Genomic DNA, 55,106 nt, shown 5'->3' with positions numbered 1-55,106 from the left:
GGCGCGACCGGGCCGGCGCTATCGAGCTGATGCCCCGATGCCGGATCGCAGCGCGCGCCATGATGCTCCCATTCGGCCTCGGTCGGCAGCCGCGCGCCGGCCCAGCGCGCATAAGCGTCGGCCTCGTAATAGCTGATGTGGCAGACCGGCGCGGCCGGATCGATCGGCCGCACGCCGTCAAGGCCGAAGCGCGACCAGCCGCCGTCCTCGGCGATCCAGTAGAGCGGCGCGCCGATCGTTTCCCGCGCCGCCCACGCCCAGCCGTCGGACAACCAGAGCAGCGGATCGCCATAGCCCCCGTCGGCGATGAACGCGATCCAATCGGCATTGGTCACCGGCCGATCGGCAAGGGCGAAGCGGCCGACATAGGTCTTGTGGCGCGGCGTCTCGCTGTCGAAGGCGAAGTCGGCGCCCGCATGACCGATCTCGACGAGCCCCGGTTCGTCGATCGTCCAGCGCGGACCGTCCGGCACGCGCACGGGCCGCGACGCCTCGGCCTCCCAGATCGCCGGCCGCAGCGGATTTTCGAAGAAGGCCGCCTTCATGTCCATGAGCATCAGCTCCTGGTGCTGCTGCTCGTGGTGGAGGCCGAGCTCGAGCAGGCCGAGCGCCGGCGGCGCAAGCGTGTCGATCGCACCGAGAACGGCGTCGTCGACCGCGCGTCTCCAGCCGAGCACCTCGTCCAGCGATGGACGGCTCAACATGCCACGGCGCGCGCGGTCATGGCGCTCGCCTTCGCCCTCATAATAGGAATTGAAAAGATAGGCCCAGCGTTCGTCGTGAGGCCGGTAGCCGGCGACGAAATCGCGCAGCACGAAGGTCTCGAAAAACCAGGTCGTGTGGGCGAGATGCCATTTGGCGGGCGACGCGTCCGGCATCGGCTGAAGCGTGGCATCGGCATCCGAGAGAGGCGCGGCGAGCGCCCGGCTCAACCCGCGGACCGCCTCGAACCGTTCGGTCAGGTCCAGCGCCCGTTCGCGCCGCGCGACTGTCGCCATCTTTCGGTCTCCCGCTGCGGAGTCCCTAGCATTTGCCGAACAAATGTGGAACGAAAATTCGCCCTAACGGGTCGCGCCCGGCTGCCACAGGATGTCGCCCGCATCCCGTGCGATCCAACGCGCGGCGACGAACAAATGGTCCGACAGGCGATTGAGATAGACGAGGGCGAGCGGGTTCAGCGCCACCTCGCGTGCCGCCGCGACCGCGGTCCGCTCGGCCCGCCGCACGACGGCGCGGGCGAAATGGAGCTCGGCCGCTCCGTTCGCGCCGCCGGGCAGGATGAAGCTGCGGAGCGGCTCGATATCCCCGTTCATCCGGTCGATCTCGCGCTCCAGCCGCTCGATCTGCGGCGCCACGATGCGCAGCTTCATCTCATCCGGCTCGAACGTCTCGCCGGGGGTGGCGAGATCGGCGCCGAGATCGAACAATTCGTTCTGGATTCGCGAAAGCATCGCCTTCGCCTCGGGATCGGCGAGCGCGGCGACGGCAAGCCCGATCGCGCAATTCGCCTCGTCGACATCGCCGATCGCGGCCATGCGCGGATCGTCCTTGGCGACGCGTGAGCCGTCGACGAGCCCGGTCTGCCCGGCATCGCCGGTGCGCGTGTAGATCTTGTTGAGCCTGACCACGCCCCGGCGCCCGGCGGCCCTAGTGGTTGCCGCTGCCGGCGACGAGCAGCAGGATCACCGCGAACAGGATCGCGACGGCCTGGAACATCACGCGCTTGCGCATCAGCTCCTGCGATCGCTGGCCGGTCAGGTCCTTGCCCTGGGCCATGCCGATCACGCCCTTGACAAGGACATAGAGGGTCGCGCCCGCGAAGGCGATGATGAGGATGACGAGAAGCGGAGTCATGCCGCCTATCTAGGCGTCCCCGAGCGAATATCCAGTCGGAAGTTCGCCGCGTCTCAGGGATGCGACCAGTTCGGCCGGATCGGTGCCGCCCGTGCGCAGATCGGCGATGGCCGGCGCGCCGTGCCGCTTGGCGAGCCGTCGACCCTGGGCATCGGTCAGCAGGGCGTGGTGGTGATAGACCGGCACCGGCAGTCCGAGCAGCGCCTGGAGCAGGCGATGGACGTGGGTCGCGGCGAAGAGATCGCGGCCGCGCACGATATCGGTGACGCCCTGCGCGGCATCGTCGACGGTGACGGCAAGATGATAGCTGGCCGGCGCATCCTTGCGGGCGAGGACGACGTCGCCGAACGCCGCCGGCTGCGCGATCACCTCGACGCCATTGTCGATCCACGCGAGCGGCGTCGCGACGCGTCCAAGCGCCGCCGCCATGTCGAGCCGCCAGGCATGGGGCAGCGAGAGATCGGGACTGGCGAGGCCGCGGCACGTCCCCGGATAGACCGCGCCGCCGGGGCCGTGCGGCGCGCTCGCGCTCGCGGCGATGTCGGCGCGGGTGCAGAAGCAGGGATAGACGAGGCCCGCCGCCCTCAGCCGTTCCAGCGCGTCGGCATAAAGCGGCAGCCGCTCCGACTGGTAGGTGACCTCGCCGTCCCATTCGAGGCCGAGCCAGATGAGATCGCCGAAGATCGTATCGACATGTTCGGCGCGCGCGCGTCCCGGATCGATATCCTCGATCCGCAGCAGGAAGGCGCCGTCCCGCGCCCGTGCGAAGTCGTGCGCCAGCAGCGCCGAATAAGCGTGGCCGAGATGCAACCGTCCGGTCGGGCTCGGCGCGAAACGGGTTACCGGCTGCATGTGAAGTCTTGACCGCGAGTCACAAGCTATGGTGTCATCATGGCGTCACGACGACAAGACATGGGCGTGGCGGACAGGAGAAGACGGGCGATCCGCTTTCTTCCTCGTTCTGGGTGCGACAGGCATGGGGACGGCGTTTCGGGATTGCTCCGCGAAACGGGAGTCGATTGACCTTGTATCACCCCGATCTGCTTCGCCACCCGGAAAGCTGCCCCGCGCTCGTGCTGAACGCGGATTATACGCCGCTCAGCTATTATCCGCTCAGCCTCTGGCCCTGGCAGACCGCGGTCAAGGCCGTGTTCCTCGAGCGGGTGGACATCGTCGCCCAATATCAGCGCAAGGTTCACAGCCCCAATTTCGAGATGAGCCTGCCAAGCGTCATCGCGCTGCGGCAATATGTGCGGCCGTCCGAATATCCCGCCTTCACCCGGTTCAACCTCTTCCTTCGCGACCGCTTCGCCTGCCAATATTGCGGCGACACGAAGGAGCTCACATTCGATCATGTCGTCCCGCGCGCCCAGGGCGGGCGGACGACCTGGGAGAACGTCACCACCGCCTGCGCGCCCTGCAACCTCAGGAAAGGCGGCCGGACGCCGGCCCAGGCGCACATGCACATCCACCGCCAGCCCTATCGGCCGACCAGCTGGCAGCTGCAGGACCATGGCCGGTCCTTCCCGCCCGGCTATCTCCACGAAAGCTGGCGCGACTATCTTTACTGGGACATCGAGCTGGAGGCCTAGACCCCAGGCCCCCGCGAGCAAAGCTCATCGGAGGATCAGCGCTGGATCCACCGCCTTCGCACGAACCAGGCAAGGACGCCGACCGCGATCACCACGCACAGGATCACGATTTCCCAGAACGCCCAGGGATCGTGCGCGTCGGGAATGCCCTCGACATTCATGCCGAGCAGGCCGGTGATGAAGGTGAGCGGCAGGAAGATGAAGGCGACGACCGAGATCAGCAGGGATCGCTGGTCGATCTCCTCCGCGCGCAGATCGGTCAGCTGTTCGTGGAGCAGTGCCGATCGCTCGCGTACCGCCTCGAGCTCCTCGGCCATGCGCGCGAACCGGTCCGCCGCCTCGCGGATGTGGAGCCGATCGTCGTCGTGCAGCCATTCGAAGTCATGGCTGGCGAGCGCGAGCAAGGCGTCGCGATCCGGCGCGACGAAGCGGCGGAAGGAAATCGCCTCGGAACGGATGCCGGTGATCGTCGAGCGCAGCCGGAACTTGTTGCCGCTTTCCAGCATGCTCTCGCAATCGTCGAGCGTGTCGCCAAGCTCGGCGACCTGCGGATCGAGCGTCGCGCTGATCTCGCGCGCATAAGCGGCGACGAGGTCGCCGGGGTCACGGATCTTGCCGTCCTCCATCGCCGTCATGACCGCGGCGGTCGCGGCGAGCGGCTTGCGCGTCACCGAATCGATCCTGCCACGCCGCACCCACATGCGGATCGAGACCAGCCGATCGGAATCGTCGATGTCCGTGGCGGCGGGGCCGCGGATGTTGACGATCGCGCCATGGTCGATCCGGTCGCAGCGCGGCCTCGTCTCCGTCGCGGTCAGCGCGTTGGCGGCGACCTCCGGAATGTCCGCGCGCACGAGATGCGGCAGCTCGTCGAGCCCGGCATTCTCGACATGGGCCCAAAGGAAGCCGCCGCCTTTATATTGTTCGGCTTCCTCCATGCTCAGGCGGCGTGGCGGGCCGTCGCCGACGAGCAGGATCTCGCAGTTCACGCATGCTCCCGGAGATAGTCGCGAACCTTCGGCCCGACATCCCCGCGCGCGAGCGCGAGCGCGACATTGGCGACGACGAAGCCGGCCGCGTCGCCGCAATCGTGGCGGTCGCCGTCGAAGGTCACCGCATGGAAGGGCTGGCGGCCGATCATCTCGGCCATTCCGTCGGTCAGCTGGATCTCCCCGCCGGCGCCTTTGCCGACCGTCTCCAGCACGCCCATGATCTCGGCCTGGAGGATGTAGCGTCCCACCACCCCGAGCGTCGAGGGCGCGTCCTCGGGCTTCGGCTTTTCGACCAGGCCCTTGACTTCGGTCAGGCGGCCCCGCGACGCGCCGGGCGTGACGATGCCGTAGCTCGACGTCCGCTCGCGAGGGACGTCCTGCGCGCACACGATGTTTCCGCCGACTTCATTATAGGCTTCAACCATCTGCGCGAGGCAGCCCGGAGAACCCACCATCAGATCGTCCGGGAGGAGCACCGCGAACGGCTCGTCGCCGATCAGGTCGCGCGCGCACCAGACGGCATGGCCGAGGCCGAGCGGCGATTGCTGACGGACCGAGGCGATCGCGCCGGGCGCGAAGCGGGTGCGGTCGAGCGGCGCCAGCGATTTGCCGCGCGCCGTCATCACGGCCTCGAGCTCGTAGCCGATGTCGAAATGGTCCTCGAGCGCGCCCTTGCCGCGCCCGGTCACGAAGATGAACTGCTCGATCCCGGCCTCGCGCGCCTCCTCCACCGCATATTGGATCAGCGGCTTGTCGACGATGGTCAGCATCTCCTTCGGCATCGCCTTGGTGGCGGGAAGGATGCGGGTGCCGAGACCGGCGACCGGAAAGACGGCCTTGCGGACTTTTTTCACTGCGGATGTCATTGCGGAGCGTCGCCCATGTCGTTGACCACCTCGGTCGGGCGATCGGGCGGCGGGAGATCGAAATGGTCGCTGTCCCGCACTTCGGAGCGGCGCAGCAGCTCGTCGATCCGGTCCGGCCTGGCGGTGGTCGGCACCGCGAGCATTTCGTCGACCGTCGGCGCGCGCGCCGCCATCCGCGGCGCCTGCGGCATGGCGCGGCCCTGCGGCGGCTCGAGCGGCCGTTCGAGGCCGCAGCCGGCAAGCGCCGACAAGGCGAGGAGGATCGATGCCGGCCGCTTCATCACGCCATTCCCAACGCCCGTTTCGCCGCCTCGATCCGCTCCGCGACCGCCGCCGGCGCGGTGCCGCCGAAGCTCAGCCGGCTTCTAACCGATGCGTCGAGCGAAAGCACATCGAAAACCCGCGCATCGATCCTGGGATCGACGGCCCGAAGCGCGTCGAGCGGCAGATCCCACAGCGCGCAGCCGCGCTCCTCGGCAGCGCGGACGCAGCGCCCCGTGATATGATGCGCCTCGCGGAAGGGCACCCCGGCCTCGCGCACCAGCCAGTCGGCGAGATCGGTGGCGGTCGCATGTCCCGCCGCCGCCGCCGCGCGCATCCGATCGGTGTCGAAGCCGCTCGTTTCCACCATCCCCGCCATCGCGGCGAGCGAGACGATGAGAAGGTCGTGCGCCTGGAAGACCGGCTCCTTGTCGTCCTGCATGTCCTTTGAATAAGCGAGCGGCAGGCCCTTCATCGTCATCGCGAGCGAGACCATCAGGCCGGCGATGCGGCCCGAATGGCCGCGCACCAGCTCGGCGGCGTCCGGATTGCGCTTCTGCGGCATGATCGAGGAGCCGGTCGAGAAACTGTCCGAAAGTTTCAGGAATCCGAAGGGCTGGCTGGCCCACAGGACGAACTCTTCGGCAAGGCGGGAGAGGTGCAGCGCGCACTGGGTCGCGCCCATCAGGTAATCGAGCGCGAAATCGCGGTCTGACACCGCATCGAGCGAGTTGGCGGTGGGCCGGTCGAAGCCGAGCGCAAGCGCGGTCGCCTCGCGATCCACCGGAAAGCCGGTGCCGGCGAGCGCGGCGGAGCCGAGCGGGCTCTCGTTCATCCGCGCGCGCGCGTCGGCGAAGCGCGAACGATCCCGCCTCAGCATCTCGTAATAGGCCATGAAATGGTGGCCGAGCGTCACCGGCTGGGCGGACTGGAGGTGCGTGAAGCCGGGCATGATCGCCTCGACATGCTCCGCTGCCCGCGCGACCAGCGCGCGCTGGAGCGCGGCGAGGCCCGCCCCGACCTCATCGATCGCGTCGCGGACCCAGAGGCGGAAATCGGTCGTCACCTGGTCGTTGCGCGACCGCGCGGTATGCAGTCGCCCGGCCGCCGGGCCGATCAGCTCGGCGAGGCGCGCCTCGACATGCATGTGGATGTCTTCGAGCGCGGGATCCTCCGGCACGCCGTTCGCTTCATATTCGCCCGCGATCGTCTCCAGCCCGTCGAGGATCGCATCGACATCGGCCTGCGCGACGATCCCTTGCGCCGCCAGCATGGCCGCGTGGGCCTTCGATGCCGCGATGTCCTGTCGCCACAAGCGCTTGTCGAAGCCGATCGAGGCATTTATCTCGCGCATCAGCGCCGACGGGCCTTCGGCGAAGCGCCCGCCCCACATAGCGTTGGAGTGCTGATCCTTGCGGCTTTCGATTCTCTTTCTCCCGGCCCTGACCATGGGCCTCGTTCTGGCGGGATGCGATAGGCAGAACGCCGCCGCGCCGCAAGGCGACGTAGCGAACGCGGCGGCCCCGGTCGCCGGCAACGAAACGGCCGAGGATTATCCGACCGGCGTGCTCGACCGCAGCCATGCGGGAACGCGCGCGCCCGACGAGGCCTTTGCCGGCCCCGACGGCCAGCCGGTGCGGCTCGCCGACTTCCGCGGCCACCCGCTGCTCGTCAACATGTGGGCGACCTGGTGCGGCCCCTGCGTGATCGAGCTGCCCTCGCTCGACGCGCTCGCCGGCCAGACGCATCCCAACGGCCTCAAGGTGATCGCGGTGAGCCAGGACACCGGCGGCCACGACCAGGTCACCGGCTTCCTCGCAAGCCACAATGTCCGCAACCTCGCCGCCTATCAGGACAACCAGATGCAGGCGATGACGAGCCTCCACCTCGACACCCTGCCGACGACCATTCTCTACGATGCCGAGGGCAGGGAGGTCTGGCGCATGACCGGCCGCGCCGAATGGGACAGCGAACGGGTCGCCAATCTGCTGCGCGAGGCGGACGCGCGCTAGGCTGGCCGATCCCGCCGGGATCGACGCGCCATCGCGGCGTCGGGTTAGTCCCGCAAAAGCTCGTTGATGCCGGTCTTGGAGCGGGTCTGCGCGTCCACCCGTTTGACGATCACCGCGCAGGCGAGGCCGGGGCCGCCTTCCTTGCCGGGGAGGGTGCCGGGCACGACCACCGAATAGCTCGGCACGCGGCCGACGAAGATTTCGCCGGTCGCGCGATCGACGATCTTGGTGGAGGCGCCGAGGAAGACGCCCATCGACAGGACCGCGCCCTGCTCGACGATCACGCCCTCCGCCACTTCCGATCGAGCGCCGATGAAGCAATCGTCCTCGATCACCACCGGCCCGGCCTGCAGCGGCTCGAGCACGCCGCCGATGCCGGCGCCCCCGGAGATGTGGACGTTGCGCCCGATCTGCGCGCAGCTTCCCACCGTCGCCCAGGTATCCACCATCGTCCCCTCGCCGACATAGGCGCCGATGTTGACGAAGCTCGGCATCAGGACCGCGCCAGGCGCGACATAGGCGCCGCGCCGGACGATCGCGCCCGGAACCGCGCGGAAGCCCGCCGCCGCGAAATCCGTCTCCGTCATGCCGAGGAATTTGGAGGGCACCTTGTCCCACCACATCGCGCCGCCCGGACCGCCGGCGATCGGCGCCATCGGATTGAGCCGGAAGGAAAGCAGCACGGCCTTCTTCAGCCATTGATTGACCTGCCAGCCCTGCGGCCCCTTCTGTGCGACCCGGGCCTGGCCGGAATCGAGCAGGGCGATCGCGCGATCGACGGCGCTGCGGATTTCGCCGCCGGTCGCCGCGCCGATCGCATCGCGATCATCCCATGCCTGCTCGATCACGTCCCTCAAGGCTTCGCTCATGCCGTTTCTTTCCCCGTCACCTCGCCGAGCCACACGGCGATGTCGTTGGTCCTGTAATCGACGAAATCGGGCTGCGCGACCCCGCCGGCCTGTTCCGATCCATTGTCGATCCACAAGGTCGCCATTCCGATCGCCTTGGCCGGCGCAAGGTTGCGCGCCATATCGTCGGCAAAGAGCGAGCGGGTCGGATCGATGTCGAGCCGGCGGCACAGCTTCTCGTAGGCCGACGGATCGGGCTTGGGGACATAATCCATCGTGTGGATATCGTGGAATCCGTCGAACGCGTTGGCGAGGCCGATCGCGTCCAGGACGCGGCGCGCATAGCGTTCGTCGGCGTTGGTGAAGATGAACTTGCGTCCGGGCAATGCATCGAGCGCGGCGACCAGGGCCGGATCGGCGGCCAGCCGCGCCATGTCGATATCGTGGACGTAATCGAGGAAATCGTGCGGATCGACGCCGTGGTTCGCCATCAGGCCCGCCAGCGTGGTGCCGTGATCGCGGAAAAAGCCCTTCTGCACCCGCCGCGCCTCGTCGGGATCGAGATCGAGCCGCCGCGCGACATAATCGCGGATGCGCCGATCGACGAGAGCGAAGAGATCGCAAGCGGCCGGATAGAGGCTGTTGTCGAGATCGAAGACCCAGTTTTCGACATGATCGAGCGTCGGCGTCATGCCGCCGCGCCTAGCGCAAGCCTTCGTTTAAGCAAAACGAAACCATGGCGGGTTGAGATGCGGTGTGCCTGCGGGGCGCACCATATGTTCACGCGTGGCATTTACGGTTAGCCTGGGGGTGACGTCATGACGAACCGGCCTGTCCGTATCAGCCTCGTCCTTTCGGTCTGCGTGGTCGCGCTGGCCCTGGCGGGATGCGGCGGTGGCGGCGGCGGGCCGCGCCCGGCGCCGATCGGAACCCCGCCGCCCGCACCGCCGCCACCTCCGCCGCCTCCTCCTCCGCCACCGCCGCCACCGCCGCCGCCGACGTCCGGGTTCAACGATGCCGAATATCGGCGGTCGAACGCGGCTGTCTCTTCAGGCGCGATCACCGCCTGGAACGCCGGCGCGACCGGGCAGGGGGTAAAGGTCGGCGTCATCGACACCGGCATCAATCCGAACCTCGCCGAATTCACCGGCCGTATCGATCCGGCGAGCCAGGACGTGGCGAGCAATCGCGGCGTCGTCGACAATGAAGGCCACGGCACCGCCGTTTCGGCCGTGATCGCCGCCAACCGCAACGGCCAGGGGATCGAAGGCGTCGCGTTCAATTCGACGATCATCTCGCTCAACACCGCCGACCCGAGCGATTGCGACCCGGACGACGGCTGCTCGCACAGCGATTCGGACATCGCCCGCGCCCTCGACATCGCCCGGACGAACGGGGCGCGGGTGGTCAACATCTCGCTTGGCGGCGACGGCGTCGGCGGGGTGCTGCTGACCGCGGTGAACCGGGCCGTGCAGGCCGGGATGGTGATCATCATCTCGGCCGGGAATGAGGGCCAGGCCAATCCGGACGGGTTCGCCGCCACGATCGCGCGCCAATCGGGCGATGGCCAGGTGATCATCGCGGGCGCGGTGAACGGCAGCGACCAGCTCGCCTCCTTCTCCAACCACGCCGGGACCAGCGCGGCTTATTATCTCGCCGCCCTGGGGGTCGCGGTGCGCGCGCCGGACCAGACCGGCCAGACCTTCCTGTGGGACGGCACGTCCTTCTCCGCGCCGATCATCAGCGGCGCCGCCGCCTTGCTCGCCAGCGCCTTTCCGAACCTCACCGGCAAGCAGATCGTCCAGCTGCTCCTGTCCAGCGCCGACGATGCCGGCGCCCCCGGGGTCGATGCCGATTACGGAAACGGAATCCTCAACATCACGCGGGCCTTCGCGCCGCAGGGAACGCTGTCCCTGGCCGGCAGCAGAACCCGCATCGACAGCATCGACACCGGCAGCCTGTCCGGCGCGATGGGCGATGCGCGGCCGCACATGGACGGCGTCGTGCTGCTCGACGGCTTCTCGCGCGCCTATGTCGCGGATATCGCCCAGCGCCTCTCCGCCGCGCCGCAGCAGCGGCCGCTCGAGGAGGGCCTTCGCCAGGACGTGGCGACCACCAGCGCGCAGGTCGGGGCGACCACCTTCGCAATGTCGGTCCGCCGCCCGTTCGCCGGACAGACGCCGGGCAATCTCGCCCGCACCGGGCTGTCATTCGACGAGGCGCGCTCGGCCCGAGCGCTGGCGAGCTATGCGCTGAGCCGCGTCGGGCCGCGAACCGCCATTGCCTTCGGCCTCTCCGAAAGCGGCCGCACGCTCCAGCAACGGCTGCAGGAGACGGACGGAAGCCCCTTCCTGATCGCCCGCGATCCGATGGAGCGCGCCGGATTCTACGCCGATCGCGGCACCAGCTTCGGGATCCGGCAGAATTTCGGGTCGGTGGGCCTGACCGTCACCGGCGAGCGCGGCCATGTCGAGCAGCTGTTGCCGCGCCCTGGGCTCCGCGCGCCCGGTTATGACATCGCGAGCGTCGCGATCGATCGCCGGCTCGGCCGCGCATGGCTCTCGGCGGGAATCTCGCGCCTCGGCGAGGAAGGGACGGTACTCGGCGGCGCCTTCGCGCTCGCCCCGGGCGGCGCGACGAGCTGGTTCCTCGACAGCTCGGCCCGATTCGATTTCGCCCCCGGCTGGTCGGCCGGCGCGAGCTGGCGGCGCGGCTGGACATCAATGCCGGCCGGCGGGGCGCTGGTCAGCGGCGGCTCTCTTCAGACCGACGCCTGGTCGCTCGATATCACCCGGCGCAGCGCCTTCCGGACTGGCGACCGCCTCGCCCTTCGCGTGATGCAGCCGCTTCGGGTCCGCTCGGGCGGCTATGCGCTGAACCTGCCGGTGTCCTACGACTATGCCGATCTCGGCGTGGGCTATGAGCGGCGGCTGTTCAGCCTCGCGCCGACCGGGCGGGAGATCGATTATGAGGCGGCCTATGGCACGGGCGTGCTCAACAATCGCGCCTGGCTCAGCGCCAATGCCTATTACCGCGCCGATCCCGGCAATATCGCGACCATGCCGGGCGACGCGGGCTTTGCGATCCGCATTGCCTTCGGGATGTAGCTAGACGGTGAAGCTTTCGCCGCAGCCGCACGCGCCCTTGGCGTTGGGGTTGTCGAACACGAAGCCGGCGGTGAAATCGTCTTCCCGCCAGTCCATCGTCGAACCGACGAGATAGAGGACGGACGCGCCGTCGATGTAGAAGATGCCGCCAGGCGTCTCGATCTTCTCGTCGAACGGATCGGCCTCGCTCACATAGTCGACCGAATAAGCGAGGCCGGAGCAGCCGCGCCTCGGCGTCGACAGCTTGACCCCGATCGCCCCGTCGGGCGCCTTCGCCATCAGATCGGCGATGCGCCGCTCCGCGGCCGGGGTGAGGATTACCGCGGCGGGAAGCGCACGCGTCTTCGTTCCAGCGGTCATCACAGCATTCCCAGTTCGAGCTTCGCCTCGTCGCTCATCTTCTGCGGGTCCCAGGGCGGATCCCAGACCAGCTCCACCTCGGCGTCGCCGATCCCCGGCACCGCACCGACCCGGAGCTCGACCTCGCCGGGCATCGATTCCGCCACCGGGCAATGCGGCGTCGTCAGCGTCATGATGATCTTCACATGGTGGTCCGCATTGATCTCGACGCCGTAGATCAGGCCGAGATCGTAGATGTTCACCGGGATTTCGGGGTCGTAAATGTCCTTGAGCGCATCGATCACCGCCTCGTAGAGCGCCCCGCCGGGCGCGGTCCCGCTGAGCGGCGCCGGCTGCTGCGCCAGGAAGCCCTGGAGATAGTCGCGCTTGCGCTCGAAAGCCTCGGTGACGCTCGGGGTCTCGGCCACGTCGCTGACGCGCGCCTTGGGCGGCGGCATGACGCCGTCGACCTCCTGCGTCTCGATCTTGCGTTCCTCGTTCACCCGAAAATCTTCCTTACCCGTTCGATTCCCGTAACCAGCGCGTCGATGTCGCGCGGGCCGTTATAGACGCCGAAGCTCGCCCGCGCCGTGGCCTCGACCCCCAGCGCCGCCATCAGCGGCTGCGCGCAATGGTGGCCGGCGCGGATCGCGACCTGGCCCTCGTCCAATATGGTGCCGACATCGTGGGGATGCACCCCTTCCATCGCGAAGGACACGATGCCGGCCGACTCCTCCGGCCCGAACAGGCGCACGGAATTGATCCCGCGGAGCGCTCTCCGCGCTTCGCGCACCAGCGCGGTCTCATGCGCGTGGATGGCATCGAGGCCGATGCCCTCGACATAATCGATCGCCGCGTGGAGCCCGATGACGCCGACGACATGCGGCGTCCCCGCCTCGAACCGCGCCGGCGGCGGGGCGTAGGTGGTCTTTTCGAACGTCACCTTGTCGATCATCGCGCCGCCCCCCTGCCAGGGCGGCATGGACTCGAGAATCTCGCCGCGGGCCCACAGGACGCCGATGCCGGTCGGCCCGTAGAGCTTGTGGCCGGAAAAGACGTAGAAGTCGCAATCGAGGTCACGCACGTCGACGGGCAGGCGCGGCACCGCCTGGCAGCCGTCCAGCAGCAGCTTCGCGCCAACCGAATGGGCGATCTCGGCCGCGCGCTTCGCATCGAGCACGGAGCCGAGCACGTTCGAGACATGGGCGAGCGCGACCAGCTTGTGCTCGGGGCGGATCATCGCGGCCATCGCGTCGAGATCGATGCGGTGGTCCTCGGTCAACGGGACCACGTCGATCGCGGCGCCGGTCATCTGCCAGGGCACGATGTTCGAATGATGCTCGAGCGTCGAGAGCAGGATTCGGTCGCCGGGCTTGAGCTGGGCGCGGCCCCAGCTCTGGGCGACCAGGTTGATCCCCTCGGTCGCGCCGCGCACAAAGACGATCTCCTCGGGCGCCGCGGCGTTGAGGAAGCGCGCGACCCGCGCCCGCGAGGCTTCGAAGGCCAGCGTCATGTCGGCCGATCGCTGGTAGACGCCGCGATGGACGGTCGCATAGGTCTCGCCATAGCCGCGCGCGATCGCATCGATCACCGTCCGCGGCTTCTGCGCGGTGGCGGCGCTGTCGAGATAGGCCCAGCCTTCGGGGATGGCCGGGAAATCTGCGAGCCAGTCGAGGGGGCGGGTCGATCCATTCCCAGTCCCGTTCGTCCCGAGCGAAGTCGAGGGGCGTTGGCTCAGAGTCATCACGGGCGCCCCTCGACTTCGCTCGGGACGAGCGATGAGGTGGAGAACCACGCATCCACATCCGCATAGCAGGCCGAGCGCACCGCCTCTTCGCCGATCCGGTCGAGCGCATCGGCGACGAAGGCGCGGGTGAGCAGGGCCTTGGCCTCCTCCGGCGTGACCCCCCGGCTTTCGAGGTAGAAGAGGGCGTTCCTGTCCAGTTCGCCGACGGTCGCGCCATGCGCGCATTTCACGTCGTCGGCGAAGATTTCCAGCTCCGGCTTGGCATTGATCTGCGCGCCGCGGTCGAGCAGGAGCCCCTTGAGGCTCTGCTCGGCGTCGGTCTTCTGGGCGTGCCGGTCGACCTTGACCTGGGCCATGACCGAGCAGGTCGCCCGATCGTCGGCGACCGAGCGCCACGGCTGGCGGCTGGTGCCGAGCGGGGTCGCATGGCGCAGCACCGTGACGCCTTCGAGCTTCTGGGTGCCGCGCGCCAGCAGCGCGCCGCCGGCTTCGGCATAAGCGCCCGCGCCGCTGATCAGGATATCATGCTCGATCCGCGCGCTGTCCGCGCCGGTCACCAGCGCGACGCCGGCATAGCTCGCCCCAGCGCCCACCGAGGCCATGGCGAAATCGGTATGGGCGCCGCCATCCTTCAGCACGCGGATGACACGCATCAGCCGGGCGCTATCGCCCAGCTCCACCGCCGTCGTCAGGTTGCTCCATCCGGTGCCGACATGGGTTTCGACGACCGAGGCCTGGGCATTGGCCTGGAGCATGATGCGATTGGACAGGTGCGCCGCGCCGCCGGTCGATACGTGGACGATCTGGACCAGCCCGCTCGCCGCGCCGTTCGCGCCGAGCGCGATCACATAGCCCGCCCGCGCCTCCGCGCCGGCGAGATCGGCGAGCGGCTGGGTGCCCGGCCTGTCGCGCACCGGCGAGACCTTCACCCCGCGCGGATCGCTTCCGGCGGCGTCGAACTCCCCGTCGACGAACAGGAGACGTGGGCCCGAAATCTCGCAATCGATCCAGGGGAGGTCGGCGGGCACGACGCCCGTGGGCGCCGCCTCCGCATAGGCCGGCAGAGCGGAGAGGTCGCTCCAGCGCCATTCCTCGGCGCGGTTCGACGGGAGTTCGAGCAGGCTCACGCGGCCAGCTCTCCATAGCCCTCGCGCTCGAGCTCGAGCGCGAGCTCCGGCCCGCCCGAGCGGACGATCCGGCCGCCCGCGAGGACGTGGACGAAATCGGGACGGACGAGATCGAGCAGGCGCTGATAGTGGGTGATCAGCAGCACCGCCTTGTCGGGCTTGCGCATGATCCGGTTGATCCCCTCGCCGACGACGCGCAGCGCGTCGATGTCGAGGCCGCTGTCGGTCTCGTCGAGGATCGCGAGGGTGGGATCGATGATCCCCATCTGGACCATTTCGTTGCGCTTCTTCTCGCCGCCGGAGAAGCCGACATTCACCGCCCGCTTCATCATCTCCATGTCGAGCCCGAGCGCATCGGCCTGCTGCCGCGCCAGCCGCAGGAAATCGCCCGCGCTCAGCTCGTCCTCGCCCCGCGCCCGCCGCTGCGCGTTGAGCGCGGTGCGCAGGAACTGGACGTTGGAAACGCCGGGAATCTCGACCGGATATTGGAAGCCGAGGAAGATGCCGAGCGCGGCACGTTCGTGCGGTTCGAGGGCCAGGAGGTCGATTCCCCTCCCGCTTGCGAGTTTCAGGTCGGTCAGGCCCCCGGCCTGACCTGAACGATGCGGGGCATCGTTCACCTGAAACTGGGTTAGGGGTGGGCCTGCTTCGGAGGCGGTTTCAGGCCCACCCCCGGCCCCTCCCGCAAGCGGGAGGGGAGGAAAGAACGTTACGGACCCCCCGGTCACCTCATAGCCCGGCCGCCCGGCGAGGACGTAAGAGAGGGTCGACTTGCCCGACCCGTTCGGCCCCATGATCGCATGGATCTCGCCCGCATTGATCGCGAGGCTGATCCCCTTGAGGATGGGCTTGCCGTCGACGGAGGCGTGGAGGTTATCGATTTTGAGCATGTCAGAACCAGCGTCTCTTCATGGCCCCGAGAAAGAGGCCGTTTGTCACAGGAAATCCCGAAGCGGACCCGATCACGGAGTCAATTCCACACTTGGGGCACAGCGCCGTGTCGCCATCGTCAGTCCATTCGGTGATTTCAGTCACGGGACCCGAGCGACGGCAGTAGAAGCAGCCAAACGTCTCGCTCGCCTCGACCTCCTTGCGGTGAAAGATGCTGTGCTTGTGCGCAGCCTCGATCTGCGCAGGATCAAGTCTGTCGCGACTCATCCCACGCTCCCCTCAAGGCTGATCCCCAGCAATTTCTGCGCCTCCACCGCGAACTCCATCGGCAGCTGCTGGAGCACCTCGCGGGCGAAGCCGTTGACTATGAGGGCGACGGCGTCCTCCTGGCTGAGGCCGCGGCTCATTGCGTAGAAGAGCTGGTCGTCGCTGATCTTGGACGTCGTGGCCTCATGCTCGATCTGCGCGCTCGGGTTGCGGACTTCGATATAGGGGACGGTGTGGGCGCCACACTGGTCGCCAAGGAGCAGGGAATCGCACTGGGTGAAGTTGCGCACGCCCTCGGCATTGGCGTTGACCCGCACGAGGCCGCGATAGGTGTTGTTCGATCGGCCCGCGCTGATGCCCTTGGAGACGATGGTCGAGCGGCTGCCTTTGCCCAGATGGATCATCTTGGTGCCGGTGTCGGCCTGCTGCCGGTTGTTGGTCAGCGCGACGGAGTAGAATTCGCCGACGCTGTCGTCGCCCTTCAATATGCAGGACGGATATTTCCAGGTGATCGCCGATCCGGTCTCGACCTGGGTCCAGCTGACCTTGGACCGCGCGCCGGCGCACAGCGCCCGCTTGGTGACGAAATTGTAGATGCCGCCCTTGCCCTCGGCATCGCCGGGATACCAGTTCTGGACGGTCGAATATTTGATCTCCGCGTCCTCGTGGGCATAGAGCTCGACCACCGCCGCGTGGAGCTGGTTCTCGTCGCGCATCGGCGCGGTGCAGCCTTCGAGGTAGGAGACGTAGCTGCCCTTGTCGGCGACGATGAGCGTGCGCTCGAACTGCCCCGTATTCTCGGCGTTGATCCGGAAATAGGTGGAAAGCTCCATCGGGCAGCGCACGCCCTCCGGCACATAGACGAAGGTGCCGTCGGAGAAGACGGCGCTGTTGAGGCAGGCGTAATAATTGTCGCGCTGCGGCACCACCCTGCCCAGATATTTGCGGACGAGATCCGGAAATTCGCGGATCGCCTCGCTGATCGATCGGAAGATGACGCCGGCGGCTTCCAGCTCCTCGCGGAAGGTCGTCGCGACCGAGACGCTGTCGAACACCGCATCGACCGCGACCTTGCGCGCGCCCTCGACGCCGGCGAGCACCTTCTGCTCCTCGATCGGGATGCCGAGCTTTTCATAGGTGCGGCGGATTTCGGGATCGAGCTCGTCCAATGAGGCGAGCGTCGGCTTCTTCTTGGGCTCGGCGTAATAATAAGCGTCCTGGAAATCGATCGGCGGGATGTCGAGCTTCGCCCAGCTCACCTCCTCCATCGTCAGCCAGGCGCGATAGGCCTTCAGGCGCCAGTCCAGCATCCATTCCGGCTCCTGCTTCTTCGCCGAGATGAATCGGATCGTGTCCTCGCTCAGCCCCTTGGGCGCGAACTCCTGCTCGATATCGGAGGAGAAGCCCCATTCGTATTTCGCGGCGCGCTCGGCCGCCTCGATCGCCTCCTTGTTGCGGACCTCGCTCATCAATTCACCTGTTCCCCTGCGAAAGCAGGGGTCCAGTGCTGGGCTCCTGCCTGCGCAGGCGCACAAGAAAGCTGGTCGAGCGAAACCGCCGCCAACGCCCCGCGCACCGCATCGTTGACGATGCCCATGTGCGGGCGAACCTGGCAGGCCTTTTCGAGAGCGCAATCGTGGCGCTCCGCATCGACGCAGGTCGTCATCTGGATCGGTCCCTCGACCGCCTCGATAATGTCGGCGAGGCTGATCGCCGCGGCGGTGCGGGTGAGCCGCAGGCCGCCCCCCGTGCCGCGCGCGGTTTCGAGCAGGCCGGCCGCGGCGAGGCGGGCGGTGAGCTTCTGCGCGGTGGGCAGCGGGATCCCGGTTTCCTCGGCGAGCAAAGTCGCGGAAAGGCGCGCGCCCGGATCGCGGCGCGCGGCGGCGGCCATCATCACGACCGCATAATCGGCTAGGCTCGTCAGTCTCATGTCTCTCCGGCGCGCTCCCCACGCGCACGAACCGCCGCCGCAGCCAAATCGGAGCGATTCGTTCCGATTGGGCATCTGGTCGTTCGGCGATCCGAAATCAAGCCGCCAATCCTGTCCGCGCGCTGCTTCGAGAGGGAGGGCTAAACAGCGGGCACCCATCTGTGCCATAGGCGCGCGCGATGGCGCTTTACCCGCTTGTCCGCCCCCTCGCCTTCGCGCTCGACGCGGAGCGCGCTCACGCTCTCGCGATCGCCGCGCTCAAGCGGCGGCGGCCGGCCGCGCCGCCGCCGCCCGATCCGGCGCTGGCGATGCGCGTCGCCGAGCTTTCCTTTCCCAACCCGGTGGGCCTTGCCGCCGGCTTCGACAAGAATGCCGAGGTTTTCCGGCAGATGCTCGGGCTCGGCTTCGGCTTCGTCGAGGTCGGAACGCTCACCCCGCGCCCACAGCCCGGCAATCCCAGGCCGCGCCTGTTCCGCCTCGTCGAGGACCGCGGCGTGATCAATCGCCTGGGCTTCAACAATCGCGGGCAGGCTGAGGCGGCGACGCGGCTCGCCGGCGGCGCGGGAGGCCTTGTCGGCGTCAATATCGGCGCCAACAAGGACAGCGAGGACCGGATCGCGGATTATGCCGCGGGCGTCCGCGCGATGACGGGCGTGGCCGATTATCTCACCGTCAACATCTCCTCGCCCAATACGCCCGGCCTTCGCGCGCTGCAGGATGCCGGCGCGCTCGACGCCCTGCTCGAAGCCGTGATCGAGGCGCGCGGCGCCGGCCCGCCCGTCTTCCTCAAGCTCGCGCCCGATCTGGTGCCGGCGGATATCGACGCGATCGCGCGGGTCGCGATCGATCGACGCGTCGACGCGCTGATCGTCGCCAACACGACGGTGAGCCGGCCAATCCTCAAATCGCCGCAGCGCGACGAGGCGGGTGGTCTCTCCGGCGCGCCGCTGGGGCCGCTCGCCCTCGCGCGGCTTCGCGATTTCGCGAAGGCGACCGGCGGCACGCTGCCGCTGATCGCGGCCGGCGGGATCGCGAGCGGGGCGGACGCGCTGGCGCGGATCCGGGCCGGGGCCAGCCTGGTGCAGCTCTACACCGCCATGGTCTACGAAGGCCCGGGCCTCGCCCGCCGGATCAATCGCGAATTGAAACTTTTGCTTGCGCGCGAAGGCTTTGCGCGCTTGGAGGAGGCGATCGGGGTTGAAAGGTCATAGCTGATGATGAAGCGTTTCCTTCTTGCCGCCCTCCTTTCCGGCGCGCTCGCCGCCGGGCCGGCGCGCCCGCAGGAGGTCCCCGGTACCGCGCCGCTCGCAGCGCCGCGCGCGCCGGTCACGTCGACGCGGGGGATGGTGTCGGCCGCCGATCCGCGCGCGGCCCAGGCCGGGGTCGATATCCTTCGGGCCGGCGGGAGCGCCGCCGACGCCGCCGCCGCGACCATGCTGGCGCTGACCGTGGTCGAACCGCAAAGCTCGGGCATCGGCGGCGGCGGCTTCCTCGTCTATCACGATCAGGCGAGCCGGGAGGTCTCCACCCTCGACGGCCGCGAGACCGCGCCGATGGCGGCGACCGAACGCTATTTCCTCGACGCCAACGGCCAGCCCCGCGCCCATGCCGATGCGGTGCCGGGCGGCCTCAGCGTCGGCGTTCCGGGCAATCTCCGCCTGATCGAGCGCGCCCATGAGGAGCATGGCCGGCTGCCCTGGGCGCGCCTGTTCGAGCCCGCCATCCGCCTTGCCCGCGACGGCTTCGCGATCACGCAGCGGATGCACGACATGCTCGCCATGCCGAACGCGCTCGCGCGGATGACCGATTGGAGCCGCAACCATTATTACCAGCCCGATGGCACGCCCAAGCCGGTCGGCACCGTCATCCGCAATCCCGAGCTCGCGGCGACGCTGGAGCAGATCGCCCGGCTCGGCCCCGACTGGTTCTATACCGGGCCCAATGCCCAGGCGCTGGTCAACACGGCGCGCAACGCGCCGCGCAATCCCGCGGTGATCCAGACCGGCGATCTTGCCGCTTATGAGGTCAAGGAACGGCCGGCCGTGTGCGGCACCTATCGCGGCTATCGCATCTGCGGCATGGGCCCGCCCTCGTCCGGCGCGACCACGGTCTTCGCGATCCTGAAGCAGCTCGAGCGGTTCGACATGTCCGCGCTCGGCCCGGACAATCCCGTATCCTGGCATCTGATCGCCGAATCCGAGCGGCTCGCTTATGCCGATCGCGACACTTATGTCGGCGATCCCGATTTCGTCCGTGTGCCGATCGCCGGGCTGATCGACGATCACTATCTGGCCGAGCGCAGCCAGCTCATCTCCCCGGACCATGTGATGGAGCATGTTGCCGCGGGCACGCCGCCGGGCGCCGCGACGCAGACCACCGCGCCCTCGGACGAGGTCCATTCGACCACGCATTTCGTCGTCGTCGACAGCGACGGCGACATGGCCTCCTACACCTCCACGGTGGAAGGCCCGTGGGGATCGGGGCTCACCACGGGCGGCTATGTGCTGAACAACGAGCTTACCGACTTCACCTTCGCGCCGATGCGTGATGGCGCGCCGGTCGCCAACCGGCCCGAGGCGGGCAAGCGGCCGATGAGCTCGATGTCGCCGACCATCGTCTACAATCCCGACGGAAGCATCCGCCTCGCCGTCGGCGCGGCCGGCGGGCCGACGATCATCGGCCAGGTCGCCAAGGCGATCATCGGCGTGATCGACTGGCACATGTCGGCGCAGGAGGCGATCGCGCAGCCCTTCATCCTCGGCTGGGGCGATCGCGTGCTGATCGAGCGCGGCACCCGGCTGGAGGCGATGGCGCCGCAGCTCACCCGGATGGGTCACCAGATCGTTCCCATCCCCTCCGGCTTCAAGGCGAACGCGATCGAGCGGGTGGACGGCCGCTGGATCGGCGCCGCCGATCCGCGCAGCGAAGGTGTCGCCATCGCGGAATAAGGCGGCTAGGCTCCGAGTCGGGTGACGTAAGGGAAATCCCACGCGCCTGGAGGGGACAGGATGCGGCTGCTCGAACATTTTCCGAACCTGGTCGCGATGTTCTTCGCGCGCGCCCGCGAGAAGGGCGATGCGCCCTTCCTCTGGGCCAAGCAGGACGGCGAATGGCGATCGATAAGCTGGCGCGACGCGGCGTCGGAGGTCGCGCGGCTGTCGGCGGCGCTCAGGCGGCTGGGTCTCAACCCGGGCGACCGGGTGATGCTCGTGTCCGAAAACCGGCCCGAATGGCTGATGAGCGATCTCGCGATCATGGCCGCCGGATGCGTCACCGTCCCGGCCTACAGCACCAATACCGAACGCGATCATCAGCATATCCTGGACGATAGCGGCGCGCGCTGCGTGATCGTGTCGACGACGAAGCTCGCCAAGCCGCTGCTTCCGGCCGCCATCCGCGCCAATGCCTGCGAGCATGTGATCGGCATGGATCCTTTACCCGCGGCGCAGAGCGGCACCGTCCGCTTTCACGCTCGCGCCCAGCTGATCGCCGCCGAAACGCTCGATGCCGAAGCCTGCGCGGCGCAAGCGACCTTCACGCGCGACGATCTCGCCTGCCTCATCTACACCTCGGGGACCGGCGGCGCGCCGCGCGGGGTGATGCAGCATCACGGCGCGATCCTCCACAATGTCGAGGCCTGCGCCGCCCTGATTTCCGAGGATTTCGGCTGGGGCGAGGAGATTTTCCTCTCCTTCCTGCCCGCCAGCCACGCTTACGAGCATACGGGCGGGCAGATGTTCCCGATCGGGCTCGGCGCGCAGATCTATTATTCGGAAGGGCTGGAGAAGCTCGCGACCAATATCGAGGAGGTGCGGCCGACGATCATGGTCGTCGTTCCCCGCCTCTTCGAGGTGCTCCGCCAGCGCATCCTCAACGCCGTCGAGAAGGAGGGGCGGTTCAAGGCCTACCTGTTGAATCGCGCGCTTTCGATCGGCGCCAAGGACTATGCCGGCCACGTTCCTCTGTGGGATCGGCCCATGGACCTATTCCTCAGCCGCACCGTCCGCCCCAGGATCGCGGCGCGCTTCGGCGGGCGGATCAAGGCGATGGTCTCGGGCGGGGCACCGCTCAATCCCGAGGTCGGCATCTTCTTCCACGCGCTCGGGCTCACGCTCCTCCAGGGCTATGGCCAGACCGAGGCGGCGCCGGTCATCTCGTGCAACCGGCCCAAGGTCGGATTGAAGATGAGCACCGTCGGCCCGCCGCTCCTCAACACCGAGGTGAAGATCGCCGAGGACGGCGAGATCCTGGTCAGGGGCGAGCTCGTCATGAAGGGCTATTGGCGCAACGAGGCGGAGACCGCCCGCGCGCTCCAGGACGGATGGCTGCACACCGGCGATGTCGGCTATCTCGACGAGAAGGGCCGCATCGTCATCACCGATCGCAAGAAGGACATCATCGTCCTCGACAAGGGCGACAATGTCTCGCCCCAGAAGATCGAGGGGATGCTGACCCTTCAGGGCGAGATCCTGCAGGCGATGGTCGTCGGCGACAAGCGGCCCTATGTCGTCGGCCTGATCGTCCCCGATCCCGAATGGTCGGCCGACTGGTGCGCCGCCAACAAGCGCAGTTGCAAGTTCGCCGACATGAAGACCGATCCGGACTTCATCCGGGCGCTTTCCGCCGCGGTCGACCGGGTCAATGCCGACCTGTCCGTGATCGAGAAGGTGCGCCGCTTCATCGTCGCCGACGAGCCGTTCACGGTCGAGAACGAGCAGCTGACGCCGTCGATCAAGATCCGGCGCCACGTCATCCGGGGCATTTACGGAGAGCGCCTCGACGCCCTCTACAAGCGCTGATCGCTATCGTCGCGCGCGGCGATAAGGCGTGAAATCGCCGAGGGCGCAGGAGCCCGTCTCGATCCCGCCCGGCCCGGTCTCCCGCACCGTCACGATATCGCCGGCGCACAGCTGCCCGGTCGGCGAGCGGGTGACGAGATAGCGGTCGGAACCAAGCTCCGGGCATCCGCCGGACGGATGGTTCACATAGACGATGCTTGAGCTCGCGTCGCCGAACAGGATGTCGCCATTGGCGAGCGAGCGATTGCCGCCGAGCCGGCGCTGATCGACGCAATGGACGACCGGTTCGGCCGTGCGCCCCTCCAGAAGCCGCGCCGCCCGGTCCTGCTCGCGCGCCTCCGGGCCCTGCGACGCCTGCGATGCGGCGGTCGCGGCAAGGCCGCCCAGCGCCATGCCGGCGACCGCGATCATTGCCACTGTCTTCATCTTCGCCTCCATCCCGCCATGCGGCCAAAACGAACGGGGCCGGTTCGGGTTCAGCCCTTGAACGCGTCCTTGGCGGCGCGCCGAAGGGCCAGCTCCTCGACCGTGCCGGCGCGCATGAACGGATTGGTCGCCCGCTCCATCGCGATCGTCGTCGGCACCGTCGCCTCATTGACGGCGCGGGCGGCCTCGACCCGCAGCAGCCGGTCGGAAATCGCCTGGTTGTCGGGCTCCGCGACCCGCGCATAACGTGCGTTGGCGAGCGTATATTCGTGCGCGCAATAGACCTGCGTGTCCCCGGGCAGCGCCTCCAGCCTGCGCATATTCGCGAACATCTGCGCCGGCGTCCCCTCGAACAGCCGCCCGCATCCCATCGCGAACAACGTATCGCCGATGAACAGGACCGAATCCTCCGCCAGATGGTAGGCGATGTGGCCGGCCGTGTGCGCCGGGACCTCCAGCACCCTCGCGATATGCGCGCCGATCCGCACCTCGTCCCCTTCCCTGACCAACCTGTCCAGCGTCGCAATGCGCGCCGCTTCGGCGGCGGGGCCCGTGATCGCGCAGCCGGTCGCCGCCTTGATCGCGGCATTGCCGCCGGTGTGATCGCCATGCCAGTGCGTGTTCCAGATCTGCGTGATCCGCCAGCCGCGCGCCGCGGCCGCTTCGATCACCGGATCGGCGAGCGCTGGATCGACGACGACGGTTTCGGCGCTGGCCCGGTCATGGACCAGCCACACATAATTGTCCGAAAGAACCGGGATCCGGACGATGTCGAGCATCGCCACGACCTACGCCTTCGCGCCGAGCAAGGCCAGCGCCTCGGCGGCCAGCCGCCGGGTCAGCGCCTCGGCGGGCTCGCCCGCCCGGCCGAGCCGCGCCGATTGCCCTGCCCAGGCCGGGCTGAACGAAAGGTCGCCTTCCGCCTCGGCGGCCTGGCGCAGCGGCGCGAGCGCGCTCGCGGCATAAGGATAAGGCGGCGCTTCCGCCCGGATCGGGCCGAGATCGCGGGTCAGCCGGCCGGGCAGGCCGCGCGCACGGCCGCCGCTGATCAGGTTGGTGAAGGCGGTCAGCTCCGCCTCGGGCCCGGCGAGTGCCGCGCGGTGCGCCGGATGGATCAGGCTTTCGGGGCAGTGGAGATAGGCGGTCCCGAGCTGCACCGCGCTCGCGCCGAGCGCCAGCGCCGCCGCGATCCCGCGCGCGTCGGCGATCCCGCCCGCCGCGATCACCGGCACGCCCACCGCATCGGCGATCTGCGGCACCAGCGCCATCAGCCCCATCGGCGCGCCGGCATCGGTGGGCAGCCAGTCGCTGGCATGTCCGCCCGCTTCCCAGCCTTGCGCGATCACCGCATCGACGCCGGCCGCCGCGAGTCGCCGCGCCGATTCGACTCCGGTCGCGCTGGCGATGACGAGCCGTGCCGCGGCCCGGACGCGCTTGAGCAAAGGGCGGTCCGGAAGCCCGAAGTGGAAGCTGACGATGTCGGGCCGCACCTCCTCCACGACCGCGCACATCGCCGCGTCGAACGGCAGCCGCAGCGGCGGCGCCTCATCGGGGGGGCCCACGCCATATTCCGCATAATAGGGGCTCAGGAGCGCGCGCCAGTCCGCTTCGTCGGGCGGCGGCGGCATCGTGTGGCAGAAGAAATTGAGATTGATCGGGCCGGTGGCGCGCGCCCGCAGCATGGCGACCTGCTCGCGTACCGCATCCGGCGTCAAAAGCGCGCAGGGGAGCGAGCCGACCCCGCCGCCACGCATCGCCGCGACGGCGAGGTCGACGCCGCCCGCGCCGGCCATCGGCGCCTGGATGATCGGCGTCGCGGCGCCGGCAAGGTCGATCCAGCGCCGATCGGTCCAGCTCACCACGTCCCCGTGTTCGGCATCGAGGCCCATGGCTCGGCCGGCTCGAGATAGCCGTCCTGAAGCAGCTCGATCGAGATGCCGTCGGGCGTGCGAACGAAGGCCATATGGCCGTCGCGCGGCGGCCGGTTGATGGTGACTCCCGCGTCCTTCAGGCGCTGGCAGGTCGCGTAGATATCGTCGACCTGAAAGGCGATGTGGCCGAAATTGCGCCCGCCGGAATATTCCTCCGGGTCCCAATTGTAGGTGAGCTCCACCTCCGCTTCGTCGTCGGGCGCGGCGAGGTAGATGAGGGTGAAGCGCCCCTTCTCGCTCTCCATCCGCCGCGTCTCTTCCAGGCCGAGAAGGTTGAAGAAACGCACAGTGGAATCGGGATCGGTGACGCGGATCATGGTGTGGAGATATTTCATGGTTCGATCTTCCCCGGCGCATTGTGAGTCGCACGCCCGCGCCTTAGGCTCGCGCTGTGCCACAGATGGGGGGCCGGCATGAAGATCAAAGCCATGATCGTGGGCCTGTCCGCGATCGCCCTTGGCGGCGTCGCGCTCGCGCAGGATTGGGGGACGCCGGCCGGGGACGATCCGTTCGCTGCCGATTATGCCCGGAGCCGCGCCCTGTGCCGGTCGCTCCAGGGACATGCACCGCCGCCTGCCGACCTGCCGGACGCGGGGACGCGCGGGAGCCTGCGCGGCTGTTCGTCGGAGGCGCTCTATTACGGGATCGGCATTCCTGCCGATCCGGTCCGGGCGCGGCTGTGCGCCTATGCGGAGATTGCCGAGGGCCGCGCCGACGCACCCTTCTCCGGAAACGTCATGCTGATGACGATCTATGCGAACGGCGTCGGCGCGCGCCGCGACCTCGATCTCGCAACCCGTTTCGCCTGCGGGCTGGACGGCGCCCCGGCGGAGATGGACGGTCGGATCAGCCACCTTGCCGATCTGAAGGCGCGGAATTGGCAGGGGCGCGACTTCAGCTACTGCAACGACATCACCAGCGGCCTCGCCATGGGCTATTGCGCCAGCCACGACGCCGCCATCGCCGAGGCGGGGCGCGCCGCCGAGATCGCCCGCATTTCCCGCACCTGGCCGCCGCCGGTCCGGCGGTCCTTCGCCGCGCTCCTCGCCGCGCGCGATGCCTATGCGGCGCTTCGCGGCACGAGCGAGACCGACATGTCGGGCAGCGCGCGGGTGGCGATGGCCACCGAATCCACCGAATCGGCGCGGGCGGAATTTCTCGGTCTGTTGCGCCTCCTCGAAGCAGGGAGGCTGCCCGCGGCCAGCGCGGCCGAATTCGCCGCCGCCGATCGCCGGCTCAACCAGGCCTATGCCGCAGCCCGGCGCGGGATCGGCGACATGGGCGGCACGGTCGGCTGGAGCGACATCCAGCGCACCCAGCGCGCCTGGATCACCTATCGTGATGCCTTTCTCGCCTTCGCCGCGCTTCGCTATCCCCGTGTCGCGCGCAGCAGCCTTGCCGCCGCATTGACCGAACGCAGGACCGCGATCCTCGACGACATGATCGGATAAACGCTTCGTCGTCATAAATGCACGGTTCATCGCCGTCATGCGATTCCCCCGTGGCCGCCGCGCATCGGGCGCGGCCGCATTCAAGGAGGGGATCAATGACTGAAATCCTGCGCGGCAACCGAGCCGCGCTCATCGCCGCGGCCATTCTCGGCCTCGGCATCGTCATCGGCGGCTATCTGCTCGGCGATGGCCTCAGGCGCGCCCGGATGGCCGATCGCGCCGTCACCATGCGCGGCCTTGCCGAGCGCGACGTCACCGCCGATCTCGCCACCTGGTCGATCGGCTTCGGCCGCGAAGGCACCGATCTTGCCGCCGTCCAGAACGACATCGAAAGCGACACCGCCAAGATTCGCGCCTTTTTCCGCGCGGCGGGATTCCCGGCGGAGGTCGTCACCGACGGCGGCGGATCGGTCAGCTCGCGCTACGACAGCGATCGTCAGGCGCAGATCTATTCGATCAATCGCAACCTTCAGTTCCGAAGCAATGACGTGATGCGCGCGCAGCGTGCCTATGCCCGCCAGTTCGATCTCATCCGCCAGGGCGTGCCGCTGCAGGGCGGATCGGGCATGACCTACACCTTCACCCGGCTGAACGAGATCAAGCCGCAGATGATCGCCGATTCGACCCGCGATGCCCGGCACGCGGCCGAGCAGTTCGCGCGCGATTCAGGGAGCCAGGTCGGCGCGATCCGATCGGCCACCCAGGGCTATTTCTCGATCGGCGCGCGTGACGGCGCCGGCGGCGAGGATGGCGGTGGCGACAACAGCTCGCCGCTCCAGAAGGTGCGCGTCGTGACGACGATCGACTTCTATCTCGAATGAGGCGACGGCGCCGGCGGCGGTGACGAGGCCTCCGGCAAGGACGCCGCCGCCGGCGCCTCGACCTCGTGAACCGTCGCAAGACTCGCCGCGGCGGCGCGGCCGGCGTCGCTGTCCGGGGCCGCAGCGACGACGCGTCGGTACAAGCGCTCGGCCTCGTCCATATGCCCCGCCTCGCCGGCGATCGTGCCGGCCAGCAACAGCGCATCGGGATTGTCGGGCGCGAGCCTGAGGGCATGTTCGATATCGGCCTGCGCGCGCGGTTCGTGCTGGCGGTGCGCCAGCGCGGCGGAAAGATACCAGGCCATCGGATCGTCGGCGACAAGCGTCAGCGCCTGATCGAGATCGGCGCGCGCCGCGTCGAGGCTGCCGAGCGAGACCAGCGCGCGGGCGCGATCGAGCCGCACCTCGCCACGCATCTGATCGGAGAGCGCATCGCTCCGCAGCGCCGCATCGAAGGCCTGGATCGCGCGCGCGGCTTCGCCGCCGGCAAGCCAGGCATTGCCGGCCTGGACCCAGAAATCGGGCGCGCGGGCATCGGCGGCGCCAAGCTCCCCGGCGGCCTGCTCATAATCCTCGGCCGCTTCGCGCCACCGCTCCAGCGCGACATAGGCAAGGCCCATGCACTGGCGCGCATAGATGCCGCCGCCGACGATCCGCCAGCCGCTGGCGGCCTCGAGCCCCGCCTCGGGCGAGGCGCGCACCTGATCGACGCAGGCGCGATAGCGCGCGCGCGTCTCGGCGTCGGGCACCGGGTTGGCAGTCGCCTGGAGGCCGGCGATGAGGATCAGCGGTGGGAAGGGCATCTAGCCGATTTGCTCCATCAGGCCCGCGACGGTCGCGGTCAGCAGCGCGATGTCGCTCTCGCGCGAAAGGCGGTGATCGCCGTCCTTGACGAGCGTCACCTGCACATCGTCTGAACGCACGAGGCGGGCGATTTCGGGCGCCCACGTCCAGGGCACGTCGGCGTCGCGCTGGCCGTGGAGCAGGCGGATCGGGCATCCGATGTCGATCGGCGCGTGCATCATCCGCATCGCCTCGCCGCTTTCCCAGAAGACGCGCGTGGTGACATAGGGCGTATCGCCATAAGGCGAGTCCTCCACCAGCCTGCCGTCGCGAAGGATCGTCATCTTCTGCGCCTCGGTGAAGCCCCAGCCGGTGAAATCGGGTGCAGCAGCAATGCCGACCAGGCCCTTCACCGCCCGTGGCCGCGCCAGCGCGGCATGGAGCATCAGCCAGCCGCCCATCGACGATCCGGCGAGCACGACGTCGCCGCCGGCCACCTGATCGATCATCGCGAGCACGTCGCCGAGCCAGCCGGCGAGCGTCTGCGCCTCGAAATCGCCACTGCTCTGGCCGCAACCGCCATAATCGAAGCGAAGGAAGGCGCGCCCCTGCGCTTCGGCCCAGGCATCGAGCGCGAGCGCCTTCGTCCCCTCCATGTCGGACATGTAGCCGGGCAGGAAGACGAGGCACGGCCCGCGGCCCGCACGATGGCGATAGGCGAGCATCCGCCCGTCCGCGCCGGCAAGGTAGGAGAAATCGGTCATGGCGCGGGCCTTAGCAGCGCCGCGCCACGACCGACAGGGTGGCTAGCCGGCGAGGAACGAATCCACCGCCGCGCGGAAACGCTCGGGCTGATCGAGCATGATGAAGTGGGCGGCGCCTTCCACCGGCACGACGCGGATCGAGGGCGCGGCGGCATAGGCGCCGGCGAAGACGGACTGGAACATCGCGGCGCGCGCCGGATCGGGCACCGCATAGAGCACGGTCGTCGGCACCCGGCCGATGGCGGGGACGTCGCCGCGCAGATCGGTCGTCATGTCCTCATAGAGCGCCTGGCCGACCGCCGCCCGGTTCGAGGCGTTGAGCCAGGCGCCGATCTGCGCGCGGCCGGAGTCGGTCAGCGACATGTTCGGCGGCGAAGGCTGGGCCCCATTCCCGTTGGCGATCGCATCGCGCATCTGCTGCGCGACCGGACGGAGCGAATCGACGCTCGCCCCCGGGCCCATCAGCGTGCCGAGGAAAGGGAGCGAATCGACGATCATCAGCTTCGAAATGCGATCGCCATGATCGCGCGCCAGCATCATGCCGACCAGCCCGCCCATCGAGTGGCCGATGACGGCGGTGCTTCGGATATGATTGTCGTCGAGATAGCGAACGATGTCCGACGTGATTCCCGCCAGCGTCCCTTCCGAACGGTTGGCGCCGGGATCGTCGCCACCGAAGCCGTTGACCTGGACGAGGAGGACACGGTGGCCGCGCGCGAGCTCCGGCGCGATCCCGTCCCACACCGCGCGCGGGCTGGCGAGGCCGGGAATGAGGACCACCGGATCGCCGCTGCCGATCGACACCACCGAAATATGGGCGAGCCGGGTCTCGGCCGATGCGCTCGCCGGAACGGTGGCGGGCGGGCTGGCCGGCGCCTGGGCATGGAGAATCGGGGTCGCGCAACAGGCAAGGCTCGCGAAAGCGAGGAGTCGGCAGATATGCATTTGGGTCACTCCGTTGCTGGATCTTCGAAAATGGCTTCGATCGATTGGCCGAACAGGCCGGCGATCCTGAAAGCGAGCGGGAGCGAGGGATCGTATTTCCCCGTCTCGATCGCGTTGACGCTCTGGCGCGAGACGCCGAGCCGGTCGGCCAGGTCCTGCTGGCTCCAGTCGCGCTCGGCGCGAAGCACCCTGAGCCGGTTCTTCATTTCCGCGCCTTGTTGATGATCCCGCCGAGGCCGAGGCCGACGCACCAGACGATGAACGCCCAATAAGCGGGCAGATGCGGCGCGAGTCCGAAATCCTCGAAAAAGCCCCAGATCGTCGCGACGACGAGCAGGAAGCAGGTCGCGACCAGCATCTTTCGCACCGCGAGCGCGCGCTGATATTCGTCCGTCTCCTCGACGAGCAGGCGGCCGAGAGCCCAGATCACCCCGAGCAGCGGCAGCGCCGGCACGATGGCGATCGCATAGAGCGCCGGGCCGTCCACATGGAGCCGATCATGCGCCGTGATCGCCCCCAGCAATCCGATCACATAAGCGGCCGACAGCGGCAATGCGCGGCGGGAATAGGCCATCGCGGCGGGCGTCGCGCAGCCTTTTCGGCGCGAATAGAGGGCGGCTTCGCGCCCCATCCACATCAGCGCGGCAAGCGCCGGGATCCACAGGGGAATCAGGGCCCAGCCCTCGACGCGCCACATATTGGTGAGGGCCGGCATGAGGCCCATCAGCGCAACGAACAGAATCATCGCGACAATGAGGCGGCCGCGCGGCGCTGGTGAAAGTTCGGCATCGAAGGCCATGGAAGGCGTCCTTTTCATTTTGTAAAGGTCGCTTTACGTGCCGGGCGGCAGCCTGTCAAGCATACTTGTCACGCTTGATCGCCAGCGCCTCCGCCCGCGCGGCTTGCCGCCGCTGCGGGCGGAGCCTATATCCGTCGCATGGCACGCGGCCGCGCAACCACGACCACGACCGTCACCCCGGGCCTCCCGGGGGCGATCGGCGCGCGCGTCACCGGCTGACGCGACGGGCCGGCGCCCGCCCGGGAACGGGTGGGCCGGCGCCGCTCTCCCGTTCCGCTCTTTTCCTCAGGCGCCGAGCCGTGCATTAGGCGCGCGAAGGACAGGAACGACCCGATGGACATGCTTTCGATCACGCTTCCCGACGGCTCCGTGCGCGAGGTCGCGCCGGGAACGACCCCGGCGGACATCGCGGCGGCAATCGGCCCCGGCCTCGCCAAGGCCGCGCTCGCCGCGAAGGTCGACGGCGAAGTGCGCGATCTCGCCCGGCCGCTGGAGAAGGATTCCAGCCTCGCCATCGTCACCGCCCGCGACGAGAAGGAGGCGCTCGAGCTCGTTCGTCACGATTATGCCCACGTCCTCGCCGAGGCGGTGCAGCGCCTGTTCCCCGGCACCCAGATCACCTTCGGCCCGGCGACCGACGACGGCTTCTATTATGATTTCGCGCCCGCCCCCGATCGCGGGCCCTTCACCGAGGAGGACCTGCCGGTCATCGAGGAGGAGATGCGGCGCATCATCGCGCGCGACGAGCCGCTGATTCGCGAGGTCTGGACGCGCGAGCAGCTGATCGATCGCTGGACGCGGCAGGGCGAGGCCTTCAAGGCCGAATGGGCCGCCGAGCTGCCCGAGGACGAGGAGCTGACCGTCTATCGCGCCGGCCGCGGCGAGGACGCATGGCTCGACATGTGCCGCGGTCCCCACCTCGCCTCGACCGGCAAGCTCGATCCGCAGGCGTTCAAGCTGACCCGCGTGTCGGGCGCCTATTGGCGCGGCGACCAGAACAATCCGCAGCTCTCGCGCATCTACGGCACCGGCTGGCTCAACAAGAAGCAGCTCGACGCGCATCTCGTCCGGCTCGAAGAGGCGGCGAAGCGCGATCACCGCAAGATCGGCCAGGAGATGGACCTGTTCCACCTTCAGTCCGAAGCGCATGGCAGCGTCTTCTGGCACCCCAAGGGATTCCTGATCTGGCGCCAGCTCGAAGCCTATATGCGCCGCCGGCTGGACGCTGCCGGCTATGTCGAGGTGAAGACCCCGCAGCTCATGGACGCGCGCCAGTGGGAGCGCTCGGGCCATTGGGGCAAATATCGCGAGAACATGTTCGTCGTTCCCGACGAGATCCCCTCGACCGACGAGGACGGCCCCGTCCTCTCCGGGACCGGCGACCTGATGGCGCTGAAGCCGATGAACTGCCCGGCGCACGTCCTCATCTTCAAGCAGGGGATCACCTCCTATCGCGAGCTGCCCATCCGCCTCGCCGAATTCGGCTGCTGCCACCGCAACGAGCCGCACGGCGCGCTCCACGGCATCATGCGCGTGCGCCAGTTCACCCAGGACGATGCCCATATTTTCTGTCGCGAGGACCAGCTGATCGACGAGATCCGGGCCTTCTGCGACCTGCTCGACAGCGTCTACCGGGACCTCGGCTTCGATTCCTACGCGATCAAGCTCGCGCTTCGGCCGGAGAAAAGGTTCGGCAGCGACGAGATGTGGGACAAGGCGGAGCAGGTGCTTCGCGACGCCGTCCATGCCGCCGGTCGCGACACCGCGGATTATGGCTGGGAGGAACTTCCCGGCGAGGGCGCCTTCTATGCGCCGAAGCTCGAATTCCACCTGACCGATGCGATCGGCCGAACCTGGCAGGTCGGCACGATCCAGGCGGACGAAGTGCTGCCCGAGCGGCTCGACGCGAGCTATGTCGGCGAGGATGGCGAGCGTCACCGCCCGGTGATGCTCCACCGCGCGATCCTCGGCACGTTCGAGCGGTTCATCGGCATATTGATCGAACATCATGCCGGCCGCTTCCCGCTCTGGCTCGCGCCGGTCCAGGCGGTGGTCGCGACGATCGTCTCCGACGCCGATGATTATGCGAAGGAGGTGGTGGCGAAGCTCGAGGCCGCGGGCCTTCGCGCCGAGGCCGACACCCGCAACGAGAAGATCAACTACAAGGTGCGTGAGCACAGCCTCGCCCACGTCCCCTACCTGCTCGTCGTCGGCAAGCGCGAGGCCGACGAGCGCACGATCGCGCTCCGCCCGCTCGGCGAAGGCGCGAAGCAGGAGGTGATTGCCCTCGACGCGCTGGTCGATCGGCTTCGCCTGGAGGCGCTGCCGCCCGACCTGCGCCGCTAATTTGCGCGCGCGGATCGCCGCATCTTTCAAATCCTCGCCCGAACGACTAGGTGGAGGAACCATTTGGGCATCAGGAGAAGCCAACATACGTCCGCCAATGAACCGGCGCCTCGCCGCCCCGCCGATGAACGGCCCCCGCTTCAACGAATTCATCAGCTCGCCGCGCGTTCGCGTGATCGACGAAAATGGCGAGAATCTCGGCGTCATGCTGACCGCCGAGGCGATCGAGCAGGCCGCTGAGGCCGGGCTCGACCTCGTCGAGGTCTCGCCCAACGCGGACCCGCCCGTCGCCAAGTTCCTCGATGTCGGGAAATTCAAGTACGAGGCGCAGAAGAAGGCGAACCTCGCCCGCAAGACCCAGAAGACGCAGGAGATCAAGGAGATCAAGATGCGTCCGAACATCGACGATCACGATTACGATACGAAGATGAAGAAGGTGAACGACTTCATCGGCGAGGGCGACAAGGTGAAGGTGACGCTGCGCTTCCGCGGACGCGAGCTGGCGCATGGCGAGCTTGGCATGCAGCTGCTCCAGCGGGTCCAGGCGGACGTCGCCGAAATCGCGAAGGTCGAACAGCATCCGCGCATGGAAGGGCGCCAGATGCTGATGGTGCTCGCGCCGCGCTGAGCCGGCGCTCAGACGGCGCGCGGCACGCCCGGCCGCCCCGTCGGGCATTCGAGCGCCGCGCGATCCCAACGGCCGAGATCGGCCGCCGCCTCATAGGTCGATTCGAGAAAGGCGAGCAGCGCCGCGTCGGGGTCGCTCGCGCTGCGTACGGCCTCGTAATCGAGCACGAACTCGCCGAGCGCGGCATCGAAGCGTGCCGATTCGGGCCTCACCCCGGCTTCGGCGAAGCCTTCGGGCGTCGGATAAGCATAGGAATAGAAGAACGGCCCGCCCTCCGCGCCGGCGCCGCCCGGCCAGAATCCGGCGCTTGAGACCTCGTGGCTATAGGCTTCGCGGGTGACTGCGTCGGGCAGGTTCACGATCCCGCCGGGATGGCGCGGCGCGGTCCGGCCCGAAAAGCGGGTGACGGCAAGGTCGAAGCTGCCCCAGAAGAAATGGACCGGGCTGACCTTGCCGAGGAAGGATGACCGGAACAGCCGAAGCACGCGATCGGCCGAGACGAGCGCGCCGAGCAGGCGACGGGCGACATCGGGCTCGCAGGCGCGCGGCGCCCGGTCCTCGGCGAAGGGGATGGCCGGATCGACCTCATTGGGCGCGGGGTGGATGCGAACGCGATGGCCGGCCTTCGCGAGCATCGTCATCGCGGCGGCATGGAAATCGGCGACCGTCATCGACTCGAAGGGCAGTGCGCGTCGCCCCGATCGATCCTCGAGCACCAGCGCGCAATCGACGAGGTCGAGCGCCAGCGTGAACGGCCCCGACGGGGCGTGGACCGGCTCGGTCGAAAGCCCGCGCGGCGTGAGGTGCAACGTCAGGTGCCAGCCATGATTGCGCCACGGCAGGACGGCCGTCGGCACCTTGCCGATCACCTGCGCGAAATAGTGCAATGTGACGATGGTCGGTCGATCGGCCGCAGTGAGCAACGGCCAGGGAGAATCTTGCACGTCGGCCTCCGCAAGCCCCCCGACGCTAGACGGCTTCAATCCGCGCCGAAAGTCCTTTAGGGCCGCTCGTCGATGAACGAAGAACTCGAAACGATGACGCGCGACTGGCTCGCCCGGATCGCGGGCGCCGGGGATCTGGCGGCGCTGGAGGCGGAGCGGGTCGCGGCGCTCGGCAAGCAGGGCGCGGTGACCGCCCTGCTCAAGACGCTGGGCGGCATGAGCCCGGAGGAGCGGCAGGTTCGCGGCCCCGCCATCCACGGTCTTCGCGAGGCGGTGACCGCGGCGATCGCGGCGCGCAAGACCGCGCTCGACGATGCCGAGCTCGAACGGCGGCTGGCGAGCGAGACGATCGACGTGACGCTGCCGGTCGATAGCGGGGCGCGCGGCACCGTCCATCCGGTGAGCCAGGTGATGGACGAGCTGGCCGAGATTTTCGCCGATCTCGGCTTCGCGGTCGCGACCGGGCCGGAGATCGAGGACCAGTGGCACAATTTCACCGCGCTCAACATGCCGGAAACGCATCCGGCGCGCGCGATGCACGACACCTTCTACCTCCGCGCCGGCGAGGGCGAGGAGGCGAAGGTGCTTCGCACCCACACCTCCCCCGTGCAGATCCGCACGATGCAGTCGCAGGAGCCGCCGATCCGCATCATCGCGCCGGGGCGGACCTATCGATCCGACAGCGACGCGACGCACACGCCGATGTTCCACCAGGTCGAAGGCCTCGTCATCGATCGGGGCATCCACATGGGCCATCTGAAATGGACGCTCGAGACCTTTCTCAAGGCCTATTTCGAGCGCGACGACATCGTCCTTCGCCTGCGCCCCTCCTATTTCCCGTTCACCGAGCCTTCGGCCGAGGTGGATGTGGGCTACACGATCCAGAATGGCCGGCGGGTGCTCGGCGGCAGCGAGAGGTGGATGGAGCTTCTGGGCTCCGGCATGGTCCATCCGCGCGTCATCGCAGCCTGCGGGCTCGATCCCGACGAATGGCAGGGCTTCGCCTTCGGCTGCGGCATCGATCGGCTGGCGATGCTCAAATATGGCATGGACGATCTGCGCGCCTTCTTCGACGGCGACGTGCGCTGGCTGAAACATTACGGCTTCGGCGCGCTCGACGTGCCGACACTGAGCGGAGGCGTCAGCGCATGAACGTCGGGTTCAGCCCACAGCATCGCTCGTCCCGGGCAAGGTCGAGGGGCGCCGGCACGGATTCATCATGGGCGCCGCTCGACTGCGCTCGCGGCGATCGGAGTCCGGCATGAAGTTCACCCTCTCCTGGCTTCGCGACCATCTCGACACCGACGCCGATCTCGCGGCGATCGTCGACAGGCTCACTGCCATCGGGCTTGAGGTCGAGAGCGTCGAGAACCCGGCCGATCGCCTCGCGCCCTTCATCGTCGCCGAGGTGCTGAGCGCCGCGCCGCATCCGCAGGCGGACAAGCTCCAGGTGCTCAGCGTCGACGACGGCAGCGGCGCGCCGGTGCAGGTGGTGTGCGGCGCGCCCAATGCCCGCGCGGGCCTGAAGGGCGTCTTCGGCGCGCCAGGCGCTTATGTGCCGGGTAGCGACATCACGCTGAAGGTGGCGGCGATCCGCGGCGTCGAGAGCCGCGGCATGATGTGCTCGGTCCGCGAACTGGAGCTCGGCGACGACCATGACGGCATTATCGAGCTTCCCGCCGACGCGCCGGTCGGGGCGAATTACGCCGCCTGGGCCGGCCTCGACGATCCGGTGATCGACGTGTCGGTGACGCCGAACCGGCAGGACGCGATGGGTGTCCACGGCATCGCCCGCGATCTGGCCGCCGCCGGCCTCGGCACGCTGAAGCCGGTCGCGGTGCCCGACATCGCCGGGACCTTCCCCTGCCCGATCGAGATCCGCACCGACGATCCCGAGGGTTGCCCCGCCTTTTACGGGCGCGTCGTGCGCGGCGTCGGCAACGGCGCCTCGCCGGCCTGGCTGCAGCGCCGGCTGAAGGCCGTCGGCCAGCGGCCGATCAGCGCCCTGGTCGACATGACCAATTATATCATGCTGTCCTACGGCCGGCCGCTCCACGTTTACGATCTCGCGAAGCTGGACGGCGCGCTGGTCGCCCGCCGCGCGCGCGACGGCGAGGAGGTGCTGGCGCTCAACGGCAAGAGCTATCGGCTCGATCCCTCGATCACCGTCATCGCCGACGATGCCGCGGTCCACGACATCGGCGGCATCATGGGCGGCGAGCATTCGGGGGTGAGCGAGACGACGACCGACATCGTCATCGAATGCGCCTATTTCACACCGGAGCGCATCGCGCTTACGGGGCAGAAGCTCGGCCTCGCCTCCGACGCGCGCAGCCGTTTCGAGCGCGGCGTCGATCCGGCCTTTCTCGACGCCGGGCTCGCGCTCGCGACGCAGATGGCGATCGACCTTGCGGGCGGCGAGCCGTCCCAGATCGTTCGCGCGGGCGAGCCGCCGCTGCGGCCGCGCTCGATCGCCTATGATCCCGCGCGCTGCGAGAAGCTCGCCGGCGTCGCCGTCTCCGAGGACCGGCAGCAACAGATCCTCCAGCGGCTGGGCTTCACGGTCACGCGCGATTCGCCCTGGCAGGTCGCGGTGCCGTCATGGCGTCGCGACGTGGACGGCGCCGCCGACATCGTCGAGGAGGTGATCCGGATCGAAGGGCTCGACCGGATTCCCTCGACCCCGCTGCCGCGCGCCGCCGGCGTCGCCCGCCCCACCGCGACGCCGATGCAGAAGATCGAGCGCAAGGTCCGCCGTGCCGCCGCGGCGCGCGGGCTGGACGAGGCGGTGACCTGGAGCTTCATCGCCGAGGATGAGGCGGCGCTGTTCGGCGGCGCGCCCTGGTCGCTCGCCAATCCGATCAGCGAGGATCTGAAGGCGATGCGCCCCTCGCTCCTCCCCGGGCTGCTCGGCGCGGCCCGCCGCAACCTCGCGCGCGGCGCCCCCAGCGTGCGGCTGTTCGAAATCGGGCGGCGCTATTGCGCCGATGGCGAGCGGCTGACGCTCGGGCTGGTGCTCGCCGGTGCCCGGCCGCGCGACTGGCGGGGCGGGGGCGGTGCATTCGACGCCTTCGACGCGAAGGCCGAGGCGCAGGCGCTGCTCGCCGCGGCAGGCGCGCCCGACAGCCTCCAGATCCTCGGAGAGGCGCCGGCGGGAGTCTATCACCCCGGCCGATCCGGGCGGTTCGCGCTCGGCCCGAAGGCGGTGCTCGCCGAATTCGGCGCGCTCCATCCCCGGCTGGCCCGCGCGTTCGATCTCGACAATGCCGTCGCGGCGGAGATTTTCCTGGACGCGATCCCGGCGCGGCGGGCCAGCGGCCATATGCGCAGCGCCTATGCTCCGCCCGCGCTCCAGGGCGTGACGCGCGACTTCGCCTTCCTGGTCCCGGCCGATACTCGCGCCGGCGATCTGCTGCGCGCGGTGCGCGGCGCCGACAAGGCTGCGATCGTCGATGCCCGGCTGTTCGATGTCTTCACCGGCCAGAACGTGCCCGAGGGGCAGAAGTCGCTCGCCGTCGAAATCGCGCTCCAGCCGGCCGAGAAGAGCTTCACGGATGAAGAGCTCAAGGCCATTTCGGATCGGATCGTCGCCGCGGCCGCGAAGCTCGGGGCGACCCTGCGGGCCTGATTACTGCGTCTGGACGAGCGCGTCGGTGACATGCCACCGCCCGTCGAGCCAGGCGCAGATTTCCCGCGCGCCCGGATGGTCATAGGCGGCGTAGCGCGCCTTCAGCGTCTCGATCCTCTCGCCGAGCCGGTCGAGCCCCCGATCCTGCAGCGTCAGCAGGTCGCGGCGGACTCGCTCCGCAAGCGCGTCGCCAAGCACCGTCCGCGCGGCGCGCGCGAAGGCGCCGCCATATTCATAGGCCTCGCCCGCCGCATAGCTTTCCCCGAGCGTCAGCGCGGGAATGCGGCTCAGCACCGGCTGCGAGGCGAGGTTGATCCCGTGGGCGGCGATGAAGGAGCCGATCCCCGCCGGCCGCCCGGTAAAGGCCCGAAGATGCAGGTGGCGCGACATGTTGGCGCCGTCGTTCACCGGATAATTGTCCCACAGGAAGGGCTTGCGCCGCAGCTGCTCCGAAACGCGCGCAAGGTGGCCGGTCGTGAACTGGCGCGCGCAGACCTCCTCGCCGGTCCACATGACGCCGATCGCCGGATCGAGCAGCCGGCCGAGCGTTTCGAGATAATGGTCCGGCCGCGCTCCGAAGGCGACGTCGAGGATCGGATCGTCGGAATAATAAGAGGGGCACAGCAGGAGGCGGCTGGCATCGCTCCGCTCGGCGGCGAAGCCGGCGATCGCCGCCTGGCGTTCGGCCAGGTCGGGAACGTCGCCCTTCATGTCGTCGAAAAGGATCGCGAGATCGTCGGGCTTCAGCGCGTTGATCTCGACGATCTTGCGGGCGAGGCCCTCCTGCCAGTCGCGGCCCTCGTGGAGGTGGATTTCGAACGGGCTGAGCCCGATTCCGAAGCGAACGCCGGCGGCGCGGCACTGACGCGCGAAGCTGGCGAGTTGATCGAACTCCGCCTCGGGCCACGGCTCCTGCCAGCGGCGGCGCAGGAAGGCGTCCGCCTTCGGCGCATAGAGGTAGAATCGATAGCCGTGCGGGGCGAGGAAGGCGACCGCGTCGCGCCGGTCCGCCCAAGTCCAGGGCAGGCCGAAAAAGCCCTCGATCAGGCCGAGCTCCGGGATCACGCGCCGCCTTCCAGCGCATTGATCGCTTCATGGACGCGCGCCTCGATCTCGCCGCGCTTGAGCCCCGGCGGAATCGGCTCGGCGAAGCGCATCGTGACGATTCCCGGACGCTTCACGAACCTGCCCCGCGGCCACAGCCGCCCGCTGTCGAGCGCGACCGCCGCGACCGGCAGCTTGAGCGCGCGATAGAGGCCGGCGAAGCCGGGCTGGAGCGGCGGCGTCTCGCCGGGCCGCACCCGCGTTCCTTCCGGGAAAATCAGGATCGGCCGGCCCTCGGCGATCGCCACCTCGGCGGCGCGCATCATCTGCCTCAGCGCCGCTGCGCCCCCGGAGCGATCGACCGGGATCGCGCCATAAGCGGTGACGATCCGGCCCCAGAAGGGAATCCGCGCAAGCTCGCGCTTCAGCACCATCGCCGGCTCGTCGAGCATCAGCACGATCTCGATCGTCTCGAACATCGATTGATGCTTGGCCGCGACGAGGACGGCGCCTTTGGGCGGCGCCCCCTCGATCCGGCTGCGGATGCCGAGAATGTTGGCGCAGCACCAGCGGTGATAGCGCGCCCAGCTGTGCGCCCAGCCGCGCGCGGCGCGCTCGCCGAACAGGCTGATCGGATAAGCGAGGAACACCGCGATCGCGGTCCAGCCATAGAAGACGAGCGCGAACAGCGCCGAACGCAGCACGGCCATCAGATGCCGACCAGGTCCGCCGCGCGGCCAAGCAGATATTTGTTATATTCGCTGAACATCTGGCCAAGGCTCGGATCGGTCGGCACGGCGTCGGCGAGGATGGCGAGGCCCGCGCCGCAGCGCTTGCGTATCTCATAGCGGGCGCGGGCCATGTGCAGGTCGTTGGTGACCAGCCGGATCGATCGGACATGGTAGCGGGTCACCCATCGGGCGACCTCGTCGGCGTTGGAGCGCGTATCGAACGCGTCGCGCCCCAGCGTCACGCAGCAATCCATCAGCGAGGGCCGGACGTGATAGACGCGTTCGAGATCGGCCTGGCGCACGGCGCGGTCGACGCCCGAGATCAGCATTCTCGGCGCAAGGCCGCGATCGAGCGTCGCGAAGCCGCGCTCGAGCCGGCCCGTGCCGCCGGTCACGACGACGATCGCGTCCGTATGCTGGTCGCCCGCCGGCCGCGCGATCGACACGGCGAAGGCGGCATAGCCCAGCACGTAGGCGAGCAGCGCGAAGGCGGCGAGGCGGATGAGCCAGCGGATCACAGCAATCGTCCCAATGCCCGAAGAATCGTGATTCTCGCCACCAGCATCGCGAGCAGGACGCCAAAGACCGGCAGCACCACCAGCGCGCCCCACGCGACCGGCGGCAGGGCGGCCGAGCCGATCAGTTCCGAGCCGAGCGCGGCCACCTGCCGGCCGAGGAGGATCAGGACGATCGCCGCGAGGATGAACCCGATCAGCCCGCCGAACAGCGCATCGAGCGCAATCCGCCGCTGGAACAGCCGCGCCACCTGCACGTCGGTCGCCCCCATGAAGTGGAGGATCTCGATCGTGCCGCGATGGGTGTCGAGCGCCGCGCGCGCCGCCAGGACGACGGTCGCGGCGGTCGCGCCGACCATCAGGACGACGAGCCCGACGGCGAGCCATTTGAGCGCGCCGATCAGCCGGGCCAGCGGCGCAAGCCACTGGGCATCGTCGTCGACCCGCGCCGCCGGCGCCGCCGCCGTCACCGCCGCCCGCAGCCGCGCCAGCGCGCCGGTATCGTCTGGCGGCAGATCGACGTCGACCAGCGCCGGCACCGGCAGGTCGCTTTCCAGGCCCCCTGCGCCGATCCAGGGTTCGAGCAGGGCATGAACCTCGGCCTCGGGGACGATCCTGACCTGGCCGACACCGGGGATGGCGTGCGCCGCGCGGGCCGCCGCGTTCGCCTGCGCCGCGCGGGTCGCCGGATTGGGCTCGACCACCTGGATCGTGATCCGGCCGCCGATCTGGTCCTTGAGCCGCGCGGCCGCGCCGCCAAGGCCAAGCCCGGCCGCGGCGGCGAGCACGGTCAGGAACATCATGATCGCGATCACCCAGGGCATCGGCCCGGCCATCCGGCCTTCGGGGAGCAGCCCGCGCTCGGCGGCGCCGAATCGTCGCGTCCCGGCCTTCACGCGTCGGGCCTCTGCGGCGGGTGGCGCAGCGCGCCGGTCGGATCGGCAAGCTGCCCGCGATCGAGGCGGAGCATCTCGGCCCGCTGGACCCGCGAGAGGAGGTGAAGATCGTGGGTCGCGACGACGACGGTGGTGCCGAGCTTGTTGAGCGAATCGAACAGGTGCAGCAGCCTTTTCGCCATGTCCGGGTCGACATTGCCGGTCGGCTCGTCGGCGACGAGCAGCTCGGGCCGGCCGATCACGGCGCGTGCAATGGCGACGCGCTGCTGCTCGCCGCCCGACAGCGTCGCCGGCCGCGCGCTGGCCCGGTCGGCGAGGCCGACCCAGGCGAGCATCTCGCTGACCGGATGGTGGAGATCGGCCTCCGCCACGCCCGACACACGCAGCGGCAGCGCCACATTGTCATAGGCCGACAGGTGCGGGACGAGCCGGAATTCCTGGAACACGACGCCGATCCGGCGGCGGAATCCCGGCAGCCGCCCGCGCGGCATCGTCACGATATCCTCGCCGAACAGACGGATCAGCCCGCGGCTGGGGCGCAGCGCGAGATAGAGCAGCTTGAGCAGCGACGTCTTTCCGGCGCCGGACGGGCCGGTCAGGAAGTAGAACCCGCCCTGCTTGAGAGAGAAGCTGAGATCCGACAGCGTCTCGGCGCCGGTCCCGTAGCGCAGGCCGACATTCTCGAACTGGACGATCGGACCGCTGGCGTTCAAGACGCTCCCCGCTCTTCGCTGACCTTGCCCCCGCGCTGCAATGCCACGCGCCCCGCGCGCGCGTAAAGCCCGTCCGGAATGGCGCGGAAATCCGCCGACTCTTGCGCGAACCGCTCGCAACATGCTTAGAGTCGCGAAAGAACAGGCAAGGCAACCCGATGATCCTCTCCTGCCCGTCCTGCCAGACCCGCTATGTCGTCCCGGACAGCGCGATCGGCCCGGCCGGACGCAAGGTCCGCTGCGCCGGCTGCCGGCACAGCTGGTTCCAGGAAGGCGTTGCCCCGGCGCGGCCCGCCATCGCCGAACCGGAGGACGACGGCGGGCCCGCGCCGGGCGAGGAGGCCGCCCCGCCTCCCCCCGTCGCTTTCGCGCCGGGCGCCGAGGAGTCGGGGGAAAGCTCGTTCCTCAATCCGCGCCCGCGCCGCAATCCCGCCCGGCGCTGGACGATCGCGGCGATCGCCTTCGCGCTTGTCGTCACCGGCGCCGCACTCGCGATCAGCTATTTCGGCCTTCCCGTCTTCGCGGAGCGGCTGCTGCCGGTCCAGGATGCCGATGCGCTCGGCATTTCGGGGACGGCGACGCCGAGTCAGCTCGCCAGCGGCAACACCTTGCTCGAGGTCCAGGGAGAGATCGTCAATCGCACCGGCGAGACGCAGCGCGTGCCGCAGATCCGCGCGCAGCTCAAGGATGCCGCTGGGCGGATCGTCTACAGCTGGTCGATTGCGCCGCCGGTGGCCGAGCTCGGGCCGCATGCCCGCGCGACGTTCAACAACGCCAATGTCGACGTGCCGCGCGAGGGCCGCAACCTGATCCTCAGCTTCGCGCCCCTGTCCTGACCATGCGGATCGGAATCCTCACCGGCGGCGGCGACGTGCCGGGGCTGAATGCCTGCATCCGCTCGGTCGTGCTGTCGGCCGACGACCTCGGCTGGGAGGTGATGGGCTTCCGCCGCGGCTGGGAAGGCGTGATGCGGATCGATCCAGGCGATCCTGCAAGCATTGCGGCCAACAGTCTGGTGCTCGATCGCAACAATGTCCGCGGCATCGACCGGATGGGCGGGACGATGCTCCATACCTCGCGCACCGATCCGCGCACGCAGAAGGATGGCGACGAAACGCCGCATGTGCTCGACGTGCTCGAAAGGCTCGGGGTCGATGCGATGGTGACGCTCGGCGGCGATGGGACGCTGCGCTTCTCCGCCCATCTCTCCGCACAGGGCGTTCCGGTCATCTCGGTACCCAAGACGATGGATAACGACGTCTTCGGCACCGATTACTGCATCGGCTTTTCGACCGCGGTCAGCCGCTCGGTCGAGGCGATCAACGCGCTGAGGACGACGATCGAGAGCCACGAGCGGATCGGGATCATCGAACTGTTCGGGCGCAGGAGCGGCGAGACGGCATTGCTCGCCGGCTTCCTCGCCCAGGTCGACCGCACCGTGATCGCGGAGGTGCCGGCGGATCTCGACGTGCTGCTGCCGTTGCTGGCCGAGGACAAGGCGTCCAACCCCGATCATTATGCGATGTGCGTCATTTCGGAAGGCGCGAAGATCGCCGGCGACAATGGTGGCGAGGGCGACATCGCCAAATCGGCGATCGATCGCGCCGACGGCAGCGTCGGCCAGCGCCTCGGCCGCGAGGTCACCGCCCGGACCGGCAGCGGCGTCGTCGTCCAGGAGCTTGCCTATCTGATGCGCGCCGGCGAGCCGGACGCGATGGACCGGATGGTCGGCTTCGCCTTTGGCGGGCTCGCGGTTCAGCTGCTCGGCCGCGGCGAGGGCGGGCGGATGGTGACCTTGACCGACGGCAATTACGGCCATGTGCCGATCGACACCCTGCTCCACGGCCGCAAGTCGGTCGATGTCTCCGCCCTCTACGACCGCGCCAGCTACCGCGCCCGGCTGATGCGTGTCGAGGGGATGCCGATGTTCCTTTATTGAGGGCCGTTGCCTTCGCCCGAAGTCGCTGCTAGAGGCCCCGCTTCCTACCGGCCCCCGGGTTTCCCGCGGGGAGATTCACGTGCGGTCGTGGCGGAACTGGTAGACGCGCAGCGTTGAGGTCGCTGTGGCCGAAAGGCCGTGGAAGTTCGAGTCTTCTCGACCGCACCATGAATTGGGCAGTCGCGCCAGGGGCGCGACCGCGACGTCCCGGGGGGCGCCGCGCCAATTCGTCCGTCCAGCCTCAAACTTCCGGCAACGCCCATTCGATCGGCGCGAGTCCCTTCGTTTCGAGAAAGGCGTTGGCCTTCGAGAAATGCCGGCAGCCGAAGAAGCCGTTATGCGCGGAGAGCGGCGAGGGATGCGCCGCCTTCAGCACCAGATGGCGCGCGGCATCGACGAAGGCGGCCTTGCGCTGGGCATAGGCGCCCCACAGCATGAAGACGACCGGCTCCTGCCTCGCATTCACCAGCCGGATGACCGCGTCGGTGAACCGCTCCCACCCCTTGCCCTGGTGCGCGGCGGCGCGGCCCATCTCGACGGTGAGCACCGAATTGAGCAGCAGCACGCCCTGCCGCGCCCAATGTTCGAGAAAGCCGTGGCGCGGCCGCGCGATGCCGAGGTCGGTCTCCAGTTCCTTGTAGATATTCTGAAGGCTGGGCGGCGGCCGCACGCCCGGCTGGACCGAAAAGCACAGGCCATGCGCCTGGCCGACGCCGTGATAGGGATCCTGGCCGAGGATCACGACCCGGACCCGATCGAGCGGCGTGAGATCGAGCGCACGGAAATATTCGCTTCCCCTGGGGAAGATGCGCGCGCCCCGCGCCTTCTCGGCGAGCAGGAAGCGCTTGAGCTCGGCCATGTAGGGCGACGCGAATTCGGCGGCGAGCGGCATCTTCCAGCTTTCGTGCAGCCTCACCGTGTCGCTCATGATCCCAAGCATGGCGGGCGGGGGCGGATTCGCCAAGCCATTGCGGATCGCGTGGCGGCGGCGCACAAGCATCGCCGTGGGGAGCCTGCCGCCAGCATCAGCCGAACCCGAGGCGCGCGCGCTCGGCTTCTGGCTGTGCCTGGCTCTGGTCGTCGGCAATTTCGTCGGCTCCGGCATCTATCTGCTGCCGGCCCAGCTCGCGCCTTATGGCTGGAATGCGCTGTGGGGCTGGATCGTCACCATCGCCGGCGCGATGTGCCTCGCCTATGTCTTCGCCCGCCTCGCCCGGGCGATGCCCTTCGCGCCGGGCCCCTATGCCTATGTCGAGAGGGCGTTCGGATCGCTGCCGGCGTTCGTCGTCGCGTGGAGCTACTGGGTGTCGCTCTGGGTCGGCAATGTGGCGATCGGGACGGCGGCGATCTCCTATCTTTCGACCTTCGCGCCGGCGCTGGCGGCCCCGGGCGCGTCGGCCGCGGCGACGATCGCCCTGCTCTGGCTGCTGACGCTCGTGAACTGCATCAGCGTGCGCGCCGGCGGCGCCGTCCAGGCGGTGACAGTCGTCATCAAGCTGATCCCGCTCGTCGTCGTCATCCTTCTCGCCGCGCTGCTCATGGCCAAAGGCGAAGCGCATCCCGCCATCGCCTATCGGCAACAAGACATCAGCCTGTCGGCGATCAGCGCCGCAGGCGCGCTGACCTTGTGGGCGATGCTCGGCATCGAATGCGCCGCGATCGTCAGCCGGCGGGTGCGCGATCCGGCGCGCAACGTGCCGCGCGCAACCCTGATCGGCACCGCCTTTGCCGGCCTCGTCTATCTCCTCACCTCGACGCCGATCACGACCCTGCTTCCGATCGAGCAGGTGGCGAACTCCAACGCCCCGTTCGCCCTGTTCGTGGAGCATTACTGGAATCCCGAAATCGCGCGCTTCGTCGCGCTGTTCGCGGCGGTGAGCGCGGCGGGAACGCTGAACGGCTTCACCCTCCTTCAGGGCGAGCTGCCGCTGGCAATGGCGCGCGACGGGACCTTCCCGCGCTGGTTCGCGAAGGTCTCGCGGCGCGAGATCCCGGTGCGCGGCCTCATCCTCTCCAGCCTGCTCTCGACCATCCTGCTCGCCGCCAATGCGAGCCGGACCATGTCGGGGCTCTTCGCGTTCATGGCGCTGCTCGCGACCACGGCGGCGCTCGTCCTCTACCTCGCCTGCGCGCTGGCGGTGCTGCGCCTGCAATGGACCGGCGCGATGGCGCGCAGCCTGCCGCTGACGCTCATCGCCGGGCTTGGGACGATCTACGCCTTGTGGACGCTGCGCGGCGCGGGGCCGGAGGCGACCGGCTGGGGCACGGTGCTGCTGCTGGTCGGCATTCCGGTCTATGTCGCGATGCGGCTCACCAATTCGCGGGCGGCGCGTCCAGCCGCGTCTCCGGAATGATCCGCCTGAGCTTGCGCGCGAAGCTCCTGAGGCAGACCTCGCTCTCCCCCAGCGGCCCCGGCCTGTAGAGCGACGAGCCCATGCCCTGCTGCACGCGGCGGATCAGCGCCGTATCCTCGGCATTGACCTGCCGGTTGATCCGCCAGTTGAGATAGCGCGCCGCCTTCATCTCGCGGCGATCGTCGGGCAGCGCGTAGCTGATCTCGCGGATCATCGTGCGGGTCGGCGAAACCGGCACGAAATGCATGAAATCGACCTGGTCGGGATAGATGTCGAAGGCGACGTTCGGCCACAGCTTGAAATAGAGCCAGGTCCGCCCCGCGCCCGCCGGCAGGAATTGCTGATAGGCGCGCTCGGAGATGTTCGACGATGGCTGCTCGCGAAGCGCGCCGCTCATCCGGTCGACATGCGCGCCCGCCTCGATCGCATAGCTCTTGCCGAACAGGCGGGTGAGGCCGGGATGGGCGACGTCGATGTGGAGGCCGTCCGAATAATTGTCGGCGACATTCTTCCAGTTGACGTCGCGCGGCCGCATCGTGATCCGGCCGAGCGCGCGAAGCTCCTCGAAGCGGTGCGGCGCGATCTCCGTCTCGTAAGGCGCCATCATCGCAGCAACGCTCGGTCCACCGCTTTCCAGCCGGACGAACAGGAAGCCCCGCCAACGCTCCAGTTCGACCGGGATCAAGCCCCACTCCGCCGCGTCGAAACCACGATAATCCTCGCGATGCGGCAGCGCGACCAGGCGGCCGTCGGTCGCATAGGTCCAGGCGTGATAGGGGCAGGTCAGCCGCTTCGCGCAGCCTTCGTGCCCGTCCACCAGCCGCGATCCGCGGTGGCGGCAGACATTGGCGAAGGCCCGGGCCGCGCCGTCCTGCCCGCGAATGACCAGGATGCTCTCTCCGAGCAGCTCCAGCGTCCGCCAGTCGCCCGGGTTCGGCATGTCGCTGTCGTGGCAGACAATCTGCCATGAGGGGCGGATGACCCGCTCCATTTCAACCTTGAAATAATCGGCGTCCCAATAGGTCCAGCCGGGCAGGCTGAGATCCTCGATCGGGTCGCTTTGCGACAGCGGCAGGTGGGCAATGTCGGACATGAAGGCGATGATAGCATAGTCTCGCGGCGCCGACCCCGAAAACGGTTCCGCTTGCCGCGATCCCCCTCTATCCCTCGGCCGATGGCCCGCGAAGACAAGATGACTGGCGAGACGGCGACGCCGATGATGGCGCAATATCTCGCGCTGAAGGCGGAAGCCGGCGATTGCCTCCTCTTCTACCGGATGGGCGACTTCTTCGAGCTGTTCTTCGAAGATGCCCGGATCGCCGCCGCCGATCTCGACATCGCGCTGACCGCGCGCGGGACTCATGAGGGCCAGCCGATCCCGATGTGCGGCGTCCCGGTCCACGCCGCCGAATCCTATCTCGCCCGGCTGATCCGCGCCGGCCGTCGCGTCGCCATCGCCGAGCAGGTCGAAAGCCCCGCGGAGGCGAAGAAGCGCGGCTCCAAGGCCGTCGTTGCCCGCGCGATCGTGCGCGTCGTCACCGCCGGCACGTTGACCGAGGAGGCGTTGCTCGATTCGCGCGCCGCGAACTGGCTCGCCGTCGTCGCGAAGGCGGGGGATCGCTACGGCATTGCCGCCGCCGACATCTCGACCGGCCGTTTCGAGCTGAGCTCGGTGCCCGCCGGCGCGCTCGATGCCGAGCTGGCGCGGCTCGGCGCGGCCGAGATCTTGTCCAACGACGCCATCCCCGGCGCGCGCCAATGGTCCTCGGGCTTCGACAGCCTCGCCGCCGAGCGCAAGCTCAAGGATCGCTTCGGGGTGGCGACGCTCGACGGCTTCGGCTCGTTCGACCGCGCGGCGCTGTGCGCGGCCGGCGGCCTGCTCGCCTATCTCGACGAGGTCGCGCGCGAATCGCTGACCTTCCTGCGTCCCCCGGTGATGATCGCGGCGGGCGATCACATGATGATCGACGCGGCGACGCGCGAGAGCCTTGAGCTGACCCGTTCCGCCGCGGGCGGGCGCGCCGGCAGCCTGCTCGCCGCGGTCGACCGGACGGTGACCGGCGCCGGTGCGCGGCTGCTCGCCGCCGATCTCGGCGCACCCTTGCTCGATCGGGCCCGGATCGAGGCGCGGCTCGACCTTGTCGACGCCCTCGAACGCGACGGCGGCACCCGCGACTGGCTTCGCCGACAGCTGCGCACCTTGCCCGACATCGGCCGCGCGCTTGGCCGGATCGTCGCCGGACGCGGCTCGCCACGCGATCTCGGCCAGCTTCGCGACGGCCTTGGCGAGGCGCGGCGGATGCACGATCATCTCGCGCACGCGGCCGAGCCGACTGCCCTCTTGAACGAGCTGCTTCCGGCGCTCACCGGCCATGGCGCGCTGGTCGATCTCCTCACCCGCGCGCTGGTGCCCGCGCCGCCGATCGATGCGGCGCAGGGCGGCTATATCGCCGAGGGCTATGACGCCGCGCTCGATGCCCTGCGCGCGACCGGCGGCGACGGCCGGCGCGCGATCGCGGCGCTCGAAGCGCGCTACCGGGCCGAGACCGGCATCGCGAGCCTCAAGATCCGCCACAACAATGTGCTCGGCTATCATATCGAGGTGCCGGCGAAGGCGGCCGACAGATTGATGGCGGCCGATTCGGGCTTCACCCACCGCCAGACGCTGGCCGGCGTGGTCCGCTTCAACGCGCCCGATTTGCACGAGCAGGCGATGAAGGTCGGCCAGGCCGGCGCCCATGCGCTCGCTGCAGAGGCCGCGCATCTGGAGGAGCTGACCGAGGCCGCGCTTCGGCGGGCCGAGCCGATCGCCGCCACCGCCGACGCGCTCGCCCGGCTCGACGTCGCCGCCGCGCTCGCCGAGCGCGCGATCGAGGGCGGCTGGTGCCGCCCGCATCTCGAGGAGCAACCCTGCTTCGACGTCGAAGGGGGCCGGCATCCGGTGGTTGAGGAAGCGCTCAAGGCCTCGGGCGCCCGCTTCGTCGCCAATGATTGCCGGCTCGACGAAGCGGAGCGGCTCTGGCTCGTCACCGGCCCGAACATGGGTGGCAAATCCACCTTCCTTCGCCAGAACGCGCTGATCGCGATCCTCGCCCAGGCGGGCAGCTTCGTGCCCGCGGCCAGGGCGAGGCTCGGCCTCGTCGACCGGCTTTTCAGCCGGGTCGGCGCCTCCGACAATCTCGCGCGCGGCCGCTCGACCTTCATGGTCGAAATGGTCGAAACCGCCGCGATCCTCGCCCAGGCGACACCGAGCAGCTTCGTCATTCTCGACGAGGTCGGGCGCGGCACCTCCACTTATGACGGCCTCGCCATCGCCTGGGCGGTGGTGGAGGCGATCCACGACATCGCCCGCTGCCGCTGCCTGTTCGCGACCCATTATCATGAGCTGACCCGGCTCGCCGAGCGGCTCGACGCGCTCTCGCTCCACCATGTCCGCGCGCGCGAGTGGAGGGGCGATCTCGTCCTGCTGCACGAGCTCGCCGAGGGCCCGGCCGACCGGAGCTACGGCATCGCGGTGGCGAAACTCGCCGGCCTCCCGCCGGCGGTGCTCGCTCGCGCCGCGTCGGTGCTCGCCAAGCTGGAGCAGGGCCGCGCCGCGACCGGCGGCATCGCCGCCGGGCTGGACGACCTGCCGCTCTTCGCCGCGCTCGCGGAAGAGCCGGCGGCCGTCGATCCGCTCCGCGCGGCGCTGGACGAGATCGAGCCGGACAGCCTCAGCCCGCGCGAGGCGCTGGAAATCGTCTATCGCCTGAAGTCGCTCAGCCGCGCCTGAGCACCGTGTAGCCGAGCGTCCGGCGCATCCGGAAACCGAGCAGCTCATAGAGCCGGATCGTCGCCTCATGCTCGGCGAAGACGTGGAGGAAGGGCACGTCGCCCTCGGCCTGGATGCGCCGAGTGACGAGGCGGGTGAGCACCTGCGCGAGGCCCCGGCCGCGATGATCGGGATGGGTGCACACGCCGCTGACCTCGCGCATGCCCGGCACGGCGAGCCGCTCGCCGGCCATCGCGATCAGCCGCCCCTCCTCGCGCACGCCGATGAACCGGCCGAGCCGGTGCGTGCGCGCATAGAAGGGTCCCGGCCTGGTCAGCGTCGCCAGAGCGAACATCTCGGGCGCGTCGTCGTCGCCGAGCGCCAGCACGTCGAGATCATGTGCCGCGTCCTCGATCGGCCGCTCGGCGACCATCTGGCCGAGCGTCGCTTCGAGTTCGATGTCGAGACCCTCGGGCAGCGGCATCGGCTCGGCCTCGACCATCGAGATGACGCCGCCGGGCGCGGCGAGCGCGGCGAGCGCCTCGGTGCTCCGCGCGCTCGCATCGGCTGCGGCGGCGAAGGCGGCGATGTCCGCGGGGAATCGCCAGGCCCGCGCATCGCCCTCGGCCAGATGGGCCTGGCGGCTGGTCAGCGCGCTCCAGAACGGCCGGTCGAGCGGATGGTCCATGCCGTCTCTTTAGGGGGAAATCGACCTTTCCTCAAAATGGCTGCGCGCCCAGCCAGGAGAAGATTGTCTGTGGCATCGCCTGGGGCTTGACCCATCCCCTGGGGCCGGCCGTAACCGGCCCGGGTCGAAGCGAAAGGACGGCGATGCGCGGGTGGTTGGGACCGGCGGAAATGGCGGCGCGGCTGGGCGTCAGCGTGAAGGCGCTGCGCGTTTATGAGCGCGCCGGACTGGTGACGCCCGACCGGACCGCCGCCAATTACCGCCGCTACGGCCCCGCCCATGCGGCGCGGCTCCACCAGGTGCTCGCGCTGAAGCGGCTCGGCCTGCCGCTGGCAAGGATTGCCGGGCTGCTCGCCGGGCGTCTCGCCAGCCTCGATTCGGTGCTCGCGCTCCAGCAGCAGATGCTGGAGACCCGGGCGACGGAGCTGCGCGAGGCGCTGGCGGCGATCGGCGCCGCCCGCGCCCGGCTGCAGGAAGGCGGCGACCTCTCGCTCGACGATCTGGCAACCCTGACAAGGAAGAGCGTGATGACGATGAAGAGCGACGAAGCGATGGCCGCGGCGCTGAAACCCGCGGTGGACCGGCATTTTTCGGCCGAGGAGCAGCAGCGACTGGCTGCCAATGCGCCCTATTTCGACCAGGAGCAGGTGAGCCGTGAATGGGATTCGCTGATCGCCGAGGCGAAGGCGCTGGCGGCAACGGGCGATCCGGCCAGCCCTGAAGCAAAGGATCTGGCGCGGCGCTGGTTCGCGCAGATCGAGCGCTTCACCGGGGGCGATCCGGACGTGACCGCTCGGCTCGGGCGGGTGTGGAGCGAATCGATGCAGGACCCGGCCGCGGCGAAGGACCTGCCGTTGACGCCCGAGCTGATGGCCTTCGTCGGCGCGGCCCGGCGCGCGGCGACAGGCGAGGACGCGTGACGCGGCGGCCATGAGGACCTATTCCGGTTCCCATGGCCAGCCGGTTCGAGACGATTCCAAATCGCCGTCAGATCATCGATCGGCGCGCGCTCGACGAGGCGCTTGCCGCCGGCGACCGCGCCGCGGCCTTGCTCAAGCAGGCGCTCGCCAATGGGCGCGCCGAGATTGCCCGGCGGCTCGACGAGCGGCCCTATGCCGGCACCGAGACGGCCGCCGCTTATGCCTTCCTGACCGACCAGATCGTCCGCCTGGCCTTCGACCATGTGACCCGCAGGCTCCATCCGCTCGCCAATCCGACGACGTCCGAGCGGCTGCTGCTGATGGCCGTCGGCGGCTATGGCCGGGGCGAGATGGCGCTCCATTCGGATGTCGATCTCGCCTTCGTGACGCCGTGGAAGGACACGCGCTGGACCGAGACCGCGACCGAGGAGATTCTCTATCTGCTCTGGGATCTCGGCCTCAAGGTCAGCCAGTCCTCGCGAAGCGTCGACGAGATGATGCGGATGATCGCCGCCGACCAGACGATCCTGACCGCGATCCTCGAAGGCCGTTACGTATGGGGCGACGAGGCGGTCTATGAGGAGGTGCGCGCGCGCTTCTGGAATCGCGTCGGCGCGGCCGAAATCCGCGCTTTCGCCAAGGACAAGCTCGACGAGCGCGAGGCCCGCCATCAGCGCATGGGCGACAGCCGCTATGTCGTCGAGCCCAATATCAAGGAAGGCAAGGGCGGCCTTCGCGATCTGCACACGCTCTACTGGATCGGCAAATATGCCTATCGCCTGCAGAGCGCCGCCGAGCTCGTCGACGTCGGGCTGCTGACGCCCGCCGAGTGGCGCGCCTTCCACCGGGCCGAGCGATTCCTCTGGGCGGTGCGCTGCCACCTCCACATCGTCGCCGGCCGCGCCGAGGAGCGGCTGACCTTCGACGTCCAGCCCGAGCTCGCGCGGCGGATGAACTATGCCGACCGGCCCGGCAGTTCCGCGGTCGAGCGGTTCATGCGGCACTATTTCCTCAACGCGAAGACGGTCGGCGACCTCACCGGCGTGTTCCTCGCCCATCTCGACGAGAAGTTCGCGCGGCGCGGCCAGCGCTATCTCTCGCTCCCCTCCTTCCGCCGGAGGCCATCGCGGCTGGACGGGTTCCTGCTCGATCGCGGCCGTCTCGCCACGCCGGACGATCCCGGCTTCTTCGCCGAAAAGCCGGTGCGACTCATCCAGATGTTCGCGCTGGCCGAGAGGAACCGGCTCGAAATCCACCCGATGGCGATGCGTGCCGCCGCCGCCAACGCCAAGCTGATCGACGCGGACGTGCGCGCCGATCCGGCGGCGAACGCGCTGTTCCTCGACGTGCTCACCTCGCCGCGCGATCCGGAAACGGTGCTGCGGTGGATGAACGAGGCGGGGATATTCGGCCGCTTCGTTCCCGATTTCGGCCGCGTCGTCGCCCAGATGCAGTTCGACATGTATCATCACTATACGGTCGACGAGCATACGATCCGCGCGATCGGCCTGCTGGCGCGGATCGAGCAGGGCGCGCTCAAGGCCGATCATCCGCTGGCGACCAGCCTGTTCAAATATATCGCCTCGCGCCGCGTCCTCTATGTCGCGGTGCTGCTCCACGACATCGCCAAGGGCCGGCGCGGCGATCACAGCGAGCTTGGCGCCGAGCTTGCGCTCACCTTGTGCCCGCGCTTCGGGCTCGATCCGGCCGAGACCGAGACCGTCGCATGGCTGGTTCGCTGGCACCTGCTCATGTCGGCGACGGCGCAGAAGCGCGACCTTTCCGATCCCAAGACAATCCAGGATTTCGTCGCGCGGGTGAAGAGCCTGGAGCGCCTTCGCCTGCTCTACATCCTGACCGTCGTCGATATCCGCGCGGTCGGCCCCGGCACCTGGAACGAGTGGAAAAGCGAGCTTCTGCGCGCGCTGTTCGAGGCGGCCGAGGAACAGTTGCGGCTCGGCCATGTCGAGACGGGACGCAAGGAGCGGATCGCGGCGATGCAGGAGGAGCTTGCCGGGCGGCTCGGCTGGCGCCCGGCCCGGCTCGCCCGGTTCATCGCGGCCCTGCCCGACAGCTACTGGCTGGCCGAGCCGGTCGAGACCATCGAGCGCAACGCGCGGCTTCTCGATTCGGGGCCGGGGGAGGCGGGGCGGATCGAAACCGCCGTGCTCGCCGATCGCGGCGCGACACTGGTGTCGGTCTATGCGGCCGACCGGCCGGGCCTGTTCTATCGCCTTGCCGGCGCGATCAGCCTGGCCGGCGGCAATATCATCGACGCGCGGATCCACACGACGCGCGACGGCATGGCGCTCGACAATTTCCTGGTCCAGGACCTCGACGGCGCCGCCTTCGCCGATCCGCACCAGCTGCGCCGACTGGAGGCCGAGGCGATGCGCGCGCTCGAAGGGCAGGAACCGGCGGCCGAACGGCTGGCGGCCCGGGCGCTGCCGCGTCGCCGGGCGGAGGCCTTTCCGATCCAGCCGGCGGTGTTCGCCGACAACATGGCCTCGAGCCGCTACACGGTGATCGAAGTCAATGCGCGCGATCGCGCCGCGCTGCTGTTCGAGCTCGCCCAGGCGATCACCGAATCGCGCGCGGTGATCCGATCGGCCCACATCGCCACTTATGGCGAGCGCGCCGTCGACGTCTTCTACCTGACCGGGATCGATGGCCGGAAGATCGTCAATGCGCTCCGGCTGAAGGGACTGCGCGCGCGGCTGCTCAAGGCCGCGGCCGGAACGCCGCCGCGCCGCAAGGCGGCGTGAACCGGCTGGCCCCTCCCCGCGCGGGGGAGGGGCTGTTCGCGGCGATCAGAAGCGGAAGCGGCCGGTCACGCCGAAGGTGCGCGGCTCCGCAAGGTAGGAATCGAAAATCCCGTCGGAAATCGCGGCGGCGGGCGCCCCGAACTGACGGACCTGCGCGATCGTGCCGTTGTTGGGGCCGCTGCTCTGGAGCGGCGCGTTGAACGCAACCTGCTGGTAATGCTGGTTGAACAGGTTCTGCGCCCACAATTCGATCGACCAGCGCTCGTTGCGACCGCGAATGCCGAGCCGGGCGTTGACCACCGCGTAGCTGTCCTGCTCCTTTTCCGGGAACAGGTCGGAGCCGGTGTTGTAGTCGGAGGTCAGGCGGCCATCGACGTAGAAGAGGCCGGTGAGCCCGCTGGAGCCGAGCCGCGGCGTCCAGGCCAGCGACGTCGTGACAACGTGCTTGGGCGCGTTGGACAGGTTGCTGCCGGGCAGCAGGAACAGCGCCGGATCGAGCGGCTCGCCCTGCGAACTGCCGACCAGGTTATGCCGGTACCTGGTATTGGCATAGGTATAGCCGGCGGTGATGTTGAGATCGGGCGCCGGCCGGAAGCTGGCCTCCATCTCGATGCCGGTCGAGGTGACGCCGGCGCGGGTGTCGCCCGGGGCGCAGCCGCCGGTCGCCGCGGACAGGTCCTGATCCGCCCCGC

At 68.9% G+C, this 55,106-nt stretch carries 55 protein-coding genes and 1 tRNA gene (2 of these 56 only partly in view); 19 read left to right on the top strand and 37 right to left on the bottom strand.

All coding sequences use genetic code 11. From position 1 onward, the window contains the following. The 4 genes from egtB to gluQRS all read right to left on the bottom strand — a co-directional run. On the bottom strand, window positions 1-998 hold the 5' portion of the coding sequence (gene egtB, locus FRZ32_RS06625; RefSeq protein ID WP_147042773.1) for an ergothioneine biosynthesis protein EgtB. 268 nt of this gene lie to the left of the window's left edge; the window shows 998 of its 1,266 coding nt (coding positions 1-998); its start codon is at window positions 996-998; its stop codon lies beyond the left edge, outside the window. Between the two features lie 63 nt (window positions 999-1,061). After that, on the bottom strand, window positions 1,062-1,628 hold the full coding sequence (locus tag FRZ32_RS06620) for a cob(I)yrinic acid a,c-diamide adenosyltransferase (protein ID WP_147042772.1): 567 nt from the start codon (window positions 1,626-1,628) through the stop codon (window positions 1,062-1,064). 19 nt (window positions 1,629-1,647) lie between these two features. Continuing rightward, entirely contained in the window at window positions 1,648-1,854 is a 207-nt protein-coding gene (locus tag FRZ32_RS06615; RefSeq protein ID WP_147042771.1) for a twin transmembrane helix small protein, read from the bottom strand. Between the two features lie 9 nt (window positions 1,855-1,863). Then, complete coding sequence (gluQRS, locus tag FRZ32_RS06610) at window positions 1,864-2,706, bottom strand: tRNA glutamyl-Q(34) synthetase GluQRS (RefSeq protein ID WP_147042770.1); 843 nt, start codon at window positions 2,704-2,706, stop codon at window positions 1,864-1,866. A gap of 173 nt (window positions 2,707-2,879) precedes the next feature. Between gluQRS and FRZ32_RS06605 the strand changes: the two genes are divergently transcribed. Continuing rightward, entirely contained in the window at window positions 2,880-3,446 is a 567-nt protein-coding gene (locus FRZ32_RS06605; protein WP_147044365.1) for an HNH endonuclease, read from the top strand. 35 nt (window positions 3,447-3,481) lie between these two features. Here FRZ32_RS06605 and FRZ32_RS06600 read toward each other — a convergent pair whose 3' ends face one another. The 4 genes from FRZ32_RS06600 to argH are packed head-to-tail and all read right to left on the bottom strand — an operon-like array spanning window position 3,482 to window position 6,958. Continuing rightward, window positions 3,482-4,435 carry a CorA family divalent cation transporter gene (locus FRZ32_RS06600; RefSeq protein ID WP_243445211.1) on the bottom strand — a complete coding sequence of 318 codons (954 nt, stop codon included), beginning with the start codon at window positions 4,433-4,435 and terminating at the stop codon, window positions 3,482-3,484. Continuing rightward, window positions 4,432-5,304: a UTP--glucose-1-phosphate uridylyltransferase gene (locus FRZ32_RS06595; protein WP_147042769.1), complete on the bottom strand. Its 873-nt coding sequence runs from the start codon at window positions 5,302-5,304 to the stop codon at window positions 4,432-4,434. Before FRZ32_RS06595 ends, FRZ32_RS06600 begins: the two co-directional genes overlap by 4 nt. Beyond that, window positions 5,301-5,585, bottom strand: coding sequence for a hypothetical protein (locus tag FRZ32_RS06590; RefSeq protein WP_147042768.1), 285 nt, complete (start codon window positions 5,583-5,585; stop codon window positions 5,301-5,303). The genes FRZ32_RS06595 and FRZ32_RS06590 overlap by 4 nt, the downstream gene beginning before the upstream one ends. Then, complete coding sequence (gene argH / locus FRZ32_RS06585) at window positions 5,585-6,958, bottom strand: argininosuccinate lyase (RefSeq protein WP_147042767.1); 1,374 nt, start codon at window positions 6,956-6,958, stop codon at window positions 5,585-5,587. Before argH ends, FRZ32_RS06590 begins: the two co-directional genes overlap by 1 nt. Before the next feature lie 19 nt (window positions 6,959-6,977). Between argH and FRZ32_RS06580 the strand changes: the two genes are divergently transcribed. Further along, complete coding sequence (locus FRZ32_RS06580) at window positions 6,978-7,577, top strand: TlpA family protein disulfide reductase (protein ID WP_158635848.1); 600 nt, start codon at window positions 6,978-6,980, stop codon at window positions 7,575-7,577. A 44-nt stretch (window positions 7,578-7,621) separates the two neighbouring features. Here FRZ32_RS06580 and dapD read toward each other — a convergent pair whose 3' ends face one another. Further along, on the bottom strand, window positions 7,622-8,446 hold the full coding sequence (gene dapD / locus FRZ32_RS06575) for a 2,3,4,5-tetrahydropyridine-2,6-dicarboxylate N-succinyltransferase (RefSeq protein WP_147042765.1): 825 nt from the start codon (window positions 8,444-8,446) through the stop codon (window positions 7,622-7,624). Beyond that, window positions 8,443-9,117 (bottom strand): pyrimidine 5'-nucleotidase, encoded by a 675-nt coding sequence (locus FRZ32_RS06570; protein ID WP_147042764.1) that lies wholly within the window; start codon window positions 9,115-9,117, stop codon window positions 8,443-8,445. Before FRZ32_RS06570 ends, dapD begins: the two co-directional genes overlap by 4 nt. Before the next feature lie 126 nt (window positions 9,118-9,243). Here FRZ32_RS06570 and FRZ32_RS15430 point away from each other — a divergent pair, with 126 nt between their 5' ends. Continuing rightward, window positions 9,244-11,532, top strand: coding sequence for a S8 family peptidase (locus FRZ32_RS15430; protein ID WP_147042763.1), 2,289 nt, complete (start codon window positions 9,244-9,246; stop codon window positions 11,530-11,532). Here the strand turns inward: FRZ32_RS15430 and FRZ32_RS06560 are convergent, their stop codons facing one another. From FRZ32_RS06560 to FRZ32_RS06525, 8 genes are read right to left on the bottom strand one after another with little or no spacing between them, the layout of a single operon-like run. Then, window positions 11,533-11,892, bottom strand: coding sequence for a HesB/IscA family protein (locus FRZ32_RS06560; protein ID WP_147042762.1), 360 nt, complete (start codon window positions 11,890-11,892; stop codon window positions 11,533-11,535). Continuing rightward, a complete protein-coding gene (locus FRZ32_RS06555; RefSeq protein ID WP_147042761.1) occupies window positions 11,892-12,374 on the bottom strand; it encodes an SUF system Fe-S cluster assembly protein in 483 nt (160 codons plus the stop codon). Before FRZ32_RS06555 ends, FRZ32_RS06560 begins: the two co-directional genes overlap by 1 nt. Next, window positions 12,371-13,615 carry a cysteine desulfurase gene (locus tag FRZ32_RS06550; protein WP_147042760.1) on the bottom strand — a complete coding sequence of 415 codons (1,245 nt, stop codon included), beginning with the start codon at window positions 13,613-13,615 and terminating at the stop codon, window positions 12,371-12,373. The genes FRZ32_RS06555 and FRZ32_RS06550 overlap by 4 nt, the downstream gene beginning before the upstream one ends. Continuing rightward, window positions 13,615-14,745 carry a SufB/SufD family protein gene (locus tag FRZ32_RS06545; RefSeq protein WP_147042759.1) on the bottom strand — a complete coding sequence of 377 codons (1,131 nt, stop codon included), beginning with the start codon at window positions 14,743-14,745 and terminating at the stop codon, window positions 13,615-13,617. The genes FRZ32_RS06550 and FRZ32_RS06545 overlap by 1 nt, the downstream gene beginning before the upstream one ends. Continuing rightward, window positions 14,742-15,635, bottom strand: a complete 894-nt coding sequence (gene sufC, locus FRZ32_RS06540) for a Fe-S cluster assembly ATPase SufC (RefSeq protein ID WP_147042758.1) — start codon at window positions 15,633-15,635, stop codon at window positions 14,742-14,744. Before sufC ends, FRZ32_RS06545 begins: the two co-directional genes overlap by 4 nt. 1 nt (window position 15,636) lies before the next feature. Continuing rightward, on the bottom strand, window positions 15,637-15,903 hold the full coding sequence (locus FRZ32_RS06535) for a cytoplasmic protein (RefSeq protein ID WP_147042757.1): 267 nt from the start codon (window positions 15,901-15,903) through the stop codon (window positions 15,637-15,639). Next, window positions 15,900-17,372 carry a Fe-S cluster assembly protein SufB gene (gene sufB / locus FRZ32_RS06530; RefSeq protein ID WP_147042756.1) on the bottom strand — a complete coding sequence of 491 codons (1,473 nt, stop codon included), beginning with the start codon at window positions 17,370-17,372 and terminating at the stop codon, window positions 15,900-15,902. The genes FRZ32_RS06535 and sufB overlap by 4 nt, the downstream gene beginning before the upstream one ends. Next, complete coding sequence (locus FRZ32_RS06525) at window positions 17,372-17,833, bottom strand: RrF2 family transcriptional regulator (RefSeq protein WP_147042755.1); 462 nt, start codon at window positions 17,831-17,833, stop codon at window positions 17,372-17,374. The genes sufB and FRZ32_RS06525 overlap by 1 nt, the downstream gene beginning before the upstream one ends. A gap of 179 nt (window positions 17,834-18,012) precedes the next feature. Between FRZ32_RS06525 and FRZ32_RS06520 the strand changes: the two genes are divergently transcribed. The 3 genes from FRZ32_RS06520 to FRZ32_RS06510 are packed head-to-tail and all read left to right on the top strand — an operon-like array spanning window position 18,013 to window position 22,632. Further along, on the top strand, window positions 18,013-19,044 hold the full coding sequence (locus FRZ32_RS06520; RefSeq protein WP_147042754.1) for a quinone-dependent dihydroorotate dehydrogenase: 1,032 nt from the start codon (window positions 18,013-18,015) through the stop codon (window positions 19,042-19,044). Between the two features lie 3 nt (window positions 19,045-19,047). Then, window positions 19,048-20,781, top strand: a complete 1,734-nt coding sequence (gene ggt / locus FRZ32_RS06515; protein WP_147042753.1) for a gamma-glutamyltransferase — start codon at window positions 19,048-19,050, stop codon at window positions 20,779-20,781. 60 nt (window positions 20,782-20,841) lie between these two features. After that, window positions 20,842-22,632: an AMP-dependent synthetase/ligase gene (locus tag FRZ32_RS06510; protein WP_147042752.1), complete on the top strand. Its 1,791-nt coding sequence runs from the start codon at window positions 20,842-20,844 to the stop codon at window positions 22,630-22,632. Window positions 22,633-22,635: 3 nt separating this feature from the next. Here FRZ32_RS06510 and FRZ32_RS06505 read toward each other — a convergent pair whose 3' ends face one another. The 4 genes from FRZ32_RS06505 to FRZ32_RS06490 are packed head-to-tail and all read right to left on the bottom strand — an operon-like array spanning window position 22,636 to window position 25,324. Next, entirely contained in the window at window positions 22,636-23,058 is a 423-nt protein-coding gene (locus FRZ32_RS06505; RefSeq protein ID WP_147042751.1) for a hypothetical protein, read from the bottom strand. Between the two features lie 50 nt (window positions 23,059-23,108). Beyond that, window positions 23,109-23,837 carry a hydroxyacylglutathione hydrolase gene (gene gloB / locus FRZ32_RS06500; RefSeq protein ID WP_147044363.1) on the bottom strand — a complete coding sequence of 243 codons (729 nt, stop codon included), beginning with the start codon at window positions 23,835-23,837 and terminating at the stop codon, window positions 23,109-23,111. A gap of 9 nt (window positions 23,838-23,846) precedes the next feature. Continuing rightward, window positions 23,847-24,947: an NAD(P)H-dependent flavin oxidoreductase gene (locus FRZ32_RS06495; RefSeq protein ID WP_147042750.1), complete on the bottom strand. Its 1,101-nt coding sequence runs from the start codon at window positions 24,945-24,947 to the stop codon at window positions 23,847-23,849. Then, window positions 24,914-25,324: a VOC family protein gene (locus FRZ32_RS06490; protein WP_147042749.1), complete on the bottom strand. Its 411-nt coding sequence runs from the start codon at window positions 25,322-25,324 to the stop codon at window positions 24,914-24,916. Before FRZ32_RS06490 ends, FRZ32_RS06495 begins: the two co-directional genes overlap by 34 nt. 78 nt (window positions 25,325-25,402) lie before the next feature. On the opposite strand from FRZ32_RS06490, the gene FRZ32_RS06485 reads away from it, so the two are divergent. After that, window positions 25,403-26,440 (top strand): lysozyme inhibitor LprI family protein, encoded by a 1,038-nt coding sequence (locus tag FRZ32_RS06485; protein WP_147042748.1) that lies wholly within the window; start codon window positions 25,403-25,405, stop codon window positions 26,438-26,440. A 95-nt stretch (window positions 26,441-26,535) separates the two neighbouring features. After that, entirely contained in the window at window positions 26,536-27,261 is a 726-nt protein-coding gene (locus FRZ32_RS06480; protein WP_147042747.1) for an SIMPL domain-containing protein, read from the top strand. Here the strand turns inward: FRZ32_RS06480 and FRZ32_RS06475 are convergent. From FRZ32_RS06475 to FRZ32_RS06455, 5 genes are read right to left on the bottom strand one after another with little or no spacing between them, the layout of a single operon-like run. Next, window positions 27,249-28,064: a tetratricopeptide repeat protein gene (locus FRZ32_RS06475; protein ID WP_147042746.1), complete on the bottom strand. Its 816-nt coding sequence runs from the start codon at window positions 28,062-28,064 to the stop codon at window positions 27,249-27,251. The two genes, FRZ32_RS06480 and FRZ32_RS06475, sit on opposite strands and share 13 nt — an antisense overlap. Next, window positions 28,065-28,808, bottom strand: coding sequence for an alpha/beta fold hydrolase (locus FRZ32_RS06470; RefSeq protein ID WP_147042745.1), 744 nt, complete (start codon window positions 28,806-28,808; stop codon window positions 28,065-28,067). It abuts the gene before it with no gap. A gap of 42 nt (window positions 28,809-28,850) precedes the next feature. After that, the gene (locus FRZ32_RS06465) at window positions 28,851-29,753 is read right to left on the bottom strand and encodes an alpha/beta fold hydrolase (protein WP_147042744.1); all 903 of its coding nucleotides are present in this window, start codon (window positions 29,751-29,753) and stop codon (window positions 28,851-28,853) included. Window positions 29,754-29,758: 5 nt separating this feature from the next. Continuing rightward, entirely contained in the window at window positions 29,759-29,959 is a 201-nt protein-coding gene (locus tag FRZ32_RS06460; protein ID WP_147042743.1) for a helix-turn-helix transcriptional regulator, read from the bottom strand. Beyond that, window positions 29,956-30,552, bottom strand: coding sequence for a hypothetical protein (locus tag FRZ32_RS06455; protein ID WP_147042742.1), 597 nt, complete (start codon window positions 30,550-30,552; stop codon window positions 29,956-29,958). Before FRZ32_RS06455 ends, FRZ32_RS06460 begins: the two co-directional genes overlap by 4 nt. A gap of 333 nt (window positions 30,553-30,885) precedes the next feature. Between FRZ32_RS06455 and thrS the strand changes: the two genes are divergently transcribed. Continuing rightward, complete coding sequence (gene thrS / locus FRZ32_RS06450) at window positions 30,886-32,898, top strand: threonine--tRNA ligase (RefSeq protein ID WP_147042741.1); 2,013 nt, start codon at window positions 30,886-30,888, stop codon at window positions 32,896-32,898. A gap of 97 nt (window positions 32,899-32,995) precedes the next feature. Beyond that, window positions 32,996-33,526, top strand: a complete 531-nt coding sequence (gene infC / locus FRZ32_RS06445) for a translation initiation factor IF-3 (RefSeq protein ID WP_147042740.1) — start codon at window positions 32,996-32,998, stop codon at window positions 33,524-33,526. A gap of 8 nt (window positions 33,527-33,534) precedes the next feature. On the opposite strand, the gene FRZ32_RS06440 is transcribed toward infC, so the two are convergent. Continuing rightward, the gene (locus FRZ32_RS06440; protein ID WP_147042739.1) at window positions 33,535-34,470 is read right to left on the bottom strand and encodes a DUF5996 family protein; all 936 of its coding nucleotides are present in this window, start codon (window positions 34,468-34,470) and stop codon (window positions 33,535-33,537) included. 72 nt (window positions 34,471-34,542) lie between these two features. Between FRZ32_RS06440 and pheS the strand changes: the two genes are divergently transcribed. Together pheS and pheT are read left to right on the top strand one after the other, a co-directional pair. After that, window positions 34,543-35,622: a phenylalanine--tRNA ligase subunit alpha gene (pheS, locus tag FRZ32_RS06435; RefSeq protein ID WP_147042738.1), complete on the top strand. Its 1,080-nt coding sequence runs from the start codon at window positions 34,543-34,545 to the stop codon at window positions 35,620-35,622. A gap of 109 nt (window positions 35,623-35,731) precedes the next feature. Beyond that, window positions 35,732-38,098: a phenylalanine--tRNA ligase subunit beta gene (gene pheT / locus FRZ32_RS06430; RefSeq protein ID WP_147042737.1), complete on the top strand. Its 2,367-nt coding sequence runs from the start codon at window positions 35,732-35,734 to the stop codon at window positions 38,096-38,098. On the opposite strand, the gene FRZ32_RS06425 is transcribed toward pheT, so the two are convergent. Genes FRZ32_RS06425 through ftsE form a run of 5 tightly spaced genes read right to left on the bottom strand, consistent with a single transcriptional unit; the run spans window position 38,099 to window position 41,997 of the window. Beyond that, window positions 38,099-39,163, bottom strand: a complete 1,065-nt coding sequence (locus FRZ32_RS06425; RefSeq protein ID WP_147042736.1) for a beta-N-acetylglucosaminidase domain-containing protein — start codon at window positions 39,161-39,163, stop codon at window positions 38,099-38,101. After that, window positions 39,160-39,852, bottom strand: a complete 693-nt coding sequence (locus FRZ32_RS06420; protein WP_147042735.1) for a lysophospholipid acyltransferase family protein — start codon at window positions 39,850-39,852, stop codon at window positions 39,160-39,162. The genes FRZ32_RS06425 and FRZ32_RS06420 overlap by 4 nt, the downstream gene beginning before the upstream one ends. Further along, on the bottom strand, window positions 39,852-40,391 hold the full coding sequence (locus FRZ32_RS06415; RefSeq protein ID WP_243445210.1) for a YdcF family protein: 540 nt from the start codon (window positions 40,389-40,391) through the stop codon (window positions 39,852-39,854). Before FRZ32_RS06415 ends, FRZ32_RS06420 begins: the two co-directional genes overlap by 1 nt. Continuing rightward, window positions 40,388-41,284, bottom strand: a complete 897-nt coding sequence (locus FRZ32_RS06410) for a cell division protein FtsX (protein ID WP_158635847.1) — start codon at window positions 41,282-41,284, stop codon at window positions 40,388-40,390. Before FRZ32_RS06410 ends, FRZ32_RS06415 begins: the two co-directional genes overlap by 4 nt. Continuing rightward, complete coding sequence (gene ftsE / locus FRZ32_RS06405; RefSeq protein ID WP_243445209.1) at window positions 41,281-41,997, bottom strand: cell division ATP-binding protein FtsE; 717 nt, start codon at window positions 41,995-41,997, stop codon at window positions 41,281-41,283. The genes FRZ32_RS06410 and ftsE overlap by 4 nt, the downstream gene beginning before the upstream one ends. Window positions 41,998-42,155: 158 nt before the next feature. Between ftsE and FRZ32_RS06400 the strand changes: the two genes are divergently transcribed. From FRZ32_RS06400 to FRZ32_RS06390, 3 genes are all read left to right on the top strand, one after another. After that, the gene (locus FRZ32_RS06400; RefSeq protein WP_147042733.1) at window positions 42,156-42,833 is read left to right on the top strand and encodes a zinc-ribbon domain-containing protein; all 678 of its coding nucleotides are present in this window, start codon (window positions 42,156-42,158) and stop codon (window positions 42,831-42,833) included. Between the two features lie 2 nt (window positions 42,834-42,835). Further along, on the top strand, window positions 42,836-43,936 hold the full coding sequence (locus FRZ32_RS06395; RefSeq protein ID WP_147042732.1) for a 6-phosphofructokinase: 1,101 nt from the start codon (window positions 42,836-42,838) through the stop codon (window positions 43,934-43,936). A gap of 81 nt (window positions 43,937-44,017) precedes the next feature. Then, window positions 44,018-44,104: transfer RNA gene (locus FRZ32_RS06390), tRNA-Leu, on the top strand. Between the two features lie 73 nt (window positions 44,105-44,177). On the opposite strand, the gene ung is transcribed toward FRZ32_RS06390, so the two are convergent. Next, a complete protein-coding gene (ung, locus tag FRZ32_RS06385) occupies window positions 44,178-44,864 on the bottom strand; it encodes a uracil-DNA glycosylase (protein ID WP_147042731.1) in 687 nt (228 codons plus the stop codon). 10 nt (window positions 44,865-44,874) lie between these two features. On the opposite strand from ung, the gene FRZ32_RS06380 reads away from it, so the two are divergent. Next, window positions 44,875-46,290, top strand: a complete 1,416-nt coding sequence (locus tag FRZ32_RS06380) for an amino acid permease (protein WP_147042730.1) — start codon at window positions 44,875-44,877, stop codon at window positions 46,288-46,290. Here the strand turns inward: FRZ32_RS06380 and FRZ32_RS06375 are convergent. Beyond that, a complete protein-coding gene (locus FRZ32_RS06375; protein ID WP_147042729.1) occupies window positions 46,247-47,383 on the bottom strand; it encodes an aromatic ring-hydroxylating oxygenase subunit alpha in 1,137 nt (378 codons plus the stop codon). The two genes, FRZ32_RS06380 and FRZ32_RS06375, sit on opposite strands and share 44 nt — an antisense overlap. Window positions 47,384-47,464: 81 nt before the next feature. Here FRZ32_RS06375 and mutS point away from each other — a divergent pair, with 81 nt between their 5' ends. Then, window positions 47,465-50,062 carry a DNA mismatch repair protein MutS gene (gene mutS / locus FRZ32_RS06370; protein WP_243445208.1) on the top strand — a complete coding sequence of 866 codons (2,598 nt, stop codon included), beginning with the start codon at window positions 47,465-47,467 and terminating at the stop codon, window positions 50,060-50,062. On the opposite strand, the gene FRZ32_RS06365 is transcribed toward mutS, so the two are convergent. Next, window positions 50,049-50,729 carry a GNAT family N-acetyltransferase gene (locus FRZ32_RS06365; protein ID WP_147042728.1) on the bottom strand — a complete coding sequence of 227 codons (681 nt, stop codon included), beginning with the start codon at window positions 50,727-50,729 and terminating at the stop codon, window positions 50,049-50,051. The two genes, mutS and FRZ32_RS06365, sit on opposite strands and share 14 nt — an antisense overlap. A gap of 143 nt (window positions 50,730-50,872) precedes the next feature. On the opposite strand from FRZ32_RS06365, the gene FRZ32_RS06360 reads away from it, so the two are divergent. Continuing rightward, a complete protein-coding gene (locus FRZ32_RS06360) occupies window positions 50,873-51,649 on the top strand; it encodes a MerR family transcriptional regulator (protein ID WP_147042727.1) in 777 nt (258 codons plus the stop codon). Between the two features lie 32 nt (window positions 51,650-51,681). Beyond that, window positions 51,682-54,414, top strand: coding sequence for a [protein-PII] uridylyltransferase (locus FRZ32_RS06355; RefSeq protein ID WP_147042726.1), 2,733 nt, complete (start codon window positions 51,682-51,684; stop codon window positions 54,412-54,414). Between the two features lie 45 nt (window positions 54,415-54,459). Here FRZ32_RS06355 and FRZ32_RS06350 read toward each other — a convergent pair whose 3' ends face one another. Next, window positions 54,460-55,106, bottom strand: partial view of a TonB-dependent receptor gene (locus tag FRZ32_RS06350; protein ID WP_147042725.1) — the final stretch only. Its footprint extends 2,110 nt past the window's final position; the window shows 647 of its 2,757 coding nt (coding positions 2,111-2,757); its start codon lies off the right edge, out of view — the gene reads right to left on this strand; the stop codon is at window positions 54,460-54,462.

Source organism: Sphingosinicella ginsenosidimutans (genome assembly GCF_007995055.1).
In the GTDB taxonomy this organism is placed as follows: Bacteria; Pseudomonadota; Alphaproteobacteria; order Sphingomonadales; family Sphingomonadaceae; genus Allosphingosinicella; species Allosphingosinicella ginsenosidimutans.
This window is presented reverse-complemented; position numbering and strand designations above follow the sequence as displayed.

Coding starts and splice junctions, on each gene's coding strand:
- FRZ32_RS06505 (WP_147042751.1), bottom strand. CDS start 23,058: ATGAAGACAGTGGCAATGATCGCGGTCGCCGGCATGGCGCTGGGCGGC.
- FRZ32_RS06395 (WP_147042732.1), top strand. CDS start 42,836: ATGCGGATCGGAATCCTCACCGGCGGCGGCGACGTGCCGGGGCTGAAT.
- FRZ32_RS06420 (WP_147042735.1), bottom strand. CDS start 39,852: ATGGCCGTGCTGCGTTCGGCGCTGTTCGCGCTCGTCTTCTATGGCTGG.
- FRZ32_RS06470 (WP_147042745.1), bottom strand. CDS start 28,808: ATGACCGATTTCTCCTACCTTGCCGGCGCGGACGGGCGGATGCTCGCC.
- FRZ32_RS06590 (WP_147042768.1), bottom strand. CDS start 5,585: ATGAAGCGGCCGGCATCGATCCTCCTCGCCTTGTCGGCGCTTGCCGGC.
- FRZ32_RS06490 (WP_147042749.1), bottom strand. CDS start 25,324: ATGAAATATCTCCACACCATGATCCGCGTCACCGATCCCGATTCCACT.
- FRZ32_RS06360 (WP_147042727.1), top strand. CDS start 50,873: ATGCGCGGGTGGTTGGGACCGGCGGAAATGGCGGCGCGGCTGGGCGTC.
- infC (WP_147042740.1), top strand. CDS start 32,996: ATGAACCGGCGCCTCGCCGCCCCGCCGATGAACGGCCCCCGCTTCAAC.
- FRZ32_RS06615 (WP_147042771.1), bottom strand. CDS start 1,854: ATGACTCCGCTTCTCGTCATCCTCATCATCGCCTTCGCGGGCGCGACC.
- FRZ32_RS06480 (WP_147042747.1), top strand. CDS start 26,536: ATGACTGAAATCCTGCGCGGCAACCGAGCCGCGCTCATCGCCGCGGCC.
- ung (WP_147042731.1), bottom strand. CDS start 44,864: ATGAGCGACACGGTGAGGCTGCACGAAAGCTGGAAGATGCCGCTCGCC.
- FRZ32_RS06535 (WP_147042757.1), bottom strand. CDS start 15,903: ATGAGTCGCGACAGACTTGATCCTGCGCAGATCGAGGCTGCGCACAAG.
- sufC (WP_147042758.1), bottom strand. CDS start 15,635: ATGCTCAAAATCGATAACCTCCACGCCTCCGTCGACGGCAAGCCCATC.
- FRZ32_RS06365 (WP_147042728.1), bottom strand. CDS start 50,729: ATGGACCATCCGCTCGACCGGCCGTTCTGGAGCGCGCTGACCAGCCGC.
- argH (WP_147042767.1), bottom strand. CDS start 6,958: ATGTGGGGCGGGCGCTTCGCCGAAGGCCCGTCGGCGCTGATGCGCGAG.
- pheT (WP_147042737.1), top strand. CDS start 35,732: ATGAAGTTCACCCTCTCCTGGCTTCGCGACCATCTCGACACCGACGCC.
- FRZ32_RS06375 (WP_147042729.1), bottom strand. CDS start 47,383: ATGTCCGACATTGCCCACCTGCCGCTGTCGCAAAGCGACCCGATCGAG.
- FRZ32_RS06400 (WP_147042733.1), top strand. CDS start 42,156: ATGATCCTCTCCTGCCCGTCCTGCCAGACCCGCTATGTCGTCCCGGAC.
- FRZ32_RS06550 (WP_147042760.1), bottom strand. CDS start 13,615: ATGACTCTGAGCCAACGCCCCTCGACTTCGCTCGGGACGAACGGGACT.
- FRZ32_RS06560 (WP_147042762.1), bottom strand. CDS start 11,892: ATGACCGCTGGAACGAAGACGCGTGCGCTTCCCGCCGCGGTAATCCTC.
- FRZ32_RS06495 (WP_147042750.1), bottom strand. CDS start 24,947: ATGGGCCTCGATGCCGAACACGGGGACGTGGTGAGCTGGACCGATCGG.
- FRZ32_RS06595 (WP_147042769.1), bottom strand. CDS start 5,304: ATGACATCCGCAGTGAAAAAAGTCCGCAAGGCCGTCTTTCCGGTCGCC.
- pheS (WP_147042738.1), top strand. CDS start 34,543: ATGAACGAAGAACTCGAAACGATGACGCGCGACTGGCTCGCCCGGATC.
- FRZ32_RS06520 (WP_147042754.1), top strand. CDS start 18,013: ATGGCGCTTTACCCGCTTGTCCGCCCCCTCGCCTTCGCGCTCGACGCG.
- FRZ32_RS06475 (WP_147042746.1), bottom strand. CDS start 28,064: ATGCCCTTCCCACCGCTGATCCTCATCGCCGGCCTCCAGGCGACTGCC.
- FRZ32_RS15430 (WP_147042763.1), top strand. CDS start 9,244: ATGACGAACCGGCCTGTCCGTATCAGCCTCGTCCTTTCGGTCTGCGTG.
- ggt (WP_147042753.1), top strand. CDS start 19,048: ATGATGAAGCGTTTCCTTCTTGCCGCCCTCCTTTCCGGCGCGCTCGCC.
- gloB (WP_147044363.1), bottom strand. CDS start 23,837: ATGCTCGACATCGTCCGGATCCCGGTTCTTTCGGACAATTATGTGTGG.
- thrS (WP_147042741.1), top strand. CDS start 30,886: ATGGACATGCTTTCGATCACGCTTCCCGACGGCTCCGTGCGCGAGGTC.
- FRZ32_RS06460 (WP_147042743.1), bottom strand. CDS start 29,959: ATGAAGAACCGGCTCAGGGTGCTTCGCGCCGAGCGCGACTGGAGCCAG.
- FRZ32_RS06455 (WP_147042742.1), bottom strand. CDS start 30,552: ATGGCCTTCGATGCCGAACTTTCACCAGCGCCGCGCGGCCGCCTCATT.
- sufB (WP_147042756.1), bottom strand. CDS start 17,372: ATGAGCGAGGTCCGCAACAAGGAGGCGATCGAGGCGGCCGAGCGCGCC.
- mutS (WP_243445208.1), top strand. CDS start 47,465: ATGGCCCGCGAAGACAAGATGACTGGCGAGACGGCGACGCCGATGATG.
- dapD (WP_147042765.1), bottom strand. CDS start 8,446: ATGAGCGAAGCCTTGAGGGACGTGATCGAGCAGGCATGGGATGATCGC.
- FRZ32_RS06510 (WP_147042752.1), top strand. CDS start 20,842: ATGCGGCTGCTCGAACATTTTCCGAACCTGGTCGCGATGTTCTTCGCG.
- FRZ32_RS06525 (WP_147042755.1), bottom strand. CDS start 17,833: ATGAGACTGACGAGCCTAGCCGATTATGCGGTCGTGATGATGGCCGCC.
- FRZ32_RS06380 (WP_147042730.1), top strand. CDS start 44,875: ATGGCGGGCGGGGGCGGATTCGCCAAGCCATTGCGGATCGCGTGGCGG.
- FRZ32_RS06570 (WP_147042764.1), bottom strand. CDS start 9,117: ATGACGCCGACGCTCGATCATGTCGAAAACTGGGTCTTCGATCTCGAC.
- gluQRS (WP_147042770.1), bottom strand. CDS start 2,706: ATGCAGCCGGTAACCCGTTTCGCGCCGAGCCCGACCGGACGGTTGCAT.
- FRZ32_RS06355 (WP_147042726.1), top strand. CDS start 51,682: ATGGCCAGCCGGTTCGAGACGATTCCAAATCGCCGTCAGATCATCGAT.
- FRZ32_RS06485 (WP_147042748.1), top strand. CDS start 25,403: ATGAAGATCAAAGCCATGATCGTGGGCCTGTCCGCGATCGCCCTTGGC.
- FRZ32_RS06465 (WP_147042744.1), bottom strand. CDS start 29,753: ATGCATATCTGCCGACTCCTCGCTTTCGCGAGCCTTGCCTGTTGCGCG.